Here is a 57671-nt window from a genome sequence, read left to right as displayed (position 1 = left end):
CAGCGGGCTGGTGTTGGCGTAGACCACCGGATCCTGGAAGTTGGCCTTGCCGTACAGGATGCTCAGCGTGGCCGCATCGGTGATGTAGCTGGTGAAGTGGCCGAGATAGAACTGGGCGTTGTCCTTGGTGACGTCGTTCTTCGTCACGAAGGCGCCGGACTTCAGCGTGTTGTAGTCGAACTTGTAGGTCGACCCTGCGCCGGTGCGGGAATGGTTTTGCAGCGCCGTCAGCTCGAGGATGTTGCTGTCGGTGATGTTCCAGTCCAGCTTGCCGTAGAACTTGGTGTTCTGATCCCGGTTGTACTGGACCTTCTGGGCGGCTGCGCTTTCCACGTTGTTGGACTGCGTCTTGTCGGTCTCTGCCGCCAGGAACATGAACAGCTTGTCCTGGATCAGCGGGCCACCGACGTAGGCCGAGTAGATCGTCTCCCACTGCTTGTTGTCGGCGCGGTACTGGTTCAGCGTGCCCGGCTTCTTCGGGTCTTCCAGCTGGAAATGAGTCAACCCGTCAGGGCTGTTGGGGTTGGCGATCGACGCGGGGATGGTCGGATTGCCATAACGGTTGTTGACCGGGGTTCCTTCGAGGAAGCGCGGCTGCCAGACCACCTGGGCGCCGAAGTGCCATTCGTTGGTGCCGCGCTTGCCGATCTGGTTGATCACGCCGCCGTCGGAACGGCCGTACTTGGCGCTGTAGCCGCCGGTCAGGGTTTCCTGCTGGTCGATGGCGCCGTAGAGGGCAGCTGGAAGCCGCCGATGTTCTTGTACGGTTCGCCGGTGTTGTAGCCGTTCACGTAGTACGCGTTCTCGGACACGCTGGAGCCGCCGAAGGAGACCGCGTTGCCGAAGAAGCTGCTGCCCTTGACCGTGCCCGGCGCCAGCAGCGCGATGGACTCCGCGTTGCGGGTGACCGGCAGCTTGCGCAGGTCGGCGGCGGTGATGACGGTGCTGGAGTTGACGCTGCTGACGTCGATGGACGGCAGCGCGCTGGCGGTGACGCTCAGCGTGCCCAGCTGGGTGACGTTCTGCGAGGCCGCCTCGAAGGTCACCGAGGTACCGCCGCCGGGGGAGATCGCCACCTTTTCGCGGGTGCCGACCACCGTACCGCCCTTCTTCAGGGTGACGGTGTAGGTCCCTACCGGCAGGTTGTTCAGCGAGAAGCGGCCGGCGCTGTCCACCGCGACTTCACGCGACACGCCCGACGAGTTGCTGGCGGTCACGGTTTCGCCGGCTGCCACGGGCGCCTGGCCGAAGATCGAGCCCGAGGTGGACTGCGCCATGGCGACACCGCCGAGGCTCATGCTGAGCGCCACGGCGAGCGCGGTGTGGCGCCAGTTCGGATTATGGATTTTGTTGGAACGGCTCATAAGCAACGTATCTCCCCAGATTGAAAGCCCGCAGGCCAAATGGCGTAACCCGAACAGTCCATCGGACAGCGATCCGATGCATGCTGGCAGCCGGTTACTGATGTCGTGCAGGCAACCTCACGTGCCGAAGCTTGTATTCGCGGTGTCCAGCGACCTGCTCGCCGAACATAAAGCGGCGTAAACGCCGGCGTCAATGAAATGTTTATAGGTTTTTTACTAATAGTAAATAATTACGATGGATGACCACATAATCAGCAATAAATTGCGATTTCAATTACAAGATCCTGCGCTTTGCTCGGCAATCGTGTAATAAAGACGATAATTTGAAGTTGTGGAATCAAGTCGGGGGACGAACCCTTAACGCGGCGCCCCGATTGCGCGAGTGGCATCCCGGCGCTAGAGTTGCGCGGTTCAGGTGTCCCGGCGGCGTTACGCTCACGGGATGAAACGGGAAGCCGGTGCGCTGTGCGCTACGCACTGCAAGGCCGGCGCTGCCCCCGCAACGGTAAGCGAGATCCACGAACGGCGAATGCCACTGTGCGATGCACGGGAAGGCGCCGCTCGCGGCCTGCGGATCGCCGCAGGCCACTCGCCAGCCCGGAGACCGGCCCGAACGATTCCTGGTGGCTCGCGGTGGGCGAGGCCGAACCACGTGTCGGTCGATCCTGCCTGCCCGTCGTTCCGTCTTCCCTCCGCATCCGCCGCCATCTCATCGAACACGTGAGCCGCGCGCGGGTGCGCGGTACAGAGAGGAACGGATATGAAGAAGACCCTGCTGGCAGCGGCCCTGCTCAGCTGCACGATGGCTGCCCAGGCGGCCGACCAGAACGAGGCGGCGCCGCTGGCCCCGGTGATCGTCACCGCCACGCGCACCGCGATCACCGCCGACGATGCGCTATCCTCGGTGACCGTGCTCACCCGTGCCGACATCGAGCGGCTGCAGCCGGTTTCGGTGTCCGACCTGATGACCGGCCTGCCGGGGGTGACGTTCGCCCAGACCGGCGGCCTCGGCGAGCAGACCTCGCTGTTCCTGCGCGGCACCAACTCCACCCATACCTTGCTGCTGGTCGACGGCGTGCGGGTGGGCTCGGTCAGCGCCGGGCTGGCGGCGTTCGAGCAGATCCCGGTGGAGCAGATCGAGCGGATCGAGATCGTGCGCGGCCCGCGTTCGAGCCTGTACGGCGCCGACGCGATCGGCGGCGTGATCCAGATCTTCACCCGTCGCGGCTCGCACGATGGCGGCCTGCAACCCTCGTTCAGCGTCACCACCGGCAGCAACAAGCTGCTGAGCGGGCAGTTCGGCCTGTCCGGCGGCGACCAGCATGCCTGGTACAACCTCGGTGTGGGCGCGCTCCACACCCGCGGCATCAACGCCTGCCGCATCGGCGCCGCCGAGGCGTTCGCCGGCTGCTATACCGACGAGCCGGACCGGGACGGCTACCGCAACAAGAACCTCAGCGCGAACGCCGGCTACCGCTGGGACAACGGCGCAGAGCTGGGCGGCACCTGGCTGCGCAACCTGGGCGAGATCCATTACGACGGCAGCTACCAGAACCGCAGCCGCACCGTGCAGCAGGTCGCCGGCAGCCACCTCAGCTTCAACCCGCTGCAGGCCTGGAAGACCACGCTGAGCGTGGGCCAGAACCTGGACCGCTACGACAACTACGAGAACCAGGCCTTCGTCGGCTACATCTATTCGCGGCGCAACCAGGCGTCGTGGCAGAACGACATCAGCCTGGCCGGCAACCAGCTGCTCACGCTCGGCGTCGACTGGCAGGGCGAGCACATCGACAGCGATACCGGCTTCCTCGCCAGCCACCGCAGCGACACCGGCAGCTACGCGCAGTACCAGGGCACGTTCGGCCGCAACGAAGTGGCACTGTCGGCGCGGCGCGACCACAACAGCCAGTTCGGCAACCACAACACCGGCGCGGCGGCGTGGGGCTATCACTTCGATGACGGCCTGAAGCTGTCCGCCAGCTACGGCAGCGCGTTCCACGCGCCGACCTTCAACGATCTGTACTACCCGTACGGCAGCGGCAACCCGAACCTGAAGCCGGAGAAGTCGCGCAGCGCCGAGCTGGGCCTGAGCCAGCAGCTGACCGGCTGGAACTGGGCGGTGAACGCCTACCAGACCCGCATCAGCCAGCTGATCGCGCTGGACGCCAACTACTACCCGTCCAACATCAGCAAGGCGCGCATCCGCGGCGTGGAAGGCCAGCTCGGCGCCAACCTCGCCGGCTGGCAGCTGCAGGGTTACCTGACCTGGCTGCAGCCGCGCAACGAGGACGGCGGCGCGAACGACGGCAAGGTGTTGCCGCGCCGGCGCGAGCGCACCGCACGGGTGGACCTGGACCGCCGCTTCGGCCCCTTCGGCGTCGGCGCCACCGTCTTCGCCGCCGCGCACGGCTTCGACGACGCGGCCAACCGGCACCGGCTCGGCGGCTATGCCACCACCGACCTGCGCGCCAGCTGGCATTTCGCGCCGGACTGGCAGGTGGAGGCGCGCCTGGCCAACGTGTTCGACCACCACTACGAGACCGTGTGGTACTTCAACCAGCCCGGTCGCAGCGCGTTCCTGACCCTGCGCTACAGCCCCGCCGCGCGCTGAGCTCCCGCCGTACCGCGATCGCCCCGGGTCTTCGCCGGGGCGATCCCCTGCCTTCCGGCACGGGTGGACTTCAGGCACATTCGCCGCTTGCCGGCGACTGGCATAAAGCCGGCATGATGAATGGAACTCTCGCCCCGGCCGCACCTTCGCCACGCGCGTACGCGTCGTGCGCATCCGGCGTGCGGCGCCTGCGGCTATGCTTGAGAGCCACGGAAGCGCCATGAACATTTTCGCCCCATTGATCCGCCGCCCGGTCGGCACCTCGCTGCTCGCGCTCGGCCTGATACTGGCCGGGCTGTGGGCGTACCTGTTGCTCGGCGTGGCCGCCTTGCCGTCGCTGGATTTCCCCGGCGTCTACGTGGCGGCCAACCAGCCCGGGGCCAGCGCGCAGACCATGGCGAACACCATCCTGGCGCCGCTGGAGCGGCACCTGGGCCGCATCCCCGGCGTCGACGAGATGTACGGCAACGCCAGCGAGGGCTCCGCCTCGGTGATGGTGCGCTTCACCATGAGCCGCACCGCCGACAGCGCCGCGCGCGACGTGCAGGCGGCGATCAACGCGGCCGCGGTCGACCTGCCCAGCGGCATGCCGACGCCGCCGCAGTACTTCAAGTTCGACACCTCGCAGATCCCGATCCTGTTCCTCACGCTGACCTCCACCGGACTGCCGCAGGACCAGTTGTTCGACCTCGCCGACACCATGCTCAAGCCCGCCGTGGCGCAGATCGGCGGCGTGGCGCAGGTGCAGGTGTTCGGCGGCACGCCGCACTCGGTGCGGATCGAGCTGGACAACAACGCGCTGGCCGCCAAGGGGCTCACCACCAACGACGTGGCCAACGCGCTGCGCGCGGCCAACGTCACCTCGCCGCAGGGCACGCTGAGCAACGGCCGCACCCAGATGACGGTGAGCGCCAGCGACGGCCTGCAGACGCCGGCCGAGTTCGCCCGCCTGCTGATCTCGGTGAAGAACGGTACGCCGGTGCGCCTGTCCGACGTGGCGCGGGTGTACGGCGGCCAGCAGGACGAGTACCAGGCGGCATGGTTCAACGGTGCGCGCACAGTGGGCCTGCAGATCAGCAAGCGGCCGGAGGCGAACGCGGTGGCCACGGTGGAGGCGATCCGCGCCAGGCTGCCGCAGCTGGGCGCGTCGCTGCCGTCGAACGTGACGATGTCGGCGGTGTTCGACCTCACCCAGACCACCAAGTCCGCGCTGCACGAGGTGCAGGTGGCGCTGCTGATCTCGATCGCGATGGTGGTGCTGGTGATGCTGGTGTTCCTGCGCCGGCTGCGCCCGACCCTGATCGCCACCTTGAGCGTGCCGCTGTCGCTGGCCGGCGCGTTCGTGGTGATGTGGGCGCTGGGCTACACGCTCAACACCCTGTCGCTGGTGGCGCTGGTGCTGTGCATCGGCTTCGTGGTGGATGACGCGATCGTGGTGATCGAGAACATCGTGCGCCACATGGAGCGCGGCGAGCCGCCGATGCAGGCGGCGCTCACCGGCGTGCGCGAGATCGGCTTCACGGTGATCTCGATCACCCTGTCGCTGGTGGCGGTGTTCGCGCCGCTGCTGTTCGGCAACAACATGTTGGTGATGCTGCTGCGCGAGTTCTCGGTGACGCTGGCCGCCGCGGTGGTGATCTCGGCGCTGGTCTCGCTCACGCTCACCCCGGCGCTGTGCGCCTACCTGCTGGAGCACGAGCCGGCGATCCGCAAGCCGCCGGGCCGGCTCGAGCGCGCGGTGGAGAATTTCGACCGCCGCCTGCTGCGCATCTACGAGCGGGCGCTGGACTGGGCGATGCACCACCGCCGCATCATGCGCTGGCAGCCGCTGACCCTGCTGCTGCTCACCTTCGCGCTCGGCTTCGCGGTGGCGAAGACCGCCGGCGGCACCTTCATGCCGCAGGAGGACACCGGCCAGCTGCAGGTCGACATCCGCGCCGACGCCAACATCTCGCCGGACCGGCTGGCCGAGCGGGTGCAGCACGTGGCGGCGCTGATGCAGGCCGACCCGACCGTGCTGGACCTGCTCACCATGCTCGGCCGCAACGGCGGCGGCGACGGCGCGGTGGGCAACGCGGCGCAGATGTTCGTCGACCTGAAGCCGCGCGGCAGCGGGCCGGAGCAGCGCCACGAGAACATCAAGCAGGTGATCGAGCGGCTGTCGAAGCAGTTCGACCGCCTGCCCGACGTGAAGGTATCGGTCAGCCCGGTGCAGTTCCTCGGCGGCGGCGGCAGCGGCGACGGCGGCGGCCAGTACGAATTCCAGCTGGTCAGCAGCAATGGCGGCGACCTGCAGCCGTGGACGCTGAAGATGGTGCGGCAGATGCGCACGATCAAGCAGTTCCGCGACGTCAGCAGCGGCTTCGACCAGGTCGGCAAGCAGCAGCTGCTGAAGATCGACCGCGAGGCCGCCGGGCGCCTGCACGTGGGCATCGGCACGATCGACTCGGCGCTGTACAACGCGTTCGGCCAGCGCCAGGTGTCGCAGATCTATTCCGACATCAACCAGTACGCGGTGGTGCTCAGCACCGGCGCGGCGCAGAGCGTGAGCGCCGAGTCGCTGCTGAACGTGCGGGTGCGCAACGAGCAGGGCCGGATGATCCCGCTGTCCGCGCTGGCGAAGATCGAGCCGAACATCAGCCCGCTGCGGGTGCGCCACCACAACCAGCTCGAAGCGGCCACGATCAGCTACAACCTGGCCAAGGACGTGCCGCAGGACCTCGGCGTGAAGCTGGTCGAGCAGGCCGCGTACGCGGTGGGGCTGCCGGCCGGCATGCGGGTGGATTTCACCGGCGCCAACCAGCGCCTCAAGCAGGCCCAGTCCAACGGCATGGTGCTGCTGCTCGGCTCGATCCTGGCGATGTACATCGTGCTGGGCATCCTGTACGAAAGCCTCGGCCATCCGCTGACCATCCTCTCCACCCTGCCGGCCGCCGGCGCCGGCGCGTTCCTGGCGATGCTGGTGACCCAGACGCAGATCTCGATGATGGCGATCATCGCGATCCTGATGCTGATCGGCATCGTCAAGAAGAACGCGATCCTGATGGTCGACTTCGCCCTGGTCGCCGAGCGCGAACGCGGGTTGCCCGCGCCGGAGGCGATCCGCGAGGCGGCGCTGGTGCGCTTCCGCCCGATCACCATGACCACCCTGGTGGCGATGGGCGCCGCGCTGCCGCTGGCGATCGGCTTCGGCATCGGCTCGGAGATGCGCCAGCCGCTCGGCATCGCCATCGTCGGCGGCCTGCTGGTGTCGCAGCTGCTGACCCTGCTCAGCACGCCGGCGATCTACCTGTGGAACCACGACCGCAAGATCCGCAAGGCGGCGCGCAAGGAACGGCGCGCGGAGAAGAAACGGCTCAAGGCGTTGGGCAAGCCCCAGACGGCGTAAGCCTGCGGGCCGGGTTCATTGGGCAGACGCTTCGTAGGGCGGGCACCGCCCGCCGGCTCGGGATGTATGGCAATAGCGGAGCAGGAGCGGCGGGCGGTCTCCGCCCTGCGCCGCCTGAAGCGTTGAAGTCCAACGCCACCTGATCAACGAACTCATTCCCCCGGGAAGGTGTGAGGCGTGTCGTGGCCGAGGTTTTTGCAATTCCCTTTAGCCCGCCCCGGCCGCCGCCGGCCGCGCCGCGCCGATGCTCCGCAGTGCCGGACTGGTCATGCAGGCGAGGGCGATCGCGCTCAGCGTCAGTCCCGCCGCGGTGAACAGGGTCGCCAGCGAAACCACCTTCAGCAGGCTGCCGGCGATGGCGGCCGCCAGCGGGCCCAACCCCATGAAGGTGAACATCAGCACGCTCATGGTGCGGCCCATCATCTCCGGCGCCACGCGGCGCTGGATCCAGCTGACGATGGCGATCTGCGCGATGCCGGCGAGCACGCCGGTGCAGGCCAGCAGCACGGCGCCGGCGAAGGTCGAGTGCACCAGCGCCATCGTGGCCAGCGCCAGCCCGGCGAGGCTGTCGATGCCCAGCACCATCCGGCCGAGCCGGCCGCGCACCAGTCGGGTGGCGATGCCGGAGAGGGCGCTGCCCAGCAGCATGCCGCCGCCGTTCGCGGTCATCAGGATGCCCAGCGACGCGGCGCCCAGGTCCAGCCGGGTATCGGCCAGCACCGGCAGGCCGACCTGGATCGGGCCGCCCACGAACACCGATACCACGGCGGCGTAGAGGATGAACGCGCGCAGCGGCAGGTCGGCCCAGATGTTGCGGATGCCGCTGGCGACATTCGCCAGCACGCTGCCGACCGGTGCCTTCGGGTGATGGTCGCTGTGGATGCGGATCAGCATCAGCGAGCCGAGCGAGAATAGGAAGCTCACCGCATCGATGCCGAAGGCGAGCCCGAGTCCGGCGGCATCGGCCACGCCGTTGTCGTGTTTCCCATGCGCGCCGACGCTGATCAGCAGGCCGGCGATCGCCGGGCCGACGATCATGCTCAGCTGGCGCATGCCCATGAACAGCGCGTTGGCCGGCTGCAGCTGCTGCGGCGGGATCAGTTGCGGCAGGATCGCCGAGCCCGCCGGATAGGCGAACGCGGTGGACAGGCCGATGCCCAGCGCGAGTGCGTAAACCATGCCCATCCCGATCGCCCCGGCCAGCACCAGCACGGCGAGCAGGCTGACCAGCAGCGCGTTGACCGCGCGCGCGCCGAGCAGCACCCGCCGCGGCGACATGCGGTCCACCACCGCGCCGCCGATCAGCATGAACGCGGCACGCGGCAGCGCCATCGCCGCCAGCACCAGGCCGAGCGCGGCCGGGTCGCCGGTGAGTTTCAGCACCAGCCATGGCAAGGCCACCAGGGTGAACTGGTCGCCGATCGCCGAGATCGTGCTGCCGCCGAACAGCAGGCGGAAGTTGTGGTTGGCAAACAATGAACCGGGCGGGATGGACGGCATCGGGTGATCCTCGGGCGCAGCGCGCGGGCTGGGTTGCAGGGGAAAATCGTGTCGGGACAGGGTCGGTTGCCGTGGGCAGGATCAGTCGGCTTCCGCCTGCGCGTCCCAGGCCAGCGCGGCGAGTCGGCGCAGATGGTCGCGTACGTCCGCCGGCCAATGATCGGTCAGGCGGATGAAGCCCGCACGCTCGCCACGCCAGAATGCGCGCGCGGCCTCCTCGTAACCTGCCAGGTCGCCGGCCAGCACGCGCATGCTGCGGTCGGCCGCTTCCGCCGCCTGACGGGCGCGTCCCTTGGCGTCGCCGCCGCGCGCGGCCTGTTCCACCAGCCGCCGCAGCACCGCCGAGGCGCCATCCGGCTGCTGCGCCAGCCAGTCCCAGTGACGCGGCAGCAGGGTGACTTCGCGCGACACCACGCCCAGCTTCGGCCGGCCGGGACCGCGCGGGATGGTCTCCAACGAAGCGCCCTGCAGCCGCGCCAGCATCTCGTCCGGTGTGCCGCGAAAATCGATTTCCACCGGCAGGCCGCTGGCGTCGTCGAGGACCAGCAGTGACCCGGCAGCGCCCGCGTCTAGCGCCCGTCTGGCCGCCAGCGCTACCTCGGCGAGCGGGCCGGAAGCGAGCAGGCGGTGATGATCGAACGCGGTGCAAGGGCGGTTGGCATCGGGCCGCATGATTTATCCGGGCAAAAATCTGGAGTGGATATTACCCGGGTTAAACAACGTGTCAATAATACCCGGGTGAAATGGCGTCCCTGTCTCCTGTCATGGCTCTCTCCGCCGCCCCGGCTTGCTATGGTGGCCCCTTTCCGCCGAACGGACGAAGCCCATGCGACTGCGCCCGGCCGCCTTGCTGGCCACCCTCACCCTCCTCGCCGCCGCGCCGGCCCCGCTGCCCGCGGTGGCGGCCGAACTGACCATCCCGCCGATCCCGTACCACCAGCGCACCCTGCCGAACGGCCTGCAGGTGCTCAGCGTGGAGGATCACGCCAGCCCGAACGTGGCGGTGCAGGTGTGGTACCACGTCGGCTCGAAGGACGACCCGCAGGGGCGTTCCGGCTTCGCGCATTTGTTCGAGCACCTGATGTTCAAGAGCACGAAGCACATGCACGCCGAGCAGTTCGACCGGTTGACCGAGGACGTCGGCGGCGCCAACAACGCCTCCACCGGCGACGACGTCACCAACTACTTCGAGGTGGTGCCCAGCAACCATCTGCAGACCCTGCTGTGGGCCGAGGCCGAGCGGTTGTCCAACCTCAACGTGGACGAGGCGAACTTCAGGTCCGAGCGCGCGGTGGTGCAGGAGGAGTACCGCCAGAGCGTGCTGGCCAACCCGTACGGCAAGCTGTTCAACGCGATCGACCCGCACTCGTACACCGTGCATCCGTACAAGCGCCCGACCATCGGCAGCATCGAGGACCTGGAAGCGGCGACGCTGCCGGACGTGATCGCGTTCCACCAGACCTTCTACCGACCCGACAACGCCACCCTGATCGTCGCCGGCGACTTCGACCCGAAGCAGCTCGACGCCTGGGTCGACCAGTATTTCGGCTGGATCCCGAAACCGACCGCACCGATCCCGCAGGTCACCGCGCAGGAACCGAAGCGCAAGAAGAACCTGCGCTACACCGTCACCAGCGAGACCGCGCCGCTGCCCGCGGTGGCGCTCACCTGGCTGCTGCCGCCGGCGTCCGACACGGCTGACAGCATCCCGCTGCAGGTGGCCGCCGCGCTGCTCTCGCAGGGCGATTCCTCGCGGCTGTACCAGTCGCTGGTGTATCGCCACCAGGTCGCCCAGCGGGTCGGCGCCGATGCCGACGGCCGGGTCGGCCCGGGCCTGTTCACCGCCTATGCGATCCTCGCCAGCGGCCACCAGCCGGCCGAGGCGGAGAAGCTGCTGCACGAGGAGATCATCTGGCTGGCGACCCAGCCGATCCCCGCCGCCGAGCTGGGCAAGGTTAAGACCCAGCTGCTGACCGGCGAGCTGAAGCAGCGGCAGACCGCGCAGGGTCTCGCGTTCGCGCTGGGCCAGGCGGCGCTGATAGACGGCAGCCCGGAACACGTCAACACCGACCTGGCCGCGTTGCAGAAAGTTACCGAACAGGACGTGCACCGGGTGTTGCAGAAGTACGTGACCGGCGCGCGCAGCGTCACCATCGACTACCTGCCGCAGGCTGCCAAGGGAGCGACGGAATGAAGAGCGACGAAATGAGCCGCCGGAAAAACATCTGCCGTCTGGCCGTCTTTACGGCCATCTTGATGGCCTCCGGCGGCGCGCTGGCGGCCGATTTTCCCGCCACGCCGCCCGCGCCCGGTCCCGCGCCGGCGCTGAGCGTGCCGACGCCGGTGACGCAGACGCTGGCGAACGGACTGCAGGTGGTCAGCGTGCGCCGCGCCGACCTGCCGCTGGTCACCGCGCAGCTGGTGTTGCGCCGCGGCGGCGAGATGGATCCCCCGCCGCTGGCCGGCCTGGCCGACCTCACCGCGAACCTGCTGACCAAGGGCGCCGCCGGCAGGAGCGCGCCGCAGATCGCCGCCGCCGCCGAGGCGCTGGGCGGTTCGCTGGATGCCGCCGCCGGCTGGGACCAGAGCGCGGTGGGCATCACCGTGACCACGCCGAAACTCCCGCAGGCACTGGAGTTGCTGGCCGAGGTGGTGCGCCGGCCGGACTTCAGCGCGGCCGAGCTGAAGCGGGCGCAGGCGCAGGCGATCGACGACCTGCGCCTCAGCCTCAGCCGACCGACCGCGCTGGCCTCGCTGGCGGCCAGCCGCGGCGTGTTCGGCGACGGCGCGTATGGCCATTCGCGTGCCGGCACGCCGGCCTCGCTGGCGCGGATCGGCCGCGCCGACGTGCAGCGGCTGCACGCAGCGCTGTACCGGCCGGACAACGCGATCCTGATCCTCGCCGGCGACGTCACCCCGGCGCAGGCGCAGCAGCTGGCGCAGGCCAGCTTCGGCGATTGGCCGAAGCCGGCCACGCCGCTGCCGGCCAGGCCGGCGGGCAAGGCCGCCAGCCAACTGCCGGCGGTGCTGCTGATCGACCAGCATGGCGCCGGCCAGGCCGGCGTGGTCGCGGCGCATGCCGCGCCGCCGCGCGGCGATGGCGACTACTACGTGGGCACGGTCGCCAACGCGGTGCTCGGCGGCTCGTACTCGGCGCGCTTGAACGAGGAGATCCGCATCAAGCGCGGCCTCTCCTACGGTGCCGGCAGCCGGCTGGAGCCGCTGCGCGACGCCGGCCTGTGGCTGGCTTCGGCGCAGACCAAGAACCCGTCCGCGGCGCCGGTGGTCGAGCTGATGCTGGGCGAGTTCAAGCGGCTGGGCGACACGCGGGTTTCCGCCGAGGAACTGGCCGCGCGCAAGGCCACCCTGATCGGCGGCTACGGCCGCAGCCTGGAGACTACCGCGGGGCTGGCCGGACAGGTCGGCGAATTGGCGGTGTACGGCGTGCCGCTGGACGAGATCGGCCGGTACATCGCCAAGGTGCAGGCGGTGACGCCCAAGCAGGTCGAGAAGTACGCGGGCAGGCATCTGGCGGCTGGCGCCGGCACGGTGGTGGTGGTCGGCGACGCCGCGCAGTTCGCCGCGGACATTCGCAAGGCGCATCCGCAGGCCACGCTGCTGGAGTCGACCACGCTGGACCTGGACAGCCCGGGCCTGCGGCCGGCCAGCGGCAAGTAGTTCCCCGCCCTTGCGGTGACATCCGGACCCCGGCCCTCGTGCCGGGGTTTTTACATCGCCAGCGCAACAATCCGTTGCCGAAATCGACCCATGGACGTACTCCTCGCGGCGGGTTTTATTTCGTAAACTATGCGGTGTAATAAATAACCACCTTCCCCGAGGTCCCCCGCATGTCCCCACGCCATCTGACCCGCAGCGCCATCGTCCTGGCGCTGCTCACCGCCGCCCTGCCGGCCGCCGCCACACGGTTCGAAGTGCAGGCGGGCCGCAGCTACATGGACGTCCACGGCGCGAACACCGCCTTCGTCGAGGCCATCTTCGCGCCGCAACCGTTCGGCAACACCCGCCTGACCTGGTCGCCGGATGTCTCGCTGGGCTGGATCGACGGCCGCCGCCTCGCGGCCAATGCCAATGGCGACCGCTACACGACGCGCGATTCGGTCGCCCTGCTTGCCGCCGGCGCGCGCTTCCACCTGGGCGATGCCGGCGACTGGTACCAGCCGCTGTTCTTCAGCGAGCAGCTCGCCGCCACCAACCACATCACCCACGCGCTCTCCAGCCACTACCAGTTCGTCAGCACGCTGGGCTGGCAGGCGAAACACTTCAGCGTGGCGATCCGGCATGTTTCCAACGGCGGCCTGCACCGCCCGAATACCGGCGAGACGATGGCCCTGGTCGGCGTCGCCTTCGACATCTGAAGCTTTCGCCATGCACCTGCGCGGGCGGCCCGACGGGGCCGCCCGCGTCAGTGCCCGCCGGAAACGGTGCGCGCCTTCGGCGTGAACGGCGGCCTGGCCAGCCAGATCACCAGCACCAGCGCGAGGAAGATCCAGCCCAGCGCGTGGAACACCTCGTTGAACGAGATCTGGTAGGCCTGCTGGGTGATCATGTCGTTGATGATGCCGCCGGCGAGCTGGTTGTCGCCGTGGCCGAGCTGGCCCATCGCCGCCTGCGCGGTCGGGCTGTAGGCGGTGATGTGTTCGGTCAGCTGCTCGTGGTGGGCCACTGCGCGGCGCTCCCACAGCAAGGTGGTGAGCGAGGCGGAGAAGCTGCCGCCCAGCGTGCGCAGGAAGGTGGCCAGGCCGGAGCCGGCGGCGATCTCGTTCTGCTGCAGGTCCGACAACAGGATGGTCAGGATCGGCATGAAGAACAGCGCCACGCCCAGGCCCTGCCACAGCTGCACGACAGCCACGTGGTAGAAGTCGATGCCGATGAAGAAGTCCGAACGCATGAAGCAGGTACCGGCCATCACGATGAACGCGATCGAGGCCAGCGTGCGCAGGTCGAAGTGGGTGGCGTACTTGCCCACGAAGAAGGTCAGCAGCACCGGCAGCACGCCGATCGGCGCGGTGGCGAAGCCGGCCCAGGTCGAGGTGTAGCCGAGGTTGCGCTGCAGCCACAGCGGCACCAGCAGGCCGATCGCGAAGAACGCCGCGTAGGCCAGGATCAGCGCGATCGTGCCAGCGGTGAAGTTGCGGTGGCGGAACAGTTTCAGGTCGACGATCGGATCCTTGTCGGTCAGCTCCCAGATCAGGAACACCGCGATGCCGATCGCCGAGACGATGCTGGTGACGATGATGAAGGTGGAGTTGAACCAGTCCTCGTCATTGCCCTTGTCCAGCACGATCTGCAGCGCGCCCACGCCGATGATCAGGGTGATCAGGCCGACGTAGTCGACCTTCGGCCGCTCGGTCTTCTGCTCCTTCGCGCGCAGCTGGTTCGCCACCACCATGCTGGCGAAGATGCCGATCGGCACGTTGATGAAGAAGATCCAAGGCCACGAATAGTTGTCGGTGATCCAGCCGCCGAGGATCGGGCCGGCGATCGGCGCCACCACCGTCACCATCGCCAGCAGCGCCAGCGCCATGCCGCGCTTGGCCGGCGGATAGATGCCGATCAGCAGGCTCTGCGTGATCGGGTACATCGGCCCGGCCACCGCGCCCTGCAGCGCGCGGAACAGGATCAGCATGCCCATGCTCTGCGACACGCCGCACAGGAACGAGGTCAGCGCGAACAGCAGCGTGCAGGCGGTGAACAGCCGCACCTCGCCGAAGCGGCGGCTGAGGAAGCCGGTCAGCGGCAGCGCGATCGCCATGCTCACCGCGAACGAGGTGATCACCCAGGTGCTCTGGTTGTTGCTGACGCCAAGGTTGCCGGCGATGGTCGGCAGCGACACGTTGGCGATGGTGGTGTCCAGCACCTGCATGAACGTGGCCAGCGACAGGCCGATCGTGCTCAGGGCCAGGTTGGGCGGGCGGAATTCGGTGGTCATCAGAATCGGTCGGTGAGTGGGTCTGCCTTACTCCTCCCCCTGCAGGGCAGGGGGAGGTCGGGAGGGGGTAAGGCTCTTGGCTCAGGATCAACAGCGACCCCTCCCCAGCCCTCCCCCGCAAGCAGGGGAGGGAGTTGTTGCGCTGCTATTTGCCGCCGGCCATGTTGGCGTGGACGATCTGCGTGATCACCGCGTCGGCCTTGGCCAGCTGCTGCTTGTATACGTCGGTGCTGAAGGCGGGTTGGGTCGGCGATTGCTGCGACAGCATCGGGCCGTTCTGGTCGTGCAGGCTCACGTCCACGTTCAGCGACATGCCGATGCGCAGCGGGTGCTTGTCCAGCTGGGCCGGGTCGTCGAACACGATGCGCACCGGGATGCGCTGCACGATCTTGATCCAGTTGCCGGTGGCGTTCTGCGCCGGCAGCAGCGAGAACGCGCTGCCGGTGCCCACGCCCAGGCTCTGCACCTTGCCCTTGTAGGCCACCGCGCCGCCGTACACGTCGGCCTCGATCGTCACCGGCTGGCCGATGCGCATGCGGGTGAGCTGGGTCTCCTTGAAGTTCGCGTCCACCCACACGCCGCGCAGCGGCACCACCGCCATCAGCGCGGCGCCGGGCTGCACGCGCTGGCCGACCTGCACCGAGCGCTTGGCCACATAGCCGTCCACCGGCGCGACCAGGGTGGCCCGCACGTCGTCGAGGAAGGCGGCACGCAGGCGGGCCGAGGCGGCCTGCACGTCCGGGTGCGAGGCGACCACGGTGTCGTCGACCAGCACCTTGCTGGTCTGGTACTGCTGCTGCGCGGTGACCAGGTTGCTCGCGGCGCTGGTCAGCGCGTCGCGGGCGTGCGCCAGTTCCTCGGCCGAGATCGCGCCGGACTTCGCCAGCGCCACGCGCCGGTCGTAGTCGGCGCGCGCCTTGTCCACCGCGGTCTGGCGCACGGCCACGTCGGCCTGGGCCCCGTTGACGCTGGAGTACAGGCCGCGCACCTTGCGCACGGTGTTGGCCAGGTTCGCCTTGGCCTCGGCCAGCGCCACGTCGGCGTCGCTGGGGTCGAGCTGCACCAGTACGTCGCCGGCGTGCACCAGGTCGCCGTCGTCGGCGCCGATGCTGACCACGGTGCCGGGCACCTGCGGGGTGATCTGCACCACGTTGCCGTTGACGTAGGCGTCGTCGGTGCCCTCGTACCAGCGGCCTTCGAGGAAGTACCACGCCGCCCATCCGGCGACGGCGAGCAGCACCACGACGCCGAGCAGGCGCAGCAGCAGGCCGCGCGGGTTCTTCTTCGGTGGCGGCACGACCGGCGTGCCCGCGCTCGCGGCGCCGCTCGGATCGGGGAGGGTCTGGCTGGACATGGGATGCCTCAGGAACGGGAAGGGTGGGGAGACGGGGTGGTGTCGGCCTGCGCCGGGGAGGCGCCGCGGTCGGCCTGCTCGTTCGGGCGATAGCCGCCGCCGAGGGCCTGGATCAACTGCACCGAGAGATCGACCTGCTGCGCTTCCAGCGCGGCGGTGCCCTGCTCGGCGGCGAGCAGTTGCTGGCGCACGCTGAGCGACTCCAGGTAGCTGCCGATGCCGGCCTTGTAGCGCTGCTCGGCCAGCTCCCAGGCCTGCGCCGCGGCATCCTGCGCGCGCTGCTGCGCGGCGATCTGCTGCTGCAGCGACTGCAGCGCGGACAGCTCGTCGGCGACCTGGTTGAGCGCGCCCACCAGGGTCTGGTTGTACTGCGCCACGGCGAGGTCGTACTGCGCGTCCTTGCCGGCGAGGTTCGCGCGCAGGCGGCCGCTGTCGAAGATCGGCAGGCTGATCGACGGCCCGACCTGGTAGAAGCGCGCGGGCAGGGTGAACGGGTTGCCGCCGCCCATCGCGATCACGCCGGCCATCGCGCCGATGCTGATGTTGGGCAGGAATTCGGCCTTCGCCGCCTTGATGTCCTTGCCGGCGGCCTCGACCCGCCAGCGTGCGGCGACCAGGTCGGCGCGGTGGCCGACCAGATCCAGCGGCAGGTCGGCCGGCACCGCCAGCGCGGCCGGCGGCAGCAGCCGGGGCCGGCCGATCTGCAGCCCGCGGTCTGGGCCCTTGCCCAGCAGCACCGCCAGCGCCGAGCGCGCGGCGTCGACCGCGCGGCTGGCCAGCGCCGCCTGCTGCTCGGCGCCGGCCACTTCGGCATCGCCCTGTTTCAGCTGGATCAGGTTGTCGATGCCGGCGGCGACGCGCTGGCGGGTCAGCTCGCGCGACTGCTGCGCGCGTCGCAGTTCGCTGGCGGCCAGGTCCTGCCGGGTGAACGCGTAGCCGAGCTGGGCATAGGCGCGGGCCACGTTGCCGGACAGCTCGATGCGCGCCGCGCGGGCATCCACCTCGGCGGCACGCGAGGCGCCCAGCGCGGCCTGCCAGGCGGCACGCTTGCCGCCCCACAGGTCCAGGCCCCACTTGAAGCTGAGATCGGCGTACTTGGCCAGGGCGAAATGGCCGCCGCCGGCCTTGGCCGGCAGCACGGTGGTGGGGAGGCGCGCGCCGGCCACGCTGGCGCCCGCGTTCACCACCGGCCCGCGTGCGGCGTCGGCCAGGCCGGCTTCGGCCTCGGCGGCGCGGGCCCGCGCGTCGGCCACGCCCAGGCCGGGGTTGTCGTGCAGGGCCTCGGCGATCAGCGCGTCGAGCTGCGGGTCGCCCAGCCCGCTCCACCAGTCGCCGGCCGGCCAGCCGGCGGGCGACACGTTCACCCCGGCCAGGCTGCGTTCGGCGTTCAGGGTGGACGGATCGATCGGGCTGCCGTCCGGGTGCAGGCCGCCACCGCTGGCGCAAGCGGCCAGCGCGAGGGTCAGGGCGGCCGCAGCCGCAAGTCGATGCAGACGCATGGAAGAGTCCAGGGGGGGAAAGGGTCAGTTCTTGTCGCGAAGCGCGTGCAGCACGCGTTCCAGGTAGTCGTGCAGTTGCACCTGTTCGGTCTCGTCCAGCGAGCGCTGGGCTGCCGTGAGCACGCGGTCGTTGCAGTCGGTCAACTCCTGCCACAGCGCGTTGCCGGCGTCGGTCAGCTCGATCCGCAGGGCGCGGCGGTCCAGCTCATGCGGGCAGCGGCGCAGGTAGCCCTTGTGCTCGAGCTGGTCGAGCTGGCGGGTCATCGCGCCGCCGTCCAGTTCCACCGAGCGGGCCAGCTCGCTGGCCGACATCGGGCCGAGCCGGGCCAGCCGCTTGAGGATCAGGAACTGGGTGAAGCGCAGGTCCAGCTGCTTGGCCGCCAGCTCGGCCTCCATCGCGCGCACGATCTCCGTGCGGACGAGGCCGAGCAGGACGCCGAGGCTTTCCCTGGGGGTGGCGAAGGCGAGCGGTTCGGTGTTCATGGCCGCGCATTCTATTGCCTCAGGTATATTTGTCAAGGCAAATATATTCTGGCATGTATTTGCTCCAGCAAGATGTCAGGCGGCACGCATCCGGTGCGCCTGCAGCTCGTCGTGCACCAGCGCGCGCAACGCCGGGTCGCGGATGGTGAACAGTTCGAACACGCCCAGCGCCTGCAAGGTCGTCAGTTGCGCCAGCAGGCGAGGTTCCGCTTCGCGGCGTACCGATTCCGGGGTGGCCGGATCCAGCATCAACTGGGCGTGCACCACGAAATCGGTGAGCGCATCGGCGCGCGAGGCGTGGACAGGGGTGGGTACGGGGAGTAACGACATGTCGATCTCCTGCATGGGCTGACGCAAGGACGTCTGCGCGCGGCGCGCTGTGACAGGCGGTTGCAGTACGGGCTGTGGCGGCTGGGGAGGTGCGCCGCGGACGGGCATGGCTGCATCGCCGGCGTCACGGTCACGCGGGGCGCATGACTTGGGGGACAGGCGACGGTAGATCGCTGCCGCTAGCATGGGAAGGCAGTCCCCACTGCTGGTACTCCCACTACCACCCGGGCATGTCCATGAGCACCTCCATGCAACGCGCCGAGCTGAAGGCCTTCCTGCGCGCACGCCGCGCCGCACTCACGCCCGAGGTGGCCGGCTTGCCGCGCGGGCCGCGCCGGCTCACGCCGGGTCTGCGTCGCGAGGAGGTGGCGGCGCTGGCCCAGGTCGGCGTCACCTGGTACACGTGGCTGGAGCAGGGGCGCGCGATCAACGTGTCGGCCGCGGCGCTGGCGCGGATCGCCCGCGCGTTGGCGCTGTCGCCGACCGACGAGGCCTACCTGTTCGCGCTGATGGGACTGGCGCGCACCGACGTGCCGGAGCACCACTTCGGCCTGCCGCCGGTGATGCAGGAGGTGCTGGACCTGTACCAGGCGCCGGCCTTCGTGCTGGACACGGTATTCGACGTGCTGGCGTGGAACCGCATGGCCGAATGCCTGTACGACTTCGGCGAGTTCGGCGGGCCGTTCGCCGACAATCACCTGTGGAACGCGTTCATGAACCCGGCGCGGCGGCGGCTGTACCCGGATTTCGAGAATGGCGCGCTGAACCTGCTCGGCATGTTCCGCATGAACCAGGCCGCGCATCCGGAAGACCCGCGCTTCCAGCAGCTGGTCGAGGCGCTGAACGCGGCCAGCACGGAGTTCGTCGAGCTGTGGCAGCGCTGCCACACCGCGCCGCTGAGCGCGATCACGGTGCCGTTCTTCCACCCCGCGTTCGGCGACCTCAGCATCCACTCGATGCGCCTGCCGGTCCGCGACAGCGACCACGTCGACCGCGCCACCGCATTCTTCTTCGCGCCGGCCAATGCCGCGACCGCCGCGAGCTTCGCGCGCGTCGCCCGGCGCCTCGCCGCGGAACAGGCCACGCAACCGGCATGATGCGGCGGCCGGTCGCACAACGGCGATAATCTCCACGCCCGTGCACACAGGAAACGAAATCATGGCTCCCATCCCGGCGCCTCGCGCGCCCAAGTCACCGCGCCATGGAGGGAGATGACGATGCCGCGTCCCGCCGTGCAGGCCTTCTTCGATGAAGCCAGCCATACCTTCAGCTACGTGGCCTGGGACCCGGCCAGCGGCAGGGCCGCCGTGTTCGACAGCGTGCTCGACTACGACGCGGCCGCTGGCCGCACCGGCCACGCGTCGGCGGATGCGCTGATCGCGTTCGTGCGTGCGCGAGGACTCGACGTGGACTGGGTGATCGATACCCACGTGCATGCCGACCACCTGTCGGCGGCGCCGTACGTGCAGGAGCAGCTGGGTGGCCGGCTGGGCATCGGCGAACGCGTCCGCGAGGTGCAGGACACGTTAGGCCGGCTGTTCCATGCGGGCGCCGGCTTCAAGTGCGACGGCAGCCAGTTCGACCACCTGTTCACGGACGGCGAGCGCTACATGGTCGGCGGCATCGAGGCGGTGGCGCTGCACACGCCGGGTCACACGCCGGCGTGCATGACCCACCTGGTCGGCGACGCGGCCTTCGTCGGCGATACCTTGTTCATGCCCGACTACGGCACTGCGCGCTGCGACTTCCCCGGCGGCGACGCGCGCACGCTGTACCGCTCGATCCGGCACCTGTTCGCGCTGCCGCAGGAAACCCGGGTGTTCCTCTGCCACGACTACAAGCCCGCCGGCCGCGACGTGTTCGTGCACGAGACCACCGTGGGCGACGAGCGCCGCGACAACATCCACGTGCGCGACGGCATCGACGAGGACGCGTTCGTGCGCCTGCGCGAGGCGCGCGATGCCACGCTGCAGGTGCCGGCGCTGCTGCTGCCCGCGGTGCAGGTGAACATGCGCGCCGGCCGGCCGCCGCCGCCCGAGGACAACGGCGTGCGCTATCTGAAGATTCCGCTGGATGCGTTGTGAGCGGGCGTCGATGCGGCGGCAACCCGACGGTCTGCCGTCGTCGGAGTGACCGATGATCTACGTCCTGCTCAGCGTGGCGTGCAGCGTGCTGGTCTCGGTGCTGCTGAAGCTGGCGCGCCGTTTCGAGGTCGACGTGGGCCAGGCGATCGCCTGGAACTACGTGGTGGCCGGCGCGCTCACCGCGTTGCTGCTGCAGCCGTCGTTGGCCACGCTGCGCGAACCGGGCTCGCCGTGGCTGGCGCTGGCCGCGCTGGGCGTGCTGCTGCCGACGATCTTCCTGGCGCTGGCTGCCTCGGTACGCCATGCCGGCATCGTGCGCAGCGACGCGGCGCAGCGGCTGTCCCTGCTGCTCTCGCTGCTCGCCGCGTTCGCGCTGTTCGGCGAGCAGCTGACCGCCTTCAAGGCGCTCGGCATCGCGCTGGGCCTGCTCGCCCTGCTGTGCATGGTCTGGCGCGGCGGGCATGGTGCAGGCGCGGGCGGCGCGGCCGGCTGGCTGTATCCGCTGCTGGTGTTCGGCGGTTTCGGCGTGATCGATATCCTGTTCAAGCGTGTGGCGCAGGCCGGCGTGCCGCTGGGCGCCGCGCTGCAGGCGATGTTCGCTCTGGCGCTGCTGGTCGCTTTCGCGCTGCAGCTGTGGCGGCGCGCGCGCGGGCACACCCGCTTCACCGCGCGCAGCCCGCTGGCCGGCCTGCTGCTCGGCCTGGCCAACTTCGGCAACATCCTGTTCTACCTGCGCGGCCACCGCGCGCTGCCGCAGCACCCGGCGCTGGTGTTCGCCAGCATGAACCTCGGCGTGGTGGTGCTGGGCGCGCTGGTCGGTTTGCTGCTGTTCCGCGAGCGGCTGAGCCGGCTCAACCTCGCCGGCGTGGCGCTGGCGCTGCTGGCGATCGGGCTGATCGCCAGCGGCTGAGCAGTGACTTCTGGGCTATGAAATCGCCATGGCACGCTGCCTATGCTGGCAGCTTCGGGGCGGTGGCGTCCCAGCCATCGGAACCCCGGCCATGCGCAAACTCCCTTTCGCGGCAGCGCTGTCCGCACTGCTGTTGAGCGCGGTCGCGGTCGCCGCCCCGGACAAGAAGGACGACAAGGCCAAGCCGGAGAAGCCCGATGCGGCGCTGGTCGAGCCGCAGTCGTCGGCCAGCGAGGGTTCGGTGTCGGTCGAAGGGCATCGCGTCGACTACAAGGCGGTGGCCGGCACGCTGGTGCTGCACGGCACGGGTGACAAGGAGGACGAGCCCCAGGTCAGCATGTTCTACGTGGCCTATTTCAAGAAGGGGGTGAGCGCGACGAAGCGGCCGGTCACCTTCATCTACAACGGCGGTCCCGGGTCGGCCACGGTGTGGCTGCACATGGGCGCGTTCGGGCCGAAGCGCGTGGTCACCAGCGACGACAGTCACACGCCGGCGGCGCCGTACGGACTGGTCAACAACGACTACAGCCTGCTCGATGCCTCCGACCTGGTGTTCATCGACGCCCCCGGCGCCGGCTTCAGCCGGCTGATCGTTGCCGAGACGGACAAGGCCAAGCGCGACGAGCAGATGAAAGATCGCAAGAAGGCGATTTACGGCGTGGACGGCGACGGCCACGCGTTCGCCCAGTTCGTCACCCGCTTCCTGTCGAAATACGACCGCTGGAATTCGCCGAAGTACCTGTTCGGCGAAAGCTACGGCACCACCCGCTCGGCGGTGCTGGCCAACATCCTGGAGAACGAGGACAGCGTCGATCTCAACGGGGTGATCCTGCTCTCGCAGATCCTCAGCTTCGACACCAGCATCGATGGGCCGGAGTTCAATCCCGGCATCGACCTGCCGTACGAGCTGGCGCTGCCGACCTTCGCCGCCACCGCGTTCTACCACCACAAGCTGCCGCGGCAGCCGGCTGCGCTGGAGCCGTTCCTGCGCGAGGTGGAGCAGTACGCGCTGGGCGACTACGCGCAGGCGCTGATGGCCGGCTCGCGCCTCGACGACGCGCGCAGGCAGGCGGTGGCGCAGAAGCTGCACGAATACACCGGCCTGCCGGTGGCCTACCTGCTGAAGGCGGACCTGCGCGTGACCGGCGGCATGTTCGAGCACGAGCTGCAGACCGACGGCGACATCACCACCGGCCGGCTGGACAGCCGCTTCTCCGGCCCGGCGATCGACCCGCTGAGCAAGGGCTCCGAATACGACCCGCAGTCCTCGGCGATCAGTTCGGCCTACGTGGCCGCCTTCAACGACTACGTGCGGCGCGACCTGAAGTTCGGCCAGGGCCGGCAGTACCGGCTGTTCGCCGACATCGACCACTGGGACTTCTCGCACAAGGCGCCCGGCGTGCATGGCGAGGCGCTGCAGTCGTCGACCAACGTGATGCCGGACCTGGCCATGGCGATGAAGACCAACCCCAACCTCAAGGTCTATCTGCACGGCGGCTACTACGACCTGGCCACGCCGTACTTCGCCGCCGACTACGAGATGCACCACCTGCCGATCCCGGCCAGCCTGGAGCGCAACATCAGCTATGCGTGGTACCCGTCCGGGCACATGGTGTACGCGCACGAGGCGTCGCTGAAGCTGCTGCACGACAACGTGGCCCGCTTCATCGGGCAGACCGACAACGTCAAGTAGCCGGTTTGCGCCTTCCGCCGCCGCGTCCGGAGGGCGCGGTGTGCCGCGGCGCGGTGGAGCCGCGCACCACCAGCTCGGGGCTGAAGCCTTCGTTGACGCTGCCGACCGGCTCGCCGTTGGCCACGCGCTGCAGGTCGCCGATCAGCCGCTGGGCGGCGTGCCGCGCGATCTCCTCGGTGGCCTGGCGCGCGGTGGTCAGCGCGGGCCACGACTGCTTGGAGAACGGGCTGTCCTCGAAGCCGGCGATCGACAGTTCGTACGGCACGTTGATGCCGTCCGAATGCGCCGCGGCCAGCACGCCGGCGGCGATCTCGTCGTTGGAGCCGAAGATCGCGCTGGGGCGGTCCTTCAGCGCCAGCAGTTTGCGCGCGCCGCGGAAGCCGTCGTCGAAGGTGTAGTCGCCCGGCACGATCAGCTTGCGGTCGAGCGCGATGCCGTAGTCCTTCAGCGCATCGGCGTAGCCCTGGTAGCGCTCCTGGCTGGAGCGGTGCCCGAGGCCGCCCCACAGGAAGCCGATGCGCTGGTGGCCGAGCTGGATCAGGTGTTCGGTGATCGCGTAGGCCGCATCGCGGTCGTCCACGTACACGCACGGATGGCCGTCCTGCGGATCCCGGCGCGCCGAGATGATGCGGATGAACGGCACCTGCGCCTGGCTCAGCGCCTCGATCAGCGCCGGCTGCTCGGACATCGGCGGCGCCAGCACCAGCCCGGCCAGGCGCGAACGCTGCGCCAGGTCGCGCAGCTCGTCGGCCAGCTTCGGCGAGGAGGAGTCGCAGGGGTGGATCTGCAGGCCGAAGCCGTTCGCGCGGCATGCCGCCAGCACGCCGTGCTGCAGGTTGATCACGTAGTGCGCGTTCGGGTTGTCGTAGACCAGCCCGATCGCGTAGGCGCGGGTGCTGCGCAGGCTGCGCGCGGAAGGGTCGGGCCGGTAGCCGAGCGCGTCGATCTCGCGCTGCACCTTCGCACGCGTGCGCGGGTGCACCGACGGCTCGTTGTTGATCACGCGCGAAACGGTCTTCAGTGAGACGCCCGCACGTTCCGCGACATCCTTGATGGTGGCGCTGCGCACCCGCTGAACCTCGTGTATCGAAAGGGCCTGATACGCCGGTCGCGCCATGGTGCCGACGGGGCCGCGCACGGACGCGGCGGCGCATGCATCCTAGCGTATGGCCCGAACCGTGGCGAATCCGCGGCTCGGTGCCTGTGGAAAAAATCCACCTCCGGTGGATTTCCCGGTCGCAAGCCCGGCGTCAGGTCCGTACTCGCGACCGCGACTCCGGTATTTGCGTGCCCGCCTCGCGTCCGGCCATCCATGGCCGGGTTAAGAGCCCGTTTTCACCAGCGCTCACTGCGCCGCGCGCTGGCCGACGCGGTGGCCGGCCAGTCCGTAGTACAGGATGTACAGGTAGCACGGCACCACCAGCGCGGTGAAGGCGAGCTGGAAGTCGATGTGCTGCTTCAGGTGCACGAACAGCTGCGGCACCACCGCCCCGCCGGCGATGCCCATGATCAGCAGCGCCGAGCCCGCCTCGGTATGGCGGCCGAGCCCGTTGATCGCCAGCGGGAAGATCGCCGGCCACATCATCGCGTTGGCGAAGCCCAGCGCTGCCACGAACGCCACCGAGAGGTAGCCGTGGGTGAGGTAGGCGCCGATCGCGAAGGCCACGCCCAGCACCGCCGATACCGCCAGGTAGCGTTGCTGCGTGATGAAGCGCGGGATCAGCGCCAGGCCGGCCAGATAGCCGGCCAGCATCCCGACCAGCGTGTACGAGGTGAAGTGCTTGGTGGCGTCCGGCGGCAGGCCGAAACCCTGGCCGTAGGTGCCGATCGCGTCGCCGGCCATCACCTCCACGCCGACGTAGAGGAACAGGCACAGCACGCCCAGCCACAGGTGCGGGAAGCTGAAGATGCTGCCGTCCCGGTGGCCGATCGCCTGCTCGCTGTTGGCGCCGGCAGGCTTGATCTCCGGCAGCGGCGAGCGTGCGATCCAGATCGCCAGCGCCACCAGCAGCGCCGCCATCACCATGTACGGCAGGTGCACCTTGCCGGCAAACGTGTCGAGCAGGGCCTCGCGTGCCTGCGGCGTCGGCGCCGACTCGACCTGCTGGCCGAACGTGCCGATGCCGCTGAGCACCAGCGCGCCGAACACGAACGGCGCGATCGCGCCGGCCAGCTTGTTGCAGATGCCCATGAAGGCGATGCGTTGCGCCGCGCTGTCGATCGGGCCGAGGATGCTGATGTAGGGATTGGACGCGGTCTGCAGCAGCGACAGCCCGGCGCCGATCACGAACAGCCCGGTCAGTGCGCCCGGATACATCCGCATGGTGGCGAACTGGCCGAACAGCACCGCGCCGACCGCCATCACGAACAGGCCGAGCGCCATGCCCTTCTTCATGCCGGTGCGGCGGAGCACCGACGACGACGGCAGCGCCAGGAAGAAATACGACAGGTAGAACGCCATCGGCACCAGGAACGCATTCACATCGTCGAGATCGAACGCCAGCTTGACGAAGGCGATCAGCGGCCCGTTGAGCCAGGTGACGAAGCCGAAGATGAAAAACAGCAGGCCGATGACCAGCATCGGCCCGAGGTTGGTGCGATCGGCCTGCATCGCCGCCTGCGTTGTCGCCATGATCTGGTTCTCCCCGGAGCCCGGCCGTGTCGCTTCGGCCGGATGGCCGGGACAGACGGGATGTCTCTTTATTCGCTGAAAAGTGCAACGTTGTCAATTCGTGCCGACGGACGACTTCCGGTTGCCGCCGCGCCCGAGCCGTCTGGACGGCCATTTGCGATGGCTCATGTGGCGATGCAGCAGGCCATGGGCTTCGGGTGATTTCAGCGTTATCGCGTCACATAAAGCCGAAAATCCGATCACCTGAGGTGCGTGCTCAGGAGTGCCGCGACAGCCATGACGCGGTGCCGCATCGAATGTTGCGAAAATCGGCTTTGACCCGATTGACAACGTTGTCATCGTAGCGACAGACTCCGCCCGAATCAGGCCGGCCCGCGCCGATCCGGCGCGTCCGGATCGGGTAACCATCGGCCACGGGAGAACAGCGTGGGGGAAGTCGCGAACCAGCGTCATGCGGCGGAGTCGGCGGCGCCTGCCGGAGCGTCGCATCCGGCCGGCTCGGACATGCCGGGTCCGGGGCAGCCGTTCCTGGCGGCCGACGTCGGCGGCACGCATGCGCGCATCGGCCTGGTCGTGGGCCGGACGGACGGCCGGCGGCCGGTCAGCGTGCTGCATTACCACCGCTACAGCTGCGCCGACTGGTCCGGCCTCGCCGCGATGCTGCAGGATTTCGTCGAGCAGCTGGGCGGCACGCCGCACGCGGCGCTGCGCGGACAGCTGCGCCACTGCGCGGTGGCCTGCGCCGGCTACGTGCTGGACGACGCGATCGTCAACGAGAACCTGCCGTGGCCGGTGTCGATCCGCGAGATCCGCGACGGCCTCGGCATCCGGCGGTTGATGGTGATCAACGATTTCGAGGCGCTGGCCTACGCCACCCAGTTCATCGGCGCCGACGAGACACAGCCGGTCATCGACGCCACGCTGCCGCCGTCACCCGGGCCGGTGCTGGTGATGGGGCCGGGCACCGGACTGGGTTCGGCGGTGCTGCTGCCGGGCCAGCCGCGCGCGCAGGTGCTGGCCACCGAGGCGGGGCAGGTGTCGCTGGCGCCCGGCAGCGAGCGCGAGATCGAGATCCTGCGGCTGTTCCGCCGCCAGCGCGCGCACGTGTCGTTCGAGGACGCGCTGTCCGGCCCGGGCCTGCTCAGGCTCTATCGCGCGCTGTGCGAGCTGCGTGCCGGCAGCGCCCGCGCGCTGACGCCGGCCGAGGTGACCGCCGCCGCGCTGGCCGGCCACGACGCCGCCGCGGTGGAGGCGCTGGAGGTCTTCTGCGGCCTGCTCGGCAGCTTCGTCGGCGACCTGGTGCTGCTGTACGGCGCCCGCGGCGGAGCCTACCTGGCCGGCGGGATCCTGCCGCAGATCCAGCCGTTCCTGCGCGCCAGCACGTTCGCCGAGCGCTATTTCAACAAGGGCGTGATGCGCGCCTATCTGCAACAGGTTCCAGTACGACTGATCGAGCACGGCCAGCTTGGTGTCATCGGCGCCGCAGGCTGGTTTCTGGATGGACGGGACGGAGCGATGAGATGACCGCCATCCGGCAGCACGGCGCCGAGCCAGCCTTTGCACCACATCCGCGACCGTCGTCATGCCGGTCTTGATTCGAGCCAGCCTCTGAGGGGAGGAGATCATGAACTACCGTAAGACATTGCTAGCCGCGAGCATCATCGCCAGCCTGTGCGTTTCCGGTGCGCTGTATGCGCAGGACAGCCAGGCGAATGCCGACAACCCGTCCGGGCAGAACCACACGAAGGAAAAACAGGCCAGGACCCTGAGCACGGTGATCGTCACCGGCATCCGCAACAGCGAGGCCGAATCGCTGGCGCTGAAGAAGGAAGCGGCCTCGCACGTCGAGGTCATCACCGCCGAGGACATCGGCAAGCTGCCGGCCAAGAACGTGGCCGACACGCTGCAGCGCCTGCCCGGCGTCAACATCAGTTCGTCGAGCGCCAGCGAAGGCGGTTTCGACGAGAGCGACCGGGTGAGCCTGCGCGGCACCGCGCCCAGCCTCACCCAGACCCTGGTCAACGGCCATACGGTGGGCACCGGCGACTGGTTCGTGCTGAGCCAGGTGCAGACCGTGGGCCGCAGCGTGAGCTACACCTTGCTGCCGTCGGAGATCGTCAGCCAGGTGGTGGTGCACAAGACCTCCGAGGCCAGCATCGTCGAAGGCGGCAGCGCCGGTTCGGTGGACATCATCACCCGCAAGCCGCTGGAGTTCGCCAAGCCGATCACCGCCGAGGCCTCGATCGGCGGCGTGTACTCGGACCTGCCTGGCGACACCAAGCCGCAGTTCAGCGGCCTGTTCAACTGGAAGAACGACGCCAACACCGTCGGCGTGCTGGTGCAGGGCTTCTACGAGAAGCGCAGCCTGCAGCGCAACGGCCAGGAGGTGGTGGGCGGCTACCTGCCCACGAAGGTCGGCGGCAACACCGCCTATTACCCGAACGAGATCGGCGCGGTGCTGTTCACCCAGCAGCGCGAGCGCAAGGGCGGCGTGATCGACTTCCAGGTCAAGCCGACCGACAACCTCACGCTCGACCTCAGCGGCTTCTATTCCAAGCTCAAGGCCGACAACTACAACCGCAACTACATGATGTGGGCCAGCAGCGCGCTGGCGAACGGCGGCGTGCTGACCGCCAATGCGATCAACAACAACGTGGTCACCAGCGGCTCGATCGCCGGCGGCACCGGCGCCTACGGCGTGTACGACCAGATCTCCCGCCCCGGCGCGTCGTCGGAGTCGAAGTACCTCACCCTCGATGCCGACTGGCGCGTCACCGACCACCTCGACCTCAAGGGCCAGATCGGCACCACCCGCGGCACCGGCAGCAGCCCGACCCAGGACGTGATCGAGCTGGGTACCGCCAGCGGCGCCGGCGCCAGCTGGGGCATGCGCGGCATCGGCCAGCCGATCAACTGGACGCTGGGCGGCGACAACAGCTCGCCGTCGGGCATCCTGCCGTCGGCCGGCTGGATCTTCGGCGGCCAGGGCATCAAGGTGAAGGACAAGGAGGATTGGGCGCAGTTCGACGGCGAGCTCAGCTTCGACAACGACGCGTTCACCTCGCTGCAGTTCGGCGGCCGCTACGCCAAGCACACCCGCGCCAATCCGTTCGAAGTGGCGCAGGGCCCGAACTGGGCTTCCGACTGGCAGAACCCGGCCGCCTATCCGACCGGCACCTACAGCAGCTATCCGGGCGGCTTCAACGGCTCGCTGGGCGGCAGCTTCCCCGGCCCGATCTGGTTCTGGACGCCGGCCCAGCTGGCGCAGATCGACGCGAAGTTCGCCAACCGCGATCCGGTGGGGCGCTTCTACTTCAACGACATCTACCGGGTCGGGGAAAAGGACACGGCCGCCTACCTGCAGCTGAACTTCGAGTCCGGCATCGCCAGCGGCAATATCGGCGTGCGCTACGTGAAGACCAAGGAGGACATCGGCTACAGCAGCACCGCGCCGGACCGCGAAGCCACCACGTCCACCGGCCCGATCACCGGCTCGGCCTTCGGCGACTACTACTGGAACACCTACCGGCACAGCTACGACAAGTTCCTGCCCAGCGCCAACCTCAAGCTCGCCGTCACCGACGACCTGCTGCTGCGCTTCGCCGCGTCGCAGACGATGACCCGCCCGGACTACTCGGCGCTGGCCGGCTCGGTCTCGGCCGACGACCTCACCCACACCGGCAGCGGCGGCAACCCGCAGCTCAGGCCGCTGGTGTCGAGCAACTTCGATGCGGTGGCGGAATGGTACTTCGCGCCACGCGGCCTGCTGTCGGCCGGCGTGTACGCGATGAACCTGAAGGACTACGTCAGCTTCGGCAACCAGACCCGCAGCTTCAAGGACATGCCGGCCAGCCAGGCCGCCGGCCACGACGTGTTCTCGAACTACCTGATCAGCGTGCCGACCAACGTCAACGGCCAGGTCCGCGGCGTGGAGTTGAACTACATCCAGCCGATCGGCGACAACTTCGGCGTGCAGGCCAACTACACCTATGCCGACGGCCATGCCACCGGCAACAAGCCGCTGCAGGGCACCTCGAAGAACACCTACAACGTGTCGGGCTACTTCGAGAACAAGCAGTTCAACGCCCGCGTCAGCTACACCTACCGTTCGGCGTTCTATGCCGGAGTGAGCCGTACCGACACCTACTTCCAGCAGGGCATCGGCAATCTCGCGGTGTCGCTGGGCTACCAGCTCAACGACCACATCTCGCTGTCGCTCGACGCAATGAACCTCAACAATCCGAAGCTGAAGTACTACACGCAGAACGCCACCTACGGGAAGCAGCCGTACGCGTTCTACGACAACGGCCGGCAGTACTACCTGAGCCTGCGCTTCAAGCTCTGAGCCTGTTCCACCGCGAAGCGGGCCACGGACGGCTCCGCATCCTCCCCAACCGGGCCCGGACAAACCTTGCCGGGCCCGTTTTTTTGCTAGCGTGACGCACCTGCTGCGACGGAGACCGCCGATGACCCGCCGTTTCATCCTGCTCGGCTGCGCGATCCTGGCACTGGGCTTCGCCGGCCTCGTCCGGGCCGCCGATCCGCCGGTTCCCTCCCTGCTGCCGCTGCCGGCGCAGCTGCGGACCGACGCCGGCGCCTTCACCGTCGATGCGCGCACGCCGGTCGTGCTCGGCGACCAGACCGCCCCGACCCGGCGCACCGGCGCCTGGCTCGCCGACCTGGTCGCGCGCACGCGCGGCCTGCGCCTGCCGCTGCAGCGCGATGGTGCCGCCGCGCACGCGATCATGCTGCGGCTCGACCCTGCCGCGCCGGTGGCGGACCGCGAAGGCTACGCGCTGGACGTCACGCCCGACGGCATCCGCATCAGCGCACGCGACGACGCCGGCCTGTTCTACGGCGCGGTGACCTTGTGGCAGCTGCTCACCCCCGATGCGGAGCACGGCGCGGTGCGGATACCCGCGCTGCACATCCGCGACCAGCCGCGTTTCGCCTGGCGCGGGCTGATGCTGGATTCCGTGCGGCATTTCCAGACGGAGGAAGAGATCGAGCGCCTGCTCGACCAGATGGCCCAGCACAAGCTCAACACCTTCCACTGGCACCTCACCGACGACCAGGGCTGGCGCATCCAGATCAGGCGCTACCCCGAGCTCACCCGCCTCGGCGCGTGGCGCACGCCCCCGGATGCCGGGCATGACGGCGAGCCGCAGCGCTACGGCGGCTTCTACACCCAGGAGCAGATCCGCCGCATCGTCGCCTACGCTGGCGCGCGCCACATCACGGTGGTGCCGGAGATCGACATGCCCGGCCACGCCCAGGCGGCGGTCGCCGCGTATCCGCAGCTGGGCGTCACCGGCCAGCGTCCGGCGGTGTCGGCGAACTGGGGCATCAACCCGTACCTGTACAACGTCGACGACGCCACCTTCGTCTTCATCGGGCACGTGCTCGACGAGGTGATGGCGCTGTTCCCGTCGACCTACATCCACGTCGGCGGCGACGAGGCGATCAAGGACCAGTGGCAGGCCTCGCCCGCGGTGCAGGCGAAGCTGCATGCGCTCGGGCTGAAGGACGAAAACGCGCTGCAGGGCTGGTTCATCGACCGCATCGGCCAGTACCTCGACCGGCACGGCCGCAAGCTGATCGGCTGGGACGAGATCCTCGACAGCGACCACCTGCCGGCCGACGCCACGGTGATGTCGTGGCGCGGCCTCGACGGCGCGATCAAGGCGGCGCTGTTGGGCCACGACGTGGTGCTGTCGCCCGCGCCGGTCCTGTACTTCGACCACGTGCAGGGCGCGCTGGCCGACGACTACGCCGGCCGCCTCGGCGTGGAGTCACTGAAGGACGTGTACGGCTTTCCGACCGTGCCCGCCGTGCTGGACGCGGCGCAGGCGAAGCACGTGCTGGGCGTGCAGGCCAACCTGTGGACCGAGCACATGCCCACGTTTGCCCACGTGGAACACGCCGCCTTCCCGCGGCTGGACGCGCTCAGTGAAGTGGCCTGGTCGCCTGCCGTCACGAACAACTGGCCGGGCTTCCTCGCCCGCCTGCCGGCGCAGCTCGGGCGCTACCGCGCGCAACACGTCGACGTGGCCGACAGCGCCTTCGCCGTGGAGATCGCCACGGATCGCAATGTGGCGCTGGCCACCGGCCGCGCCACGGTGACGCTGGCCAACCAGGCCGGCTTCGGCGCGATCCGTTACACGCTGGATGGCAGCACACCCACGGCGGCCTCGCCGCGCTACGGCGCGCCGCTCGTGCTGAAGCTGCCCGTCACCGTGCGGGCCGCCAGTTTCGCCGCAGACGGCAGTGCGCTGGCCGCCCCGCGCGCGCGCGCGCTCGATCGCGCCAGCCTGCTCAGCCTGCCCGGCAGCCTGCTGGCGAACTGTCCCGGTAGCGACTTCCGCTTGCGCCTGCAGCCGCTGCCCGACGCCGCCAGCACTGGGCCGGTGTACGCGGTTAACGTGTTCGACAGCTGCCAGCTGTTCCCCGCCACGCGGATGGACGAGGTCGCCGCGATCCGTGTCGATGCGGTGCGCCTGCCGCGCAATTACGCGCTGGCGCACGAGGCGCGGCTGGTGGTGTCACGCCCGCACGCCACGCCGTTCGGCGAACTGGTGGTGCATGCCGACCAGTGTGACGGGCCGGTACTGGCCAGCCTGCCATTGCCCGATCCCGCCCGCAGCGCGCGCCACTTCACGCTGGAGGCCGCGCTGCCGGCGCAGCAGGGCGAGCGCGTGCTGTGCCTGGTCTACACCGCGCCCACCGACGGGCCGCTGTACGCGCTGGCTCGGGTGGCGCTGGTGCCTGCGCCATGAACGGGCGCCTCGCCTCGCTCGACGCCCTGCGCGGCTGCACCGTGGCGGCGATGCTGCTGGTCAACGATCCCGGCGACTGGAGCCACGTCTACTGGCCGCTGGAGCACGCGTCGTGGAACGGCTGCACGCCGACCGACCTGGTCTTTCCATTCTTCCTGTTCGTGCTCGGCGTGTCGGTGGCGCTGGCGATTCTTCCGCGGCTGGAGCAGGGCGTGGCACCGTCCGCGCTGCGCAATGCGGCGCTGTGGCGCGCGCTGCGCATTCTCGCATTGGGCGTGCTGATCAACGCGCTGGCGGCGTGGTGGCTGCCGGGGAGCGACATGCGCTGGCCCGGCGTGCTGCAACGCATCGGCGCGTGTTTCGCCGCGGTGGCGATGTTGGCGATCTACGCGCCGCGCCGTGTGTGGTGGGTCGCCATCGTGGCACTGCTCGTGGGCTATACCGTCATCCTGCTTTCCGGTGGCACGCTGGAGAAATGGATCAACATCGCCGATCGCGTCGATGGCGCGGTGTTCGGCCACTACGCATGGGAACGCAACGCGATCACGGGGCAGGTGCACGATCCGGAAGGCCTGCTCAGCACGCTGGGCGCGATCGCCAGCAGCCTGCTTGGCCTGTGCGCCGGCTGCTGGCTGCGTGCCGGGCAGACGCGGCGCCTGTTGCTCGCGGGCCTGCTGGCGTTGCTGCTCGGCGCGTCGTGGTCACCGTGGCTGCCGTTCAACAAGAACCTGTGGACGCCCTCGTTCGTGCTGTGGACCACGGGCTGGGCCACGCTGGCGCTGCTGGCGTTCCACGCACTGATCGACCGGCGCGGCTGGCCGGCATGGGGACGCCGCTTCGGCATCAACGCGATCGCCGCCTACGCCGGTTCCGAACTGATGCAGATCCTGCTGCCCGCGCTGGGCTGGCAGCCGCCGATCTACCGGCACCTGTTCGCCGGCTGGATGACGCCGCGGTTCGGCCCATACCTGCCGTCGCTGGCATTCGCCGCGGCGTTCGTGGCGCTGTGGTGGCTGATCGTGCGGGCGATGGACTGGCGCGGCATCCACCTCAAGCTCTAGTGGCGCCGGCGCAGTGCCAGGATGAACAGCGCCATCGACAGCAGCCCCAGCACGAAGCCGATGCCTGCACCCCACAGGCCGCCGATTTCTCCATCGATCAGGTAGCCGATGCCGAAGCCCAGCGGGAACAGCAGCAGGATCGGCAGGCAGCCCATGGCGTCAGTGTGCGGCGGCCCGGGTTTCCGGCAGCGACGGCGGGTAGCGCAGCAAGGCGTGCTTCGCCAGCTGGGTGTCGGCAGCCGACAACTCGATCAGTGCGGCGGGCTTGCCGCCGACCAGCGCGGCGATCGGCGCGCCATCGCGATACAGCACACGCGTGCCGGCCAGCGCCGGCACTTTGTCGCCGGCCAGCACGGTGCCGACCAGGTTCAGTGGGTCGCAGCCGCTGAGGCAGACCAGCTCGCCGTCGTCCGCGCGCGAGCGCACCGCGCGCAGCGGCGCGATCGCCTCGGGCAGCGCGAACTGCTCGCCGACCAGGCCTTCGACGAAGCGCCCGCCGCGGATCTCGCCGCGCGCCTCCAGCCGGTGGTACACGCGCAGCAGTTCGCGCCATGGTGGCAGCCACGGCGCCTCGCGCTCCAGCAGTTTCCAGAACACCACGCCGTAGCGGCGCAGTAGGGTGCGCGCGATGTGTTCGATGGCGTCGGGTTCGGCCTTGCCGTTACCCGTTGCCGCCGTGCGCGCCAGTGCCCAGCGCCCTGCATCCTCGATGCCGCTGAGCTGGTGCCGGCGCAGCCGGCGATGCCGGCCGCCGTCGCGCTTCGCCGCCGGCAGCAGCAGGGCGCGCAGGCCGGCGAAGCTGTCGGCGCTGATCCGTCCGACGGCGACCAGTTCGCCCAGCGCGTCCTCCAGTTCGGTGCGCAGCAGGTGGGCGAGGTCGAGCAGTTCGTCGAAGAACAGCGCGCCATGTTCCTGCAGTGCATCGGCGACGGCTTGTGCGCGCGACGACAACAGGGCCTCCTGCGGCTCGCCGGCGGCGGACGTCCAGACGGCCATTTCGCGTCGCGGCAACAGCACGATCGGCGTGCTGCGCACCGGACCGCCGCCGCCACCGCTGCCCGTACGCAGGCGGGCCCAGCCGATCCGGCCGGCGCGGCACAACTCGTCCAGCCAGTGGATCGAGTAGTCATCGATGCGCGCCGGCAGCAGCTCGGTCTCCCACGCGCCGGCCGCGGCCTCGTAGCCTTCCAGCTGCGCCAGCGTGGCGGCCAGCGCGTCCGGCCCGCTCAGCCTGGTGGCTGCCGACACGTGCTGCCAGTCGAACAGGAAGCGCATCAGCGCACGCCGGCTCACCGGCTCGATCTCGCGGCGCAGCCGGCCGATGGTGTAGCGGTGGATGCGTGCCAGCAGGTGGCGCTCGCACCATTCGGTGTCGGCGGCATTGGCCGTGAAGCGGCCCTGCATCACGTAGCCCTCGGATTGCAGCCGCAGCAGTGCCTGCTCCGCTTCGCCGGCGTCGACGTTGATGGGTTGCGCCAGTTCATCCACGGTGACCGGACCGAGTCCACCGAGGCGATGGCGCACCAGTTCCAGCAGCGCGTCCTCGCGCGTCCACGACTGCGCGGCGTACTCGGCCGGCGCATCGATCGGCGGCTGCATGGCGGCGTCGGGATGCAGCGCCTGCCACAGCGGCAACTGCTCGGCCGACGTCCAGATCGCGGTAGGAGCGCACCCTGTGCGCGATGCTCTTTCGTCGGGTGACGAAGAGCCATCGCGCACAGGGTGCGCTCCTACCGTGAGCAAGGTGGCGCGCGCGGCCCGCGCCAGTGCGCGCAGCCACTCGTTCCAGCCGGGGTTGGCGGCGACTTCATCGGCCGTGACGCAGCCCAGCAGGGTCAGCGCCTCGTGCATCTCGTCGGCGTCGCGTACGCGCGGCCACGCTTCCTCGCGCACGCCGGCGATCGCGTCGGGATCGAGCCGGCCGAGGTCGTCGGCGCCGTCGGCGCTGTTCCAGCGGCGCGTCTGCACGGCCTGGGTGCGGCGCTCCTCCAGCGGCGCGTCGTCGAGGAAGGCGTAAGGCGCGGCGTTCAGCACCTCGGCGGCGAGCGGGCTGGGTGCGGTGAGGTCGCGCGCCACGATGGCGATGTCGCCGGCTTCGAGCCGGCGCAGGATGGCCAGCAGGCCGTCCACGTCCATCGCCTCGCGCAGGCAGTCGTGCAGGGTCTGGTTGACCAGCGGGTGATCGGGCACCTCGCGCTCGCCCACGATGTTTTCCAGGCAGGCGACCTGGTCGGGAAACACCGCGGCGAGCAGGTCCTCGCTCTTCATCCGCTGCAGCGGCGGCGGGGTCTTCTTGCCGCCGGTGAAGCGCGGCAGCGCCAGCGCGGTCACCGCATTCCAGCGCCAGCGCGCGGGGAACAGCGGCGCATCGAGCAGGGCCTGGATCAGCACGTGCTCGGCGGTGTTCGAGTGCAGGTAGTGCGCCACTTCCTCCAGCGGGAAGCTGTGGCTGGTGGACAGCGAAAGCACGATCGCGTCCTCGGTGGCCGCCGCCTGCAGTTCGAAGTTGAACTGGCGGCAGAAGCGCTTGCGCAGCGCCAGCCCCCAGGCGCGGTTGATGCGGCTGCCCCACGGCGTGTGGATCACCAGCTGGGTGCCGCCGGATTCGTCGAAGAAGCGCTCCAGCACCAGCGTGCGCTGGCTGGGCAGCACGCCGAGCGCGGCCTGCGCGCGGGCGAGGTAGTCGACCAGCTGCTGCGCGGCGGCTTCGTCCAGGCCGAGCTGCTCGCACAGCCAGGCCATCGCTGCGGGCACGCCGCCGACATCCAGCTGTGCGGAAATTTCCTCGCGCAGACGCGACACGCCGAGCGACAGCTCGTCGCTGCGCCCCGGCGCCTCGCCCAGCCAGAACGGGATGCTCGGCGGCGCGCCGTGCGCATCCTCCACCCGCAGCCGGTCGCGCTCGACGCGCTGGATGCGGTAGCTGGCGTTGCCGAGCTGGAAGATGTCGCCGGCCATGCTCTCGACCGCGAAATCCTCGTTCACCGTGCCCACGATGATCGCCTGCGGTTCCAGCACCACCTTGTAGTCGGCGGTGTCGGGAATGGTGCCGCCGGAGGTCAGTGCGGTGAGCCGCGCGCTGCGCCGCGGGCGCAGCTGCCGGTTCACCGCGTCGCGGTGGATATACGCCGCGCGCGGCCCCTGGCGGGTGGTGAAGCCCTCGGCCAGCATGCGCACCACCGCGTCGAACTCGCCGCGTGCGAGATCGCGGTACGGATGCGCGCGGCGCACCAGCGCGTACAGCGCGTCCTCGCCCCATTCGGCGCAGGCGACTTCGGCGACGATCTGCTGCGCCAGCACGTCGAGCGGTTGCGGCGGCATCACCAGCGCGTCCAGCTCGCCGCGGCGCACGCAGTCGAGCAGGGCGGTGCATTCGATCAGGTCGTCGCGGGTAGCCGGGAACAGCCGCGCCTTCGGCGTGCCGTCGATGCTGTGGCCGGAGCGGCCGGCGCGCTGCAGGAAGGCGGCGATCGAGCGCGGCGAGCCGAGCTGGCAGACCAGGTCGACCTCGCCGATGTCGATGCCCAGCTCCAGCGAGGCGGTGGCCACCAGCACCTGCAGTTCGCCGCGCTTGAGCCGCTGCTCGGCGTCCAGCCGCAGCTCCTTGGCCAGGCTGCCGTGATGCGCCGCCACGTGTTCCTTGCCCAGCCGTTCGGACAAGTGCCGCGCCGCACGCTCGGCCATGCGCCGCGTGTTGACGAAGACCAGGGTGGTGCGGTGCGCGCGCACCAGCTGGGCGAGGCGGTCGTAGACCAGCGCCCAGCCATCGTTCGACATCACCGCTTCCAGCGGCACCGGCGGCACTTCGATGGCGAGGTCGCGCGGACGGCTGTGGCCCACGTCGATGATGGTTGCTGTGCTCCCTCCCCTGCTCGCAGGGGAGGGTTGGGGAGGGGTGCTCTTTGCTTCAAGAAGATCAAAAGCTTTACCCCCTCCCAACCTCCCCCTGCCGGCAGGGGGAGGGGCAAGAGCGGGGTGCTCGCCGGTGCCGACGAGAAAATCAGCCACCATCTCGATCGGCTTCTGTGTCGCCGACAAGCCGATCCGCAGCAAGCGCCGCCGGCACAGCGACTCCAGCCGCTCCAGCGACAGCGCCAGGTGCGCGCCGCGCTTGCTGCCGGCGATGGCGTGGATCTCGTCGACGATCACCGTGCGCACGCCGGACAACATGGCGCGGCCGGAGGCCGAGCCCAGCAGCACGTACAGCGATTCGGGCGTGGTCACCAGGATGTGCGGCGGCAGCTTGCGCAGCAGGTTGCGTTCCGCCTGCGGGGTGTCGCCGGTGCGCACCGCGGTGCGGATCGCCACGTCGGGCAGGCCGAGTTGTTCCAGCTCGGCGCGGATGCCTTCCAGCGGCGCTTCCAGGTTGACGTGGATGTCGTTCGACAAGGCCTTCAGCGGCGACACGTAGACCACCGTGGTGGCGTCGGCCAGCACGCCGCCATGCGCCACGCCCTCGCGCACCAGCGCGTCGATCGCGGCGAGGAAGGCGGTGAGCGTCTTGCCCGAGCCGGTCGGCGCGGCGACCAGGGTGTGCTGGCCGGCGCGGATCGACGGCCACGCCGCCGCCTGCGCCGCGGTGGGCGCGGCGAAGGCGCCGCGGAACCACGCGGCGACGGCAGGATGGAAATCGGCGAGCGGGGATGACATGGGTCTCCCGGAGATGGGTACCATCGGCGCGGCACGCAAGCGCGGAGCACCGGACCGTGACGCAAGTGGCTTGCGATGAAAACGTTACGTTAGCACCCTGTGGGTCACCGCCACGCCACCCCTTTCCCATCTCGAGGTCGTCCATGTCCCGTCGTTCGCCGTACCTGCTTGCCAGCGCCATCGCCCTCGCCGTGGTGGCCGGCGCCGCCGCCGGGGAACCGCCGCCGGCGCGGCCGTGGATGGACGCCGCGCTGTCGCCCGATGCGCGCGCCGCCCTGGTGGTGCAGGCGATGACCCCGGACGAGAAATTCCAGCTGATTACCGCCCGTTACGGCAGCGGCTCCGACGGCCGGCCGATGCCGGACGGCGCGCTGGGTTCGGCGGGCTTCGTGCCGGCGCTGGCGCGGCTGGGCCTGCCGGCGCTGCAGGAAACCGACGCGGGACTGGGCGTGGCGCGCCCGCTCAATGCCCACAGCAGCGATGGCGCCACGGCCTTGCCCTCCGGCCTGGCGACGGCGGCCAGCTGGGACCCGGCCGTGGCCGAGGCCGGCGGCGCGATGATCGGCCTCGAGGCGCACCGCAAGGGCTTCAACGTGCTGCTGGCCGGCGGCGTCAACCTGCTGCGCGATCCGCGCAACGGCCGCAATTTCGAGTACGCCGGCGAGGATCCGCTGCTGGCCGGCATCATGGCCGGCCATGCGGTGCGCGGGGTGCAGTCGCAGCACGTGGTGTCCACGCTCAAGCACTACGCCGTCAACGACCTGGAAACCGGCCGCAACACGATGAACGCGAAGCTCGACCCGGTCGCCGCGCGCGAATCGGACCTGCGCGCGTTCGAGATCGCGCTGGGCATCGGCGAGCCGGGCTCGGTGATGTGCGCGTACAACCGCGTCAACGGCACCTATGCCTGCGAGAACGAGTGGCTGCTCGACCAGGTGCTCAAGCGCGACTGGGGCTTCAAGGGCTTCGTGATGTCCGACTGGGGCGCGGTGCACAGCGCGGCGAAGTCGGCGCTGGCCGGGCTCGACCAGGAATCGGCCGGCGAAACGTTCGACCCGCAGGTCTACTTCGACGGGCCGCTGCGCGAGGCGGTCGCCGCGGGCGAGGTGCCGCAGGCGCGGCTGGACGACATGGTGCAGCGGATCCTGCGTAGCCTGTTCGCGGTCGGCGCGATCGACCACCCGGCCGGGCCGGCGCCGATCGACTACGCCGCCGACGCGAAGGTGGCGCAGGACGCCGCCGAAGCGGGCGCGGTGCTGCTGCGCAACGAGGGCGGGTTGCTGCCGCTGGCGGGCACGCTGAAGTCGGTGGCAGTGATCGGCGCGCACGCGGACAAGGGCGTGCTGGCCGGCGGCGGTTCGTCCGCGGTGACCGCGCCGGGCGGCAACCCGGTGGTCGGCCTGGCGCCGACCGCCTGGCCCGGCCCGGTGAAGTACCACCCGTCCGCGCCGCTGGCGGCGATCGCCCGGCGCGTGGGCGGGAACGCCCGCTACGCCAGCGGCGCCGACATCGCGGCTGCGGCGGAGCTGGCGGCGTCGTCCGAGGTGGCGGTGGTGTTCGTGCAGCAGTGGGCGGCCGAGTCGTTCGACCGTCCTGGCATGGCGCTGGACGGCAACCAGGATGCGCTGGTCGCCGCCGTCGCCAAGGCCAACCCGCGCACCGTGGTGGTGCTGGAGAACAACGGCCCGGTGGCGATGCCGTGGCTGGCGCAGACCGCGGCGGTGCTGGAGGCGTGGTATCCCGGCAACGCCGGCGGCGAGGCGATCGCGCGGCTGCTGTTCGGCGAAGTCGATCCCTCCGGCCGGCTGCCGCTCAGCTGGCCGCGCGACGAGTCGCAGCTGCCGCGCCCGGCGATCGCCGGTGCCGGCCTGGCCGAGATCGGCTTGCCGCCGCAGGGCAAGCCTGCCGATACGGTCGACTACGACATCGAGGGCGCCGACGTCGGCTACCGCTGGTTCCAGCGCCGTGGCGAGAAGCCGCTGTTCCCGTTCGGCTACGGCCTCGGCTACACCACGTTCGGCTATGGCCCGCTGGCCGTCGCGACGGATGCGACCGGCGCGGTGACGGCGTCGTTCACGGTCACCAACACCGGCCGGCGCGCCGGCGCCGACGTGCCGCAGCTCTATGCGCGGCTCCCCGGCGAGGCGGCATCGCGGCTGGTCGGCTGGCAGAAGGTGGCGCTGCAGCCGGGCGAGACGAAGCGGATCCGTCTCGCCCTGCCGGCGGTGCGTTTTGCGCGCTACGACGAACGCGACCATGGCTGGCGCGTCGCGGCCGGCGCCTGCCACCTGCTGCTCGGCCATTCCTCGGCGCAGATCGAGCAGCAGGCGAAGCTGCGGCTGCCCGGGGTCTTTCCCGCCGGCATGCAGCGCTAGGGAAGGTCTGGCCAATCGGCTTTTTGCCCGCCATTCCTGCCTTTGCCGGAATGGCGGGCCAAATCAGAGCTTCCCTGGGGATGCTTCGGCTCGCTTTCACAAAAGGGTCGGCTGTATGACAATGCGTTGACGACGCGGCGTCGGAGTGGGCCGCACTGCGGTCGTCCCCTCCCTCGACAAAAGGACCGACCATGCACGCCGTCACCTCGCTGCGTCACGCCGTACTTGCTGCCTGCCTTGCCGCCGCGCTGGCGCCGGCCGCCGCGCCGGCGCAGCAGGCCGCCCCGGCCAAGCCGCAGGCTGCCAAGGCCACCGAGCTGCAGACCGTGAACGTCACCGCCTCGAAGCGGGTGGAGAACATGCAGAAGGTGCCGATGGCGCTGACCGTGCTGACGGCGGACAAGCTGGAGGCGTTCGGCCAGTCCGGCGACACCGTGCTGCAGCTGGCCTCGCGCGCACCCAGCGTGTATGCCGAGACGTCCTACGGCCGCGAGTTCCCGCGCTTCTACATCCGCGGCCTCGGCAACAGCGACTTCGACCTCAACGCCTCGCAGCCGGTGTCGATGGTGTACGACGACATCGTGCAGGAGAACCCGATCCTGAAGGGCTTCCCGCTGTTCGACCTGGCCCAGGTCGAGGTGCTGCGCGGCCCGCAGGGCACGCTGTTCGGGCGCAACTCGCCGGCCGGCGTGATCAAGTTCGAGTCGGTGCGCCCGAGCCAGGAGACCAGCGGCTACGCCCGCGTCTCGTACGGCACGCTGGGCACCGCAAATGCCGAGGCCGCGCTCGGCGGCGCGCTCGGCGGGCACTGGTCCGGCCGCGTTTCGGCGCTGGCGCAGCACCGCGACGGCTGGATCGACAACACCTTCACCGGCCAGAAGGACGTGCTGGGCGGCTACAACGACCGCGCCGTGCGGCTGCAGGCGCTGTACGAGAACGGTGGCTTCAGCGCGCTGATCAACGGCCACGCGCGCTGGCTGGACGGCAGCGCGATGGTCAACCGCGCCAATGCGATCGAACTGGGCAGCCCCAGCTTCGTGCCCGGTTTCGACCGCTACAAGGTCGCGCAGGACGGGCGCAACAAGCAGCACCTGTTCAGCTGGGGCAGCAACCTGCACCTGGCGTGGAACGTCGGCGACTACACCTTCACCTCGATCACCGGGCTGGAGCGCGCCACCACCTACAGCCTCGGCGACGTCGACGGCGGCTACGGCGCGGTGTTCCACCCGCCGATGGGACCGGGTTTCATCCCGTTCCCGGCCGAGACCGCCGACGCGCTGCCGCACGACCGCCAGCTCACCCAGGAATTCCGCCTCGCCAGCAACCAGCACGACAAGCTCAACTGGCAGGTCGGCGCCTACTGGTTCGACGAAGACATCGCGATCAGCAACTTCGACTACGCCACGTTCAACAACCATGCCCTGGACGGCTATGCGAGGCAGACCCAGCGCACCAAGGCATGGGCAGTGTTCGGTTCGGCCAACTACCAGCTCGCCGACGACTTCGAGCTGCGCGCCGGCGCACGCTGGTCGCACGACTCACGCGACTTCCAGGTGACGCGCTATCTGTCGCCGTTCGGTGCGGGTCCGCTGCATTTGACGGCCCAGCCGCACGACTCGCGCTGGAGCGGCGACCTCACCGGCACCTGGACGCTGAATCCGAACGTCAACGTGTATGCGCGCGTCGCCAACGGCTTCCGCGCGCCCAGCGTGCAGGGCCGCGTGCTGTTCTCCGACTTCATCTCGCAAGCCAAGCCGGAGACGATCACCAGCTACGAGCTGGGCGTGAAGACCACCGGCATGGACAACCACGTGCGCTTCAACGCGGACGTGTACAGCTACAACATGCACAACCAGCAGCTCACCGCGGTGGGCGGCGACATCAACATCACCCGCCTGATCAACGCGAAGAAGACCGAAGGCTACGGCGCCGAGTTCGACCTCGAGGCCTACCTCACGCCGAACTTCGTGCTCACCGCCGGCGGCAGCTACAACTTCACCCAGCTGAAGGACCCGGGCCTGGCGGTGGCCGTGTGCGGCTCCGGCTGCACCGTGCTCAACCCGCGCAATGCCGCGGGCAATGCGCTGATCGACGGCAACACCTTGCCGAACGCGCCGAAGTGGATCGGCACGCTCACCGCGCGTTACGGCATTCCGTACGGGGACAGCGGCGAGTTCTTCGTCTACACCGACTGGAACTACCGCAGCGAAGTGAATTTCTTCCTGTACGACTCGGCCGAGTTCAAGGGCAAGCCGTTGCTGGAAGGCGGCGTGCGGCTCGGCTACAACTGGGACTACGGCCGCCGCGAGGTCGCCCTGTACGGCCGCAACATCACCGACAAGCGGGCGATCACCGGCGCGATCGACTTCAACAACCGCACCGCCTTCGTCAACGACCCGCGCATCATCGGCGTGGAATTCCGCGCCGAGCTGTAACCGGAAGCGCCGGTGTCCGTCGCGCCAGCGGCCGGTATGGCGGGTGTCCCGTCCATGCCCGCGCCGCGGCCCGCGCCCGCCATGCAAGCGGCGTGCGGCCATGCCAAGATGCATGCCGGCCGCTGCCCGCGAGGATGCCGAGGGGAGTCCGTGGGCGGCCGCCCCGGGGCAAAGGAAACCTATGCGTACATGGTATGAGGGAGCGATCCGCCGGCTCGGCGTGCTGATGTTGCTGTGCGGCCTGGGCCTGGCGGGAGTGCCGGCGGCACGCGCGGCCAGCCTCGATCCCGCGATGCTGCCGAAGATCCAGGCGGCCACCTTCGAAGTGGTGCAGGCCAAGCCGACCAGCGATCCGCTGAGCTACGAGCGGCCGCTGCCGCTGGACCTGCTGCCCTACCAGGAGCGTACCGACAAGTATTATTCCATCGGCACGGCGTTCGCGATCGGCCACAACCGCTATGTCACCGCCGCCCACGTGCTGCTGGCCGGCACGGGCAGCCTGTGGGGGGTGCCCGAGCTGCGCGACGCCGCCGGCCGCGTGTACCCGATCGGCAGGATCGAGAAGTTCTCGCTGGGCAAGGATTTCGTGGTGTTCACGCTGGCGCAGCCGCCGGCGGGCGACGCCGCGCTGGAGGTCGACGCCAGCCCGGCGCTCAACCAGGTGGTCTACGCGGTGGGCAACGCGCTGGGCACCGGCGTGGTGATCCGCGACGGCCTGTACACCTCCGACACGCCGGAGCAGCTGAATGGCGCCTGGAAGTGGATGCGCTTCTCCGCCGCCGCCTCGCCCGGCAACAGCGGCGGGCCGCTGCTGGACAAGGACGGCAAGCTGATCGGCGTGGTGCTGATGAAGTCGGCCAACGAGAACCTCAACTACGCGCTGCCGATCCGCGAAGTGCTGGACGCACCGTCCGGCCGGGCCGTGATGGATTCGCGCCTCGCCTACCAGATCGACCTGTTCGACACGGTCGAGAACAGCCAGTTCAAGGCGCAGTTCGCGTTGCCGGTCGGCCTGGACGACTTTTATCGCGAATTCCAGTCGCGCATCGACGCCAACAGCGATGCGCAGCTGAAGGCGCTGCTCGCCAAGGAGTCCGCCAACCTGTTTCCGAATGGCGCGGGTTCGGCGCGCCTGCTGCACCAGCAGACGCAACTGAATGGCTTTCCCTCGCTGATCGTGCGCGGCAGCGACGGCGAATGGCGGCGCGTCGGCGAGCAGGCGCAGCATTTCGCGCTGGACGGCAACGGCTACGTGGCCACCGGCGCAGTCGCGCGCAACGGGCTGGTGCGCCTGCGCCGGCCCGACGGGATGGCCGCGGCGACGTTCTACGGTGACGCGAAGACGCGCATGGACCTGCTGGCACGGACCGGCATGTTCCATCGCGCGGTCGCCGGCGAAAAGGTCAAGCTCACCTCGCTGGGCAAGCCCGTGCGCGAGTCGACCCGCCTCGACCGCTGGCAGCGGCCCTGGCACGTCGCCGTGTGGCCGCTGCCCTACGCCAACGCGCTGGTGGTGGCGTATTCGCTGCCGGTGCCGGACGGCAGCGTGATGCTGGTGCGCTTCACGCCGCCCGCCCACGAGCACGACACCATGCTGGACCTGGACGAGCTCAGCAGCTTCGTCTACGTCACCTACCAGGGCACCCTCGCGCAGTGGAAGGATTTCCTCGGCAACCCGGCGCTGCAGCCGGTCACGCTGAAGGGCATCCGCATCGACGCCGAGTACGACCGCCGCTTCAGCTACAGCTCGCCGCGGGTGGCGTTCTCCTATCCGTCCACCCTGCAGGAGGTCAAGCCGGACAACCTGCTGTGGCTGGGCTTCCGCTTCTTCCTGGACGGCGGCAAGCCGGTGTGGGACGTGGGTGACGTGAACGTCTGGAAGGACTCGGCCTCCGACGACCACAACAACGTCAACGTCCAGCGCCACGTCGCGCCGCCGCCGGGGCTGGACGACGACCTGAGCAGCCGCTGGCGCAAGCTGGCGGAGCGGCAGTATCCCTACAATGCCGTGGCGCGCTACGAGAACGACCTGATGATGATCAACGCCGTGGTCGCCCCGGCCGCCGCGGGCGGCAGTTCGTCCACGGTGCTGTACACCGCCTTCTACGGCACCGCGGGCACCCAGCCCCAGGCCGACATGAAGGGCAAGCTCGACCTGCTGACGAAGGACATGCGGGTCACGGAACACTGATGGAGGCCCAGGCGCGAATCCCGGCCAACCGGGATTCGCGCCTGCCCATACGGCACGCGCGGCGGCGCCGGACCCCAAAACGGACGCGAACCACCCATGCACGCGGCACTGCAGAACCGTCCTGCGGACGGCACCGAACCCACGTCCTGGCTCGACCTGGCCGACGGCCAGCGGCTGTTCCTGCGCGACTGGCCGCTGCCGCAGGCGCGCGGCGCGGTGCTGTTGGTGCACGGGCTGGGCGAACACAGCGGCCGCTACCGGCGCCTGGCGCGGTGGTTCAACCAGCGCGGCTATGCCGTGCGCGGCTACGACCAGCGCGGCCATGGCCAGACCCCGGGCCGCCGCGGCCGCCTGCGCCACGGCGACGACCTGCTGGAAGACCTCGCCACCGCCTACCACGACTACGCCAACGGCCTGCCGCATCCGCCGCTGCTGCTCGGCCACAGCATGGGCGGGCTGGTCGCCCTGCGCGCGGCGCTGGATGGCCGCGTGGCGCCGCCGGCGCTGGTGCTGTCCTCGCCGGCGCTGCGCAGCTGGGAGTCGCCGCGGATGATCGCCCTGGCGCGGCTGCTGAATCGCGTCGCGCCGAGCCTGCCGCTGCGCAACGGACTGGCCGTCGACAAGCTGTCGCACGACCGGCAGGTGGTGATCGACTACCGCGGCGACCGGCTGCAGCACGGCTGGATCACGCCGCGGCTGGCCGATTTCATCTTCCGTGCCGGCGCCACGTGCATCGCCGACGCCGCCGGCCTGGCGCAACCGACCCTGCTGCTGGTGGCGGACAGCGACGAGCTGGTGGACCCGTCCGGCAGCCGCGAGTTTGCCCGCCGGGCGGCCGCGACGGGCCGGCTGACCACGCGTTTCTTCTCGACGCTGTACCACGAGCTGTTCAACGAGGCCGAACCGGGGCGCGGCCAGGTGCTGATGCAGCTGGGCGACTGGCTGGGCCGGCAGACGCCGGAGTGACATCGACGCAGGCGTAACTGCCGCGCCGCGCAACCGGCGCGCCCGATGCCCGCCTGCAACGTGAACCGCGCCACTTCTACCGGTAGCACGAGCGCAACGGCGGCTGGCCGCCGAACGCGAACCAGCGCCTGCAGCTGATCGACGAAAAGGGCGTCGACGCGGCCGCCGGCAAGTCGGCCCAGGTGGAATGCCCGGTGCAGTGGGGCAGCTGCCGGGTCGAGGTGTATGCCCCGTCCATGAAACTCACCGCGGTGTCCCCGTTCATCGCCGGCTACGGCCGGGACGACGAGAACCTGGGCAAGGCGGCGCGCCCGGACAAGGTGAAGCTGGCGCTGGACAAGGCGCGCTACCACGCCCGGCGACACCATGAAGGTCGGCGTGACGCCGCCGCACGATGGCCCCGGCGTGTTGCTGGCGAAATCGGATCATCATGCTCTACGCGAAGAACTATCGAGGCGAAGGCCGGCGCCACCTTCGAGATCCCGGTGACGAAGGAGCGGGAACGTCACGACGTCTGCGTGATCGCGCCGGTGTTCCGCGGCGGCGAAGCGGCGGACCATCCGTTGCGCGTGACGCTGAAGGCCCTGGGCGTCCAGGGCGAGGTGCAGTGGCTGTTGGACGGCCGCCTGCAGGGCAGCAGCGACGGCGCGGCGGCACGGAGCCTGACCTTGCCGCAGCCCGGCCCGCATACCATCACCGCGCTGGCCCGCAGCGGCGCGTTCAGCGCCTTGCAGGTGCGCGTGGCCGACTGAGCGGGCGCCGCGCCGCGAACTGCGGGCCGCCGGCGTTGTCTGAATGGACGCGGCCGAAGACTGGAAACCGGTCCGCCGCGCCCCCATCCACGCCGCCGAGCCGCACGAGACAGCATCGACCCGGTGGTCCATGATGCGGCACATTCGCGTGCAACCCGGAGTTTCCATGCGCATTCTGCTGGCCGAGGACGACATGTCCATTGCCGAAGGCATCCGTGCCTCGCTGCGGCATGGCGGCCATGCGGTGGACCACGTGGTCAACGGCAGCCTCGCCGATGCGGCCCTGCGCGACCACGGCTACGACCTGCTGGTGCTGGACCTCGGCCTGCCCGTGCTCGACGGCAGCGAGGTGCTGCAGCGCCTGCGCAACCGCGGCACCGGCCTGCCGGTGCTGGTGATCACGGCGCGCGACGGCCTGCCCGATCGTGTCCGCGTGCTCGACCTGGGCGCCGACGACTACCTGGTCAAGCCGTTCGAGCTGGCGGAGTTCGAGGCGCGCGTGCGCGCGCTGTTGCGGCGGGCCAGCAGCCAGGGCAAGCCGGAACTGCAGCTCGGCCGGCTGCGGCTCGACCTGCCCGGACATCGTGCCTGGGTCGACCAGGCGCCGCTGGAGCTCACCGCGCGCGAGTTCGGCCTGCTGGAGGCGCTGGCGCTGCGCGCCGACCGGGTCACCAGCCGCGCGCAACTGGTCGAGGCGCTGTGCGACTGGGACCAGGAGCTGACCGACAACGGGCTGGACATCGCCATCCATCGCCTGCGCCGCAAGCTGGACGGCAGCGGCACCGGCGTGCGCACGATCCGCGGACTGGGCTACCTGTTGGAAGAGCTTGCCGAAGGCGGAAGCGAGTCGGCATGAAGCGGTCGTCGCCATCGCGCCCCAGCCTGCGCCGCCGGCTGCTGGTGTTCCTGCTGATCCCGATGGCGGTGCTGCTGCTGCTGGATGCGCTGCTGAGCTATGGCGTGGCGCTGACCTACGCCAACCGGGTGCACGACCGCGACCTCGGCGGCGACGCGCTGACGCTGGCCAAGATGCTTGGCAAGGACCCGCAAGCCGACCGGCTGACGCCGCAGGCGCGCTTCCTGCTCGAATACGATCCGGTCGGCCGCAGCTATTTCAGCGTGAGCAGTTCCCGGCACGGCCTGCTGGCCGGCGACGGCCGGCTGGCGCGACCGGTGGCCGCGTCGGCGCCCGACGCCACGCCCACCCTGTACGACACCCGCCTGGACGGGCACACCCTGCGTGCCGCGGATGTCCGGGTGACGCCGTCGGACGACCCCGGCGACAGCCTCACCATCGTCGTCGCCGAGACCTTGCGCGACCGCCACGAGCAGGCCCGCGAGATCCTGCTGCTGGCGGTGGTCATGCAGACCTTCCTGATCGCCTGCGTACTGTCGCTGGTCTGGTTCGGGGTCAGCCGCGGGTTGCGCGTGCTCGATCCGCTGACCGCGCGGCTGGCCACCCGCCCGGACGAACTGGCGCCGATCGACGGTCCCGACGTGCCGCAGGAGATCCAGCCGCTGACCCGCACCATCGACGCGCTGTTCGGCCGCCTGCGCGGCATGCTGGCCCTGCACGACCGCTTCATCGCCGACGCCGCGCACCAGCTGCGCACCCCGCTGGCGGGGCTGAGCCTGCACGTCGACCGTGCGCTCGCCGATCCGCGGCCGGAGACGCTGTCCGACGCTTTCGACCACATCCAGCGGCTGACCCGGCGCGCCGCGCGTACCTCCTCGCAGCTGCTCGCGCTGACCCGTGCGCAGGCGGCTCCGGCGGATACCGGCGATTACCGGCTGCTCGACCTCGCCAGGCTGATCCCCGAGGCGGTGTCGCAGCGCGTGTACGAGGCGATCCGCGCCGGCGTCGACCTCGGCTACGAGGGCCGCCAGGAGCCGCTGTACATCCTGGGCGACGCGGCCGGCCTGCAGGACCTGCTGGACAACCTGATCGACAACGCCGTGCGCTATGCCGGTCGCGGCAGCGTCATCACGGTGCGGCTGCAGGCGCGGGAGGGCGGCGGCGCCACCCTCAGCGTGGAGGACAACGGGCCGGGCGTGCCGACGGAGCTGCTGCCGCGGCTGAGCGAGCGTTTTTTCCGTGTCGGCGGCAGCCAGGAGCAGGGCAGCGGACTCGGCCTGGCCATTGTCCGGCGCATCGCCGGACGCCATCATGCCGAGGTCGTCTTTCGAAACGGACAGGAACGCGGCCTGCGTGTGGACGTACACTTTCCACCCCCGCCGCCCGCCTTGGCCTCTCCATCATGACCACGTCCCGCGCGACCCCCACCCCATCGTCGTCAGGAGGAAGTAAGATTTCACGACGACAATACGCGCGAGTATCCCCACCACCTACCGACACACACGCCTTCCGCGAGGCGTCGTCATGGAATCCGTCCGACGTGTCACCCCGATCGAGCAGGGCCATCTCCGGCAACCGCTTGCGCACCGGCCTGCTCGGTGCGCTGCTCTGCGGGCTGGCCGGCTGCGCCGCACCGCTGCCGAAGCTGGCGCCGCCGGTGCCGGCGCAGTGGCAGCACGCGGTGGCCTCGCAGCCGGCCCCGCCGACCGACCTGCACGGCTGGTGGCACGCCTTCGCTGATCCGGGGCTCGATGCGCTGGTCGATCGCGCGCTGGCCGACAACCTCGACGTGGCACAGGCCGTCGAGCGCATGCGCGCGGCGCGGATCCTGCGCAAGCATTCCGGCGCACGCTACCTGCCCAGCCTGGTCGCGCGCACCAACGATGCGATCGACCCCGACGCCAGCGCCTCGTACTTCGTCACCGGCTTCGACGCCACCTGGGAACTGGGGCTGTTCGGCCGCGCCGAAGGCACCCGGCGCCTGTCGCAGGGCGAACTGGATGCCAGCCTCGCCGATCTGCGGGCCGCGCGGGTCAGCCTGGTCGCCGAGGTGGTGCGCGAGTGGATCGGCCTGCGCACCGCCCAGCAGCAGGAACAGCTGCTGCTGCAGGTGAGCCAGGCCCGCCAGCACGAATGGGAACTGGTGCAGACGCGCGAGCGCCTGCAACTGGCCTCGCCGGGCGCGGTGGACCAGGCCCAGGCCGCCTTCGCGCAGGCTCAGGCCGCGTTGGCAGCGCCGCGTCAGGCGATCGACGCCAACGCGCAACGGCTGGCCGTGCTGCTCGGCCGCAACCAGCCCGATCCGGCCTGGTTGCAGGCTGGTTCGCCCCCCGAAGTGGGCAGCTGGCGGATCGACGGCACCCCGGCCGACCTGCTGCGCACGCGGCCCGAGATCGCGCACGCCGAGGCGGACGTGCTGCGCGCCGCCGGCGAGCTGGCGTTGGCCCATGCCGATATGTATCCCAGCATCGACCTAGGCGCGTCGATGGTCTGGGCCACCGACATCAACAACAACCACCGTTTTTCCACCACCCCCAACGGCATCGCGTCGGTGGGCCCGGCGATCAACATCCCGCTGTTCGACTGGGGCATGCGGGTGGCGGCCAAGCACGCCAGGGACCACGAGCTGAAGGCCAGCGTGCTGGCCTACCGGCAGGCCGTGCTGCAGGGCGTCGCCGAGGTGGAGACCGCGCTCGGCAGCCTGCAGCAGCAAGAGCAGCGCGAGCAGCACAGCAAGCTCGCATGGCAGGCGCTGCAGCGCGTCGACCAGACCGTGCAGAAACGCGTCGGGCTGCGCCTGGGCAGCCCGCTCGATCGCGTCGAGAGCCAGATCGCCGCGGACCAGGCTGCGCTGGAACTGGCCGACGCGCGCGCCAGCCACAGCCTGGCCTACGTGGCGCTGTTCAAGGCGCTCGGCGGCGCGCCGCGGCCGGGCGCGCCGGCGCCGGATGCATCGCCCGCGCCGGTCGCCGCGGGACAGGCGGACCGCTGATGGTTGCCCTCGCGCGCAAGACCCTGGTCTACGAATGGCGGCGCTTCCTGCCGGCGATCCTGGCGGTCGGCTTCGCCGGCCTGCTGCAGCTGCTGCAGATCGCGCTGGTGCTGGGCATCTTCGGCAGCACCAGCCTGTACATCACCGGCTCGTCGGCCGACGTGTGGGTGGGTTTTCCCGGCACGCAAAGCGTGAGCCTGGGCCGCGCGATCAATGCCGACCTGCAGTCGCGCGTCCTGATGGATCCGGCCGTGGAACGGGTCGAACCGTACCTGTGGGTCGACGGCGACTGGCGCGGGGCGCATGAAACCGGCGGCGTGTCGGTGTTCGTCTCCGGCATCGACACCCGCGCCGACGGCCTGATGTATTCCAGGGTGCTGTCGCCCGCGCTGCGGGCGCGGCTGGCCGAGCCGGACGCGATCGTGGTCGACCGCTCCGCCATGGACCAGCTCGGCGTGGATATCGGCCAGACCGCCACCATCAACGGCCGGCAGGTGCGCGTGGTCGGCATCAGCACCGGCCTGCGCGCGCTGGGCGGCGTCAACGTGCTGTGCTCGCTGGATACCGCGCGTCATCTGGACAGCGACCCGAGCGACGATGGCCCGACCTACCTGGTCGCGAAGCTGCGCGATCCGGCCCAGGCCGAAGCGGTGGCCGCGCGCCTGCGCGGCGATACCGCCTTTGGCCCGTACACCGCATGGAGCGCCCGCGATTTCGCCAACATCTCGGTGCGCTACTGGCTATTCGACACCGGCGCCGGCGCCGGCGTGCTGTTCCTGGCCGGCATCGTGTTCCTGGTCGGCGCAGCGATCACCAGCCAGACCCTGATCGCCGCGGTCAATGGCTCGGTGCGCGAGTACGCCACGCTCAATGCGCTCGGCGTGGGCGTGGGCGCCCTGCGCAAGGTGGTGCTGGAGCAGGCGTTCTGGGTCGGCGCGCTGGGGCTGCTCGGCGCCAGCGTGCTCGGCATCGCGCTGATGCTGCTGGCGCGCAGCCAGGATGTGCCGGTGGTGCTGAACGTGACGGCGGCGCTGGCCTGCATCATCCTGGTGATGGGCCTGGCCGCCGTCTCCGGCCTGGCCGCGATGCGCAGCCTGCGCCGCGCCGACCCCGCCACCTTGCTGAGGTAACCGCGATGCAGGCCGCCACCGTCATTGAATCCGCCCGCCCGCCGTCGCTGCGTGCCGAACACGTCAGCAAGGCCTTCGTGTCCGGCGAACAGCGCACGCAGGTGCTGGACGGTCTCACGCTGGACATCGAGGCCGGCGAACTAACCCTGATCTCCGGCCCGTCCGGCTGCGGCAAGAGCACCCTGCTGGCGGTCCTCAGCGGCCTGCAGAAGGTCGACGGCGGCCGCGTCTGCGCGCTCGGCAGCGAACTGGGCCAGCTCGACCTGCGCGCGCTGGAGCGGTTCCGCCTGCAGCACACCGGCTTCGTGTTCCAGGGCTTCAACCTGTTCCCCGCGCTCTCCGCGTTCGAACAGGTCGAGCTGCCGCTGAACCACATGGGCCTGTCGCGCGAGGAGGCGCGCTGCCGCGCGCAGCAATCGCTGGAGGAGGTCGGCCTGGCGCACCGCATGCGGCTGCGCCCGTCCGAATTGTCCGGCGGCGAGAAGCAGCGCGTGGCGATCGCCCGCGCACTGGCCAAGCGGCCGGAGCTGCTGTTCGCCGACGAGCCGACCAGCGCGCTGGACGCCGCCAACGGCCAGGTCATCATCGACATCCTGCATCGCATCGCGCGCAACCACGGCACCACGGTGCTGTGCGTCAGCCACGACCCGCGCCTGGTCATCCACGCCGACCGCGTGCTGGCGATGGAGGACGGCCGCATACTCAGCGACCGGCGCAGCCAGGCGCCGGCCACCGACAGCCACGGAAATCCTTCATGAAACCGCTCCTGTCCCATCCATCGCAACGCTCTGCCGTCTCCCGGTGGCTACGGCTCGGCTCGCTGGCGCTGTGCAGCACCTGGCTGGCCGCGGGCTGTTCACGGCCGGCCGCGCCGGCCGGTCCCGCTGCCGGCCCGGTCGCCGCCTATGCCGCGGTGGCGCGCGGCCGCATCGACGTCGAAGGCGGGTTGCTGAGCCTGTCGATGCCGCGCGAGGGCGTGCTCGCCAGGGTCGCGGTGCACGAGGGCGACCATGTCCGGCAGGGCCAGCTGCTGGCCGCGCTGGACGACGAGCCGGCCCGGCTGGCGGTGGATGCCGCGCAAGCGCAGCGGGAGCAGGCGCAGGCGCAGCTGAAACTGCTCGGCATCAAGCAGGCGGCGGCGAAGCAGCGCGCGCAGCGGCTGGCCGCGGCCGTGGCTGCCGGTGCCGGCGACGGCCAGAGCGCCGACGACGCCGGCGAGGCCGCCGCGCAACTCGACGCGGAGCAGCAGGCGGCCCGCGCGGCGCTGGACATGGCCAGCCAGAAGCTGGACGAGGCCCGCTACGAGCTGAAGCAGCGCAGCCTGCTGGCCCCGTTCGACGCCGAGGTGGTGCGCGTGTCGGCGCAGCCCGGCGCCAGCGTGTCGTCCGCCTCCGGCGCCGTGTTCACCCTGCTGCCGCAGAAGCCGCGGATCGTGCGCGCGGAACTCAACGACAGCTTCGTCGGCGCGATCCAGCCCGGCATGCCGGCGGAAGTGAGCGCCGACAGTGGGCGCGCCGGCGCGTCCTGGAGCGCGCACGTGCTGCGCGTCGGCAAGGTGTACGGCCCGGCCACGCTGGAGAACGACCCGCAGGTGCGCGCCAATGCCCGCACGGTGGAATGCGTGCTGGCGTTCGACCAGCCCGACCCCGGTCAAACCCGGGGCCTGCGCATCGGCCAGCGCGTGATGGTGCGTTTCGGCAAGGCGCCGCCCGCCGCGCCGCCCGCGAAAGACTGAGGAAACCGCCGGCTGCGACCATGCCATGCATGAAAATCGCCGCGACCCATCCCCGCAAGGCAAACGCGTGATCCAGCAGACTGACTTCTTCTTCGAGGGTGGCCGCAGTGGCGTGCTGCTGATCCACGGCCTCACCGGCACGCCGATGGAAATGAAGCTGCTTGGCAAGGGCCTCAACCGCGCCGGCTTCACCGTGCACGGCATGCAGCTGGCCGGCCACTGCGGCAACGTCGAGGACCTGCTCGCCACCGGCTGGCGCGACTGGTACGCCAGCGTGGAGCAGGCCGCCGACGCGCTGCTCGAAAAGGTCGACCACCTGTTCGTCGGCGGCCTGTCGATGGGCGCGCTGCTGGCGCTGAAGCTGGCCGCCGACCGCCCCGGGCAGGTCGCCGGCGTCGGCGTGTACGGCGCCACCTTCCGCTACGACGGCTGGAGCATTCCGCGGATGGCGCGGCTGTCGTTCCTGCTGCCGTTGCTGAAGAAGCTCGGCATCGGCCGCGGCCGCAGCTTCATGGAGCAGCCGCCCTACGGCATCCGCGACGAGCGCCTGCGCGCGCAGGTCAGCACCGCCATGCTCGGCGGCGACAGCGCCGCCGCCGGCCTGCCCGGCAACCCGTGGTACTCGCTGGCCGAGATGTACAGCCTCGCCGCCGCGGTACGCAGCCAGCTGCCGCAGGTGACCGCGCCGTGCCTGGTCGCCCACGCCAGCGACGACGACGTGGCCAGCCCGAAGAATGCCGAACTGGTGCTGCGCCATGTCGCCGCGCCGACCGAGCTGCTGCTGCTCGAGGACAGCTACCACATGATCACCATCGACCGCGAGCGGCGCACCCTGATCGACCGCTCGGCGGCGTTCTTCGAGCGCGTGGTCGCCGCCGGCCACGCACCGCACATCGCGGCCGCGGCCTGAACATGCCGGCGGGCGACAGCATCTCCCCCCTGGTCGCGGGTCTGTGGCTGCTCAACATCGTGCTCGACAGCGGCGGCCAGCTGGCGTTCAAGGCCGCCGCCGGCGACGAGACCGCCGGCGACGGGCTGGCGCGCTGGAAGCACATGGCGGCGCGGCCGTGGCTGTGGCTGGGCGTCGGCTGCTACGTGATCGAGTTCCTGGTGTGGATCGCGTTCCTGTCGCTGGTCCCGCTGTCCGAGGGCGTGCTGCTGGGCTCGATCAACATCGTGGCGATCATGGTGGCCGGACGCATCCTGTTCGGCGAGAAGCTCACCCGGCTGCGCATCGCCGGCATCCTGCTGGTCACCCTCGGCGTGGCGATCGTGGGGCTCGGCGGATGAGGCGCTTCTACCTGTTCGGCTTCCTGCTGCTGATGGGTTTCGACAGCCTGGCGCAGATCAGCTTCAAGTACGCCGGGACCCAGGCGCTGCCGGTGGAGGTGAATGTGGCCTGGCTGCTGCGCGTGTTCGGCCAGCCGTGGGTCTACGGCGCCATCGTGGGCTATGTCGGCGCGTTCTTCACCTGGATGGCCCTGCTCAAGCACGCGCCGATCGGCCCCGCGTTCGCCGCTTCGCACCTCGAAGTGGTGTCGGTGATGCTGCTGTCGGTGTGGCTGTTCGACGAGCAGCTCACCCTGGTCCGCGTGGCGGGCGCCAGCGCGATCATCGCCGGCATCGTCTGTCTCGGCTTCGCCGAAAACAGCGAGCACGCCGCCGCGCCCGGGCCGGCCGCCGCGGACACCTGAGCCGCCGCGGTACGCTGCGCGCATGCTGCCCCGTCGCCGCCATGAACTGCCGCCCACCGCCGGCCTGCCGCTGCGGCTGGCCGACCTGCGCCCGGGCGCGCCCACGCTGGCCGACGATGTCGCCGCGCTGATCGGCACGCCGCCGCTGCAGCTCGCCTGCTCCGGCACCGCCGCACTGCTGATCACGCTGGCGACGCTGCGCGAGGCGCAGCCGCAGCGCCGTCGCGTGGTGGTGCCCGCCTACACCTGCCCGCTGGTGGCGCTGGCGGTGCACCAGGCCGGGCTGGAGCTGCAGCTGTGCGACCTGCGTCCCGGTCACTACGACATGGACCCGGCCGCGCTGCGCGCCGCCTGCGACGAGCGCACGCTGGCGATCGTGCCCACCCACCTGGCCGGTCGCGTCGCCGATGTCGCCGATGCGCTCGCCGTCGCGCGCCAGGTCGGCGCCTGGGTGATCGAGGATGCCGCCCAGGCGCTGGGCGCACGCCGCGCGGAGGCCAGCGTGGGGCTGGCCGGCGACGTCGGCTTCTTCAGTCTTGCCGCCGGCAAGGGCCTGTCGATCTACGAAGGCGGCCTGCTGCTGGCGCGCGACCCGGCGCTGCGCGAACGGTTGGCGCGCACCGCCGCGCGCATCGCGCCCCATAGCCTGAGCTGGGAACTGCGCCGCAGCCTCGAACTCGTCGGCTATGCCGCGCTATACCGTCCGCGCGGCCTGCGCCTGGCCTACGGCGATCCGCTGCGCCGCGCGCTGCGCCACGGCGACGAGGTCGCCGCGGTGGGCGACGACTTCGCGCTGCCGCTGCCGCTGCATGCGGTGGGCCGCTGGCGCCAGGCGGTGGGCGCGCATGCCGTGGTGCGCCTGCCGGCCTTCCTCGGGCAGCTGTCGGCGCAGGCGTGCCGCCACCTGCCGCGGCTGCGCCGCCTCCCCGGTGTCAGCGTGCTCGACGACCCCGCCGGCGCGCACGGCACCTGGCCGTTCTTCCTGCTGCTGCTGCCCGACCGGCGCCGCCGCGACGCCGCGCTGGCGCAGCTGTGGCGCTCCGGCCTCGGCGTCAGCCGCCTGTTCATCCACGCCTTGCCCGACTACCCCTACCTCGCCGGCATGGTGCCCGCGCAGAACGTGCCGCATGCCCGCGACTTCGCCGCGCGCAGCCTCACCATCGGCAACAGCCCGTGGATGACCGACACGGACCTCGAAACGATCTGCGGCGTGCTCGAGTGCGGCTGAGGCGCCCGTCCGTCGCGCCGTCGCGCCGCCGCCAATTCACACGGACGAAATCTTCCACCCGCAAGAATGTCGCCCGGTTTGCCGGCGTCCGGGCGCCAGCGCCGACGACGGTTTCCACGCAGTTTCCACAGGGGGCGGCATGACAGCAGTGCAGCACACGGGCATCACCAGCAGGTTCCGCGAGGACCCGCGACTGCACGGGATCGCGGCACTGATCCTGCTGCTGCCGCCGGTGTTCTTCCTGTTCCCGGTGCCGATCGACGAGACGCGCTACCTCGCGGTGGCGTGGAACATGCACCTGAGCGGGCAGTGGCTGGTGCCGTGGCTGGACGGCGCGCCGTATTCGGACAAGGCGCCGCTGCTGTTCTGGCTGATCAACCTGACGTGGTCGGTGACCGGCGTGCACGCCTGGGCGGCGCGCCTGCTGGAGCTGTTCGTGACGCTGGCCACCCTCCCGCTGCTCGCCTCGCTCGGCCGGCGGCTGGGCGTCGAGCGGACGGGCGTGCAGGCCTCGCTGTGGCTGTGGCTGGGCTGCGCCGCGGGCGCGGTGTACGCGGGCGTGGTGATGTTCGACATGCTGCTCACGTTGTGCACGCTGGCGGCGTGGCGGGCCACGCCTGCGCTGGCGGGTCGGCGCTGGCCGCTTGCCCTCGCGGCGATGGCCGTGGCGCTGGGTGCGGGGGTCCTGGTCAAGGGCCCGGTCGCCCTGCTGGTGGGCGGCGTGCCGGCGCTGCTGGCGCCGTGGTGGCTGCCGCAGGCGCGGCCGCTCGCGACCTGGCTGCGGCTGCTCGGTGCGCTGCTCGGTGCCGTGCTGCTGGCGCTGGCCTGGGCATTGCCCGCCGCCAGGGCGGGCGGCGCCCAGTATGCGGGTGCGATCTTCCTGCACCAGACGCTGGGGCGTGTAGTGCAGAGCTTCGCGCATGCCCGCCCCTGGTGGTGGTACCTGCCGATCCTGCCGGCGATGCTGCTGCCGTGGGTGGCCTCGACCGGGCGCGTCGCGTCCGCATCCGCTTCCATCGGCGGGGGGGTGGA

The 57671-nt window shown here is 70.1% G+C and carries 42 protein-coding genes, 1 pseudogene and 1 riboswitch (1 of these 44 running past the window's edge); of the genes and pseudogenes, 30 read left to right on the top strand and 13 right to left on the bottom strand.

What is annotated here, in order from left to right; genetic code table 11:
* Together RHOFW104R8_RS03360 and RHOFW104R8_RS17985 are read right to left on the bottom strand one after the other, a co-directional pair.
* Positions 1-660, bottom strand: partial view of a TonB-dependent receptor gene (locus RHOFW104R8_RS03360; protein WP_343123771.1) — the 5' portion only. 1704 nt of this gene lie to the left of the window's left edge; 660 of the gene's 2364 nt are visible here — the first part of the coding sequence; its start codon is at positions 658-660; its stop codon lies off the left edge, out of view.
* Between the two features lie 41 nt (positions 661-701).
* Positions 702-1364 (bottom strand): carboxypeptidase-like regulatory domain-containing protein, encoded by a 663-nt coding sequence (locus RHOFW104R8_RS17985; protein WP_343123772.1) that lies wholly within the window; start codon positions 1362-1364, stop codon positions 702-704.
* A gap of 396 nt (positions 1365-1760) precedes the next feature.
* Positions 1761-1992: riboswitch (cobalamin riboswitch) on the top strand.
* 132 nt (positions 1993-2124) lie between these two features.
* Between RHOFW104R8_RS17985 and btuB the strand changes: the two genes are divergently transcribed.
* Both btuB and RHOFW104R8_RS03350 read left to right on the top strand, forming a co-directional pair.
* Positions 2125-3975 (top strand): TonB-dependent vitamin B12 receptor, encoded by a 1851-nt coding sequence (gene btuB / locus RHOFW104R8_RS03355; protein ID WP_068094118.1) that lies wholly within the window; start codon positions 2125-2127, stop codon positions 3973-3975.
* A gap of 220 nt (positions 3976-4195) precedes the next feature.
* Entirely contained in the window at positions 4196-7363 is a 3168-nt protein-coding gene (locus RHOFW104R8_RS03350) for an efflux RND transporter permease subunit (protein WP_068094121.1), read from the top strand.
* Between the two features lie 207 nt (positions 7364-7570).
* Here the strand turns inward: RHOFW104R8_RS03350 and RHOFW104R8_RS03345 are convergent, their stop codons facing one another.
* Together RHOFW104R8_RS03345 and RHOFW104R8_RS03340 are read right to left on the bottom strand one after the other, a co-directional pair.
* Positions 7571-8863, bottom strand: a complete 1293-nt coding sequence (locus tag RHOFW104R8_RS03345) for an MFS transporter (protein ID WP_068094124.1) — start codon at positions 8861-8863, stop codon at positions 7571-7573.
* Positions 8864-8944: 81 nt separating this feature from the next.
* Positions 8945-9535 carry a DUF2239 family protein gene (locus RHOFW104R8_RS03340; RefSeq protein WP_068094126.1) on the bottom strand — a complete coding sequence of 197 codons (591 nt, stop codon included), beginning with the start codon at positions 9533-9535 and terminating at the stop codon, positions 8945-8947.
* Positions 9536-9689: 154 nt separating this feature from the next.
* Between RHOFW104R8_RS03340 and RHOFW104R8_RS03335 the strand changes: the two genes are divergently transcribed.
* From RHOFW104R8_RS03335 to RHOFW104R8_RS03325, 3 genes are all read left to right on the top strand, one after another.
* The gene (locus RHOFW104R8_RS03335; protein ID WP_068094129.1) at positions 9690-11057 is read left to right on the top strand and encodes a pitrilysin family protein; all 1368 of its coding nucleotides are present in this window, start codon (positions 9690-9692) and stop codon (positions 11055-11057) included.
* Entirely contained in the window at positions 11054-12541 is a 1488-nt protein-coding gene (locus RHOFW104R8_RS03330; RefSeq protein WP_235604382.1) for a pitrilysin family protein, read from the top strand. Before RHOFW104R8_RS03335 ends, RHOFW104R8_RS03330 begins: the two co-directional genes overlap by 4 nt.
* 170 nt (positions 12542-12711) lie before the next feature.
* Positions 12712-13239: an acyloxyacyl hydrolase gene (locus RHOFW104R8_RS03325; RefSeq protein WP_068094134.1), complete on the top strand. Its 528-nt coding sequence runs from the start codon at positions 12712-12714 to the stop codon at positions 13237-13239.
* A gap of 47 nt (positions 13240-13286) precedes the next feature.
* Here RHOFW104R8_RS03325 and RHOFW104R8_RS03320 read toward each other — a convergent pair whose 3' ends face one another.
* The 5 genes from RHOFW104R8_RS03320 to RHOFW104R8_RS03300 all read right to left on the bottom strand — a co-directional run bounded on the left by RHOFW104R8_RS03320 (position 13287) and on the right by RHOFW104R8_RS03300 (position 18479).
* Positions 13287-14813, bottom strand: coding sequence for a DHA2 family efflux MFS transporter permease subunit (locus RHOFW104R8_RS03320; RefSeq protein WP_068094135.1), 1527 nt, complete (start codon positions 14811-14813; stop codon positions 13287-13289).
* 145 nt (positions 14814-14958) lie between these two features.
* On the bottom strand, positions 14959-16167 hold the full coding sequence (locus tag RHOFW104R8_RS03315; protein WP_068094136.1) for an HlyD family efflux transporter periplasmic adaptor subunit: 1209 nt from the start codon (positions 16165-16167) through the stop codon (positions 14959-14961).
* Between the two features lie 8 nt (positions 16168-16175).
* Positions 16176-17666, bottom strand: a complete 1491-nt coding sequence (locus RHOFW104R8_RS03310) for an efflux transporter outer membrane subunit (protein ID WP_068094139.1) — start codon at positions 17664-17666, stop codon at positions 16176-16178.
* Positions 17667-17690: 24 nt separating this feature from the next.
* Positions 17691-18149 carry a MarR family winged helix-turn-helix transcriptional regulator gene (locus RHOFW104R8_RS03305; RefSeq protein WP_068094141.1) on the bottom strand — a complete coding sequence of 153 codons (459 nt, stop codon included), beginning with the start codon at positions 18147-18149 and terminating at the stop codon, positions 17691-17693.
* A 75-nt stretch (positions 18150-18224) separates the two neighbouring features.
* Positions 18225-18479, bottom strand: a complete 255-nt coding sequence (locus RHOFW104R8_RS03300) for a hypothetical protein (protein WP_068094568.1) — start codon at positions 18477-18479, stop codon at positions 18225-18227.
* A 236-nt stretch (positions 18480-18715) separates the two neighbouring features.
* Between RHOFW104R8_RS03300 and RHOFW104R8_RS03295 the strand changes: the two genes are divergently transcribed.
* The 4 genes from RHOFW104R8_RS03295 (at position 18716) to RHOFW104R8_RS03280 (ending at position 23166) form a co-directional block, all read left to right on the top strand.
* Complete coding sequence (locus RHOFW104R8_RS03295; protein ID WP_235604383.1) at positions 18716-19576, top strand: helix-turn-helix transcriptional regulator; 861 nt, start codon at positions 18716-18718, stop codon at positions 19574-19576.
* Positions 19577-19696: 120 nt separating this feature from the next.
* The gene (locus RHOFW104R8_RS03290; protein WP_068094575.1) at positions 19697-20563 is read left to right on the top strand and encodes an MBL fold metallo-hydrolase; all 867 of its coding nucleotides are present in this window, start codon (positions 19697-19699) and stop codon (positions 20561-20563) included.
* A 52-nt stretch (positions 20564-20615) separates the two neighbouring features.
* Positions 20616-21473 (top strand): EamA family transporter, encoded by an 858-nt coding sequence (locus RHOFW104R8_RS03285; RefSeq protein WP_068094145.1) that lies wholly within the window; start codon positions 20616-20618, stop codon positions 21471-21473.
* Positions 21474-21564: 91 nt separating this feature from the next.
* Positions 21565-23166 carry a S10 family peptidase gene (locus RHOFW104R8_RS03280; RefSeq protein WP_068094148.1) on the top strand — a complete coding sequence of 534 codons (1602 nt, stop codon included), beginning with the start codon at positions 21565-21567 and terminating at the stop codon, positions 23164-23166.
* Here RHOFW104R8_RS03280 and RHOFW104R8_RS03275 read toward each other — a convergent pair.
* Both RHOFW104R8_RS03275 and RHOFW104R8_RS03270 read right to left on the bottom strand, forming a co-directional pair.
* Positions 23159-24235 (bottom strand): LacI family DNA-binding transcriptional regulator, encoded by a 1077-nt coding sequence (locus RHOFW104R8_RS03275; RefSeq protein ID WP_068094151.1) that lies wholly within the window; start codon positions 24233-24235, stop codon positions 23159-23161. The genes RHOFW104R8_RS03280 and RHOFW104R8_RS03275 overlap by 8 nt on opposite strands.
* 276 nt (positions 24236-24511) lie before the next feature.
* On the bottom strand, positions 24512-25798 hold the full coding sequence (locus tag RHOFW104R8_RS03270) for a sugar MFS transporter (RefSeq protein ID WP_068094153.1): 1287 nt from the start codon (positions 25796-25798) through the stop codon (positions 24512-24514).
* Between the two features lie 426 nt (positions 25799-26224).
* Here RHOFW104R8_RS03270 and glk point away from each other — a divergent pair, with 426 nt between their 5' ends.
* The 4 genes from glk to RHOFW104R8_RS03250 all read left to right on the top strand — a co-directional run bounded on the left by glk (position 26225) and on the right by RHOFW104R8_RS03250 (position 33635).
* Positions 26225-27322 carry a glucokinase gene (gene glk / locus RHOFW104R8_RS03265; protein ID WP_068094156.1) on the top strand — a complete coding sequence of 366 codons (1098 nt, stop codon included), beginning with the start codon at positions 26225-26227 and terminating at the stop codon, positions 27320-27322.
* 100 nt (positions 27323-27422) lie between these two features.
* A complete protein-coding gene (locus tag RHOFW104R8_RS03260; protein WP_068094160.1) occupies positions 27423-30143 on the top strand; it encodes a TonB-dependent receptor in 2721 nt (906 codons plus the stop codon).
* A 121-nt stretch (positions 30144-30264) separates the two neighbouring features.
* Complete coding sequence (locus RHOFW104R8_RS03255; protein WP_068094164.1) at positions 30265-32574, top strand: beta-N-acetylhexosaminidase; 2310 nt, start codon at positions 30265-30267, stop codon at positions 32572-32574.
* Positions 32571-33635: an acyltransferase family protein gene (locus RHOFW104R8_RS03250; RefSeq protein ID WP_068094167.1), complete on the top strand. Its 1065-nt coding sequence runs from the start codon at positions 32571-32573 to the stop codon at positions 33633-33635. Before RHOFW104R8_RS03255 ends, RHOFW104R8_RS03250 begins: the two co-directional genes overlap by 4 nt.
* Here the strand turns inward: RHOFW104R8_RS03250 and RHOFW104R8_RS17670 are convergent.
* Together RHOFW104R8_RS17670 and RHOFW104R8_RS03245 are read right to left on the bottom strand one after the other, a co-directional pair.
* On the bottom strand, positions 33632-33790 hold the full coding sequence (locus RHOFW104R8_RS17670) for a hypothetical protein (protein ID WP_162840142.1): 159 nt from the start codon (positions 33788-33790) through the stop codon (positions 33632-33634). The two genes, RHOFW104R8_RS03250 and RHOFW104R8_RS17670, sit on opposite strands and share 4 nt — an antisense overlap.
* 4 nt (positions 33791-33794) lie before the next feature.
* Positions 33795-38285 carry a DEAD/DEAH box helicase gene (locus tag RHOFW104R8_RS03245; protein ID WP_068094169.1) on the bottom strand — a complete coding sequence of 1497 codons (4491 nt, stop codon included), beginning with the start codon at positions 38283-38285 and terminating at the stop codon, positions 33795-33797.
* 143 nt (positions 38286-38428) lie between these two features.
* Here RHOFW104R8_RS03245 and RHOFW104R8_RS03240 point away from each other — a divergent pair, with 143 nt between their 5' ends.
* The 17 genes and pseudogenes from RHOFW104R8_RS03240 to RHOFW104R8_RS03165 form a co-directional block, all read left to right on the top strand.
* Positions 38429-40660, top strand: a complete 2232-nt coding sequence (locus tag RHOFW104R8_RS03240; RefSeq protein WP_068094174.1) for a glycoside hydrolase family 3 C-terminal domain-containing protein — start codon at positions 38429-38431, stop codon at positions 40658-40660.
* A gap of 191 nt (positions 40661-40851) precedes the next feature.
* Positions 40852-43095 (top strand): TonB-dependent receptor, encoded by a 2244-nt coding sequence (locus RHOFW104R8_RS03235; RefSeq protein ID WP_068094177.1) that lies wholly within the window; start codon positions 40852-40854, stop codon positions 43093-43095.
* A 181-nt stretch (positions 43096-43276) separates the two neighbouring features.
* Entirely contained in the window at positions 43277-45286 is a 2010-nt protein-coding gene (locus RHOFW104R8_RS03230) for a serine protease (RefSeq protein ID WP_068094180.1), read from the top strand.
* A gap of 96 nt (positions 45287-45382) precedes the next feature.
* Complete coding sequence (locus tag RHOFW104R8_RS03225) at positions 45383-46252, top strand: alpha/beta hydrolase (RefSeq protein WP_068094185.1); 870 nt, start codon at positions 45383-45385, stop codon at positions 46250-46252.
* A 101-nt stretch (positions 46253-46353) separates the two neighbouring features.
* Positions 46354-46515 (top strand): annotated as a pseudogene (locus RHOFW104R8_RS17930) (hypothetical protein); the annotation flags it as partial.
* Positions 46489-47004, top strand: a complete 516-nt coding sequence (locus RHOFW104R8_RS03220) for a hypothetical protein (RefSeq protein WP_068094189.1) — start codon at positions 46489-46491, stop codon at positions 47002-47004. The pseudogene RHOFW104R8_RS17930 and the gene RHOFW104R8_RS03220, both read left to right, overlap by 27 nt.
* Before the next feature lie 166 nt (positions 47005-47170).
* Positions 47171-47860 carry a response regulator gene (locus tag RHOFW104R8_RS03215; RefSeq protein WP_068094190.1) on the top strand — a complete coding sequence of 230 codons (690 nt, stop codon included), beginning with the start codon at positions 47171-47173 and terminating at the stop codon, positions 47858-47860.
* Positions 47857-49266 (top strand): sensor histidine kinase, encoded by a 1410-nt coding sequence (locus RHOFW104R8_RS03210; RefSeq protein ID WP_068094194.1) that lies wholly within the window; start codon positions 47857-47859, stop codon positions 49264-49266. Before RHOFW104R8_RS03215 ends, RHOFW104R8_RS03210 begins: the two co-directional genes overlap by 4 nt.
* 134 nt (positions 49267-49400) lie before the next feature.
* Positions 49401-50852 (top strand): efflux transporter outer membrane subunit, encoded by a 1452-nt coding sequence (locus RHOFW104R8_RS03205; protein ID WP_068094197.1) that lies wholly within the window; start codon positions 49401-49403, stop codon positions 50850-50852.
* Positions 50852-51982, top strand: a complete 1131-nt coding sequence (locus RHOFW104R8_RS03200) for an ABC transporter permease (RefSeq protein ID WP_068094201.1) — start codon at positions 50852-50854, stop codon at positions 51980-51982. Before RHOFW104R8_RS03205 ends, RHOFW104R8_RS03200 begins: the two co-directional genes overlap by 1 nt.
* 5 nt (positions 51983-51987) lie before the next feature.
* On the top strand, positions 51988-52740 hold the full coding sequence (locus tag RHOFW104R8_RS03195; protein ID WP_068094204.1) for an ABC transporter ATP-binding protein: 753 nt from the start codon (positions 51988-51990) through the stop codon (positions 52738-52740).
* Complete coding sequence (locus tag RHOFW104R8_RS03190; RefSeq protein WP_068094211.1) at positions 52737-53717, top strand: efflux RND transporter periplasmic adaptor subunit; 981 nt, start codon at positions 52737-52739, stop codon at positions 53715-53717. Before RHOFW104R8_RS03195 ends, RHOFW104R8_RS03190 begins: the two co-directional genes overlap by 4 nt.
* Positions 53718-53784: 67 nt before the next feature.
* Positions 53785-54627: a carboxylesterase gene (locus RHOFW104R8_RS03185; protein WP_068094577.1), complete on the top strand. Its 843-nt coding sequence runs from the start codon at positions 53785-53787 to the stop codon at positions 54625-54627.
* Positions 54628-54629: 2 nt separating this feature from the next.
* Positions 54630-55007 carry an EamA family transporter gene (locus RHOFW104R8_RS03180; RefSeq protein ID WP_068094214.1) on the top strand — a complete coding sequence of 126 codons (378 nt, stop codon included), beginning with the start codon at positions 54630-54632 and terminating at the stop codon, positions 55005-55007.
* Positions 55004-55411 carry a multidrug efflux SMR transporter gene (locus RHOFW104R8_RS03175; RefSeq protein WP_068094218.1) on the top strand — a complete coding sequence of 136 codons (408 nt, stop codon included), beginning with the start codon at positions 55004-55006 and terminating at the stop codon, positions 55409-55411. The genes RHOFW104R8_RS03180 and RHOFW104R8_RS03175 overlap by 4 nt, the downstream gene beginning before the upstream one ends.
* 22 nt (positions 55412-55433) lie before the next feature.
* On the top strand, positions 55434-56639 hold the full coding sequence (locus RHOFW104R8_RS03170; protein ID WP_068094221.1) for a DegT/DnrJ/EryC1/StrS family aminotransferase: 1206 nt from the start codon (positions 55434-55436) through the stop codon (positions 56637-56639).
* Between the two features lie 139 nt (positions 56640-56778).
* Positions 56779-57671: glycosyltransferase family 39 protein (locus tag RHOFW104R8_RS03165; RefSeq protein ID WP_153023046.1), on the top strand; the 893-nt coding region annotated here is incomplete at its 3' end.

Source organism: Rhodanobacter sp. FW104-R8, from assembly GCF_001617365.1.
Classification (GTDB): domain Bacteria; phylum Pseudomonadota; class Gammaproteobacteria; order Xanthomonadales; family Rhodanobacteraceae; genus Rhodanobacter.
The sequence above is the reverse complement of the archived record's forward strand: the minus strand, read 5'-3'. Positions and strand labels throughout refer to the sequence as shown.

What these genes read in the sequence shown, in the direction of transcription:
- RHOFW104R8_RS03170 (WP_068094221.1), top strand. Translation starts at nt 55,434, where the DNA reads ATGCTGCCCCGTCGCCGCCATGAACTGCCGCCCACCGCCGGCCTGCCG.
- RHOFW104R8_RS03250 (WP_068094167.1), top strand. Translation starts at nt 32,571, where the DNA reads ATGAACGGGCGCCTCGCCTCGCTCGACGCCCTGCGCGGCTGCACCGTG.
- RHOFW104R8_RS03260 (WP_068094160.1), top strand. Translation starts at nt 27,423, where the DNA reads ATGAACTACCGTAAGACATTGCTAGCCGCGAGCATCATCGCCAGCCTG.
- RHOFW104R8_RS03220 (WP_068094189.1), top strand. Translation starts at nt 46,489, where the DNA reads ATGAAACTCACCGCGGTGTCCCCGTTCATCGCCGGCTACGGCCGGGAC.
- RHOFW104R8_RS03345 (WP_068094124.1), bottom strand. Translation starts at nt 8,863, where the DNA reads ATGCCGTCCATCCCGCCCGGTTCATTGTTTGCCAACCACAACTTCCGC.
- RHOFW104R8_RS03190 (WP_068094211.1), top strand. Translation starts at nt 52,737, where the DNA reads ATGAAACCGCTCCTGTCCCATCCATCGCAACGCTCTGCCGTCTCCCGG.
- RHOFW104R8_RS03290 (WP_068094575.1), top strand. Translation starts at nt 19,697, where the DNA reads ATGCCGCGTCCCGCCGTGCAGGCCTTCTTCGATGAAGCCAGCCATACC.
- RHOFW104R8_RS03310 (WP_068094139.1), bottom strand. Translation starts at nt 17,666, where the DNA reads ATGCGTCTGCATCGACTTGCGGCTGCGGCCGCCCTGACCCTCGCGCTG.
- RHOFW104R8_RS03335 (WP_068094129.1), top strand. Translation starts at nt 9,690, where the DNA reads ATGCGACTGCGCCCGGCCGCCTTGCTGGCCACCCTCACCCTCCTCGCC.
- RHOFW104R8_RS03325 (WP_068094134.1), top strand. Translation starts at nt 12,712, where the DNA reads ATGTCCCCACGCCATCTGACCCGCAGCGCCATCGTCCTGGCGCTGCTC.
- RHOFW104R8_RS03255 (WP_068094164.1), top strand. Translation starts at nt 30,265, where the DNA reads ATGACCCGCCGTTTCATCCTGCTCGGCTGCGCGATCCTGGCACTGGGC.
- RHOFW104R8_RS03225 (WP_068094185.1), top strand. Translation starts at nt 45,383, where the DNA reads ATGCACGCGGCACTGCAGAACCGTCCTGCGGACGGCACCGAACCCACG.
- RHOFW104R8_RS03210 (WP_068094194.1), top strand. Translation starts at nt 47,857, where the DNA reads ATGAAGCGGTCGTCGCCATCGCGCCCCAGCCTGCGCCGCCGGCTGCTG.
- RHOFW104R8_RS03240 (WP_068094174.1), top strand. Translation starts at nt 38,429, where the DNA reads ATGTCCCGTCGTTCGCCGTACCTGCTTGCCAGCGCCATCGCCCTCGCC.
- RHOFW104R8_RS17670 (WP_162840142.1), bottom strand. Translation starts at nt 33,790, where the DNA reads ATGGGCTGCCTGCCGATCCTGCTGCTGTTCCCGCTGGGCTTCGGCATC.
- RHOFW104R8_RS03320 (WP_068094135.1), bottom strand. Translation starts at nt 14,813, where the DNA reads ATGACCACCGAATTCCGCCCGCCCAACCTGGCCCTGAGCACGATCGGC.
- RHOFW104R8_RS03295 (WP_235604383.1), top strand. Translation starts at nt 18,716, where the DNA reads ATGAGCACCTCCATGCAACGCGCCGAGCTGAAGGCCTTCCTGCGCGCA.
- RHOFW104R8_RS03230 (WP_068094180.1), top strand. Translation starts at nt 43,277, where the DNA reads ATGCGTACATGGTATGAGGGAGCGATCCGCCGGCTCGGCGTGCTGATG.
- RHOFW104R8_RS03350 (WP_068094121.1), top strand. Translation starts at nt 4,196, where the DNA reads ATGAACATTTTCGCCCCATTGATCCGCCGCCCGGTCGGCACCTCGCTG.
- RHOFW104R8_RS03270 (WP_068094153.1), bottom strand. Translation starts at nt 25,798, where the DNA reads ATGGCGACAACGCAGGCGGCGATGCAGGCCGATCGCACCAACCTCGGG.
- RHOFW104R8_RS03340 (WP_068094126.1), bottom strand. Translation starts at nt 9,535, where the DNA reads ATGCGGCCCGATGCCAACCGCCCTTGCACCGCGTTCGATCATCACCGC.
- RHOFW104R8_RS03235 (WP_068094177.1), top strand. Translation starts at nt 40,852, where the DNA reads ATGCACGCCGTCACCTCGCTGCGTCACGCCGTACTTGCTGCCTGCCTT.
- RHOFW104R8_RS17985 (WP_343123772.1), bottom strand. Translation starts at nt 1,364, where the DNA reads ATGAGCCGTTCCAACAAAATCCATAATCCGAACTGGCGCCACACCGCG.
- RHOFW104R8_RS03175 (WP_068094218.1), top strand. Translation starts at nt 55,004, where the DNA reads ATGAGGCGCTTCTACCTGTTCGGCTTCCTGCTGCTGATGGGTTTCGAC.
- RHOFW104R8_RS03330 (WP_235604382.1), top strand. Translation starts at nt 11,054, where the DNA reads ATGAAGAGCGACGAAATGAGCCGCCGGAAAAACATCTGCCGTCTGGCC.
- RHOFW104R8_RS03200 (WP_068094201.1), top strand. Translation starts at nt 50,852, where the DNA reads ATGGTTGCCCTCGCGCGCAAGACCCTGGTCTACGAATGGCGGCGCTTC.
- RHOFW104R8_RS03285 (WP_068094145.1), top strand. Translation starts at nt 20,616, where the DNA reads ATGATCTACGTCCTGCTCAGCGTGGCGTGCAGCGTGCTGGTCTCGGTG.
- RHOFW104R8_RS03215 (WP_068094190.1), top strand. Translation starts at nt 47,171, where the DNA reads ATGCGCATTCTGCTGGCCGAGGACGACATGTCCATTGCCGAAGGCATC.
- RHOFW104R8_RS03280 (WP_068094148.1), top strand. Translation starts at nt 21,565, where the DNA reads ATGCGCAAACTCCCTTTCGCGGCAGCGCTGTCCGCACTGCTGTTGAGC.
- RHOFW104R8_RS03180 (WP_068094214.1), top strand. Translation starts at nt 54,630, where the DNA reads ATGCCGGCGGGCGACAGCATCTCCCCCCTGGTCGCGGGTCTGTGGCTG.
- RHOFW104R8_RS03195 (WP_068094204.1), top strand. Translation starts at nt 51,988, where the DNA reads ATGCAGGCCGCCACCGTCATTGAATCCGCCCGCCCGCCGTCGCTGCGT.
- btuB (WP_068094118.1), top strand. Translation starts at nt 2,125, where the DNA reads ATGAAGAAGACCCTGCTGGCAGCGGCCCTGCTCAGCTGCACGATGGCT.
- RHOFW104R8_RS03315 (WP_068094136.1), bottom strand. Translation starts at nt 16,167, where the DNA reads ATGTCCAGCCAGACCCTCCCCGATCCGAGCGGCGCCGCGAGCGCGGGC.
- RHOFW104R8_RS03300 (WP_068094568.1), bottom strand. Translation starts at nt 18,479, where the DNA reads ATGTCGTTACTCCCCGTACCCACCCCTGTCCACGCCTCGCGCGCCGAT.
- RHOFW104R8_RS03245 (WP_068094169.1), bottom strand. Translation starts at nt 38,285, where the DNA reads ATGTCATCCCCGCTCGCCGATTTCCATCCTGCCGTCGCCGCGTGGTTC.
- RHOFW104R8_RS03305 (WP_068094141.1), bottom strand. Translation starts at nt 18,149, where the DNA reads ATGAACACCGAACCGCTCGCCTTCGCCACCCCCAGGGAAAGCCTCGGC.